The organism is Parabacteroides sp. B2-S-102 (assembly GCF_023656665.1).
GTDB lineage: Bacteria > Bacteroidota > Bacteroidia > Bacteroidales > Tannerellaceae > Parabacteroides > Parabacteroides distasonis.
In genome coordinates, this window is record NZ_JAMOKM010000022.1 from 2,501 (window position 1) to 60,171 (window position 57,671).

General features: G+C 44.8%; 47 protein-coding genes and 1 pseudogene (2 of these 48 running past the window's edge). 28 read left to right on the plus strand and 20 right to left on the minus strand.

What is annotated here, in order from left to right; all coding sequences use genetic code 11:
* From NBH07_RS19240 to NBH07_RS19250, 3 genes are all read right to left on the minus strand, one after another.
* A protein-coding gene (locus NBH07_RS19240) for a DinB family protein (RefSeq protein ID WP_005866506.1) crosses the window boundary here: on the minus strand, nucleotides 1-76 show its 5' end (the start). Its footprint begins 608 nt before the window's first position; only the first 76 of its 684 coding nucleotides appear in the window; its start codon is at nucleotides 74-76; its stop codon lies beyond the left edge, outside the window.
* A gap of 8 nt (nucleotides 77-84) precedes the next feature.
* On the minus strand, nucleotides 85-405 hold the full coding sequence (locus NBH07_RS19245) for a YbjQ family protein (RefSeq protein WP_005860908.1): 321 nt from the start codon (nucleotides 403-405) through the stop codon (nucleotides 85-87).
* A gap of 94 nt (nucleotides 406-499) precedes the next feature.
* A complete protein-coding gene (locus NBH07_RS19250; protein ID WP_009018441.1) occupies nucleotides 500-2,758 on the minus strand; it encodes a GH92 family glycosyl hydrolase in 2,259 nt (752 codons plus the stop codon).
* A gap of 139 nt (nucleotides 2,759-2,897) precedes the next feature.
* Between NBH07_RS19250 and NBH07_RS19255 the strand changes: the two genes are divergently transcribed.
* The 4 genes from NBH07_RS19255 to NBH07_RS19270 are packed head-to-tail and all read left to right on the plus strand — an operon-like array spanning nucleotide 2,898 to nucleotide 4,792.
* The gene (locus NBH07_RS19255) at nucleotides 2,898-3,155 is read left to right on the plus strand and encodes an RNA polymerase sigma factor (RefSeq protein WP_009018440.1); all 258 of its coding nucleotides are present in this window, start codon (nucleotides 2,898-2,900) and stop codon (nucleotides 3,153-3,155) included.
* Nucleotides 3,156-3,173: 18 nt separating this feature from the next.
* Nucleotides 3,174-3,836, plus strand: coding sequence for a PG0215 family putative anti-sigma factor (locus tag NBH07_RS19260; RefSeq protein ID WP_009018439.1), 663 nt, complete (start codon nucleotides 3,174-3,176; stop codon nucleotides 3,834-3,836).
* 54 nt (nucleotides 3,837-3,890) lie between these two features.
* On the plus strand, nucleotides 3,891-4,169 hold the full coding sequence (locus tag NBH07_RS19265) for a LysO family transporter (RefSeq protein WP_005860915.1): 279 nt from the start codon (nucleotides 3,891-3,893) through the stop codon (nucleotides 4,167-4,169).
* Nucleotides 4,166-4,792: a LysO family transporter gene (locus NBH07_RS19270; RefSeq protein ID WP_009018438.1), complete on the plus strand. Its 627-nt coding sequence runs from the start codon at nucleotides 4,166-4,168 to the stop codon at nucleotides 4,790-4,792. Before NBH07_RS19265 ends, NBH07_RS19270 begins: the two co-directional genes overlap by 4 nt.
* Nucleotides 4,793-5,031: 239 nt before the next feature.
* Here NBH07_RS19270 and NBH07_RS19275 read toward each other — a convergent pair whose 3' ends face one another.
* Entirely contained in the window at nucleotides 5,032-8,256 is a 3,225-nt protein-coding gene (locus NBH07_RS19275; protein WP_156682789.1) for a S41 family peptidase, read from the minus strand.
* Nucleotides 8,257-8,349: 93 nt separating this feature from the next.
* Between NBH07_RS19275 and NBH07_RS19280 the strand changes: the two genes are divergently transcribed.
* Nucleotides 8,350-10,419, plus strand: a complete 2,070-nt coding sequence (locus tag NBH07_RS19280; RefSeq protein WP_156682788.1) for a histidine kinase — start codon at nucleotides 8,350-8,352, stop codon at nucleotides 10,417-10,419.
* Between the two features lie 94 nt (nucleotides 10,420-10,513).
* Here the strand turns inward: NBH07_RS19280 and NBH07_RS19285 are convergent, their stop codons facing one another.
* A complete protein-coding gene (locus NBH07_RS19285) occupies nucleotides 10,514-11,377 on the minus strand; it encodes an Rpn family recombination-promoting nuclease/putative transposase (RefSeq protein WP_008780608.1) in 864 nt (287 codons plus the stop codon).
* Between the two features lie 808 nt (nucleotides 11,378-12,185).
* Between NBH07_RS19285 and NBH07_RS19290 the strand changes: the two genes are divergently transcribed.
* The gene (locus NBH07_RS19290) at nucleotides 12,186-15,638 is read left to right on the plus strand and encodes a DUF6383 domain-containing protein (protein WP_156682787.1); all 3,453 of its coding nucleotides are present in this window, start codon (nucleotides 12,186-12,188) and stop codon (nucleotides 15,636-15,638) included.
* Nucleotides 15,639-15,871: 233 nt separating this feature from the next.
* Here the strand turns inward: NBH07_RS19290 and NBH07_RS19295 are convergent, their stop codons facing one another.
* Nucleotides 15,872-16,495: a LysO family transporter gene (locus NBH07_RS19295; protein ID WP_005860926.1), complete on the minus strand. Its 624-nt coding sequence runs from the start codon at nucleotides 16,493-16,495 to the stop codon at nucleotides 15,872-15,874.
* Nucleotides 16,485-16,769, minus strand: coding sequence for a LysO family transporter (locus NBH07_RS19300; protein WP_172718840.1), 285 nt, complete (start codon nucleotides 16,767-16,769; stop codon nucleotides 16,485-16,487). The genes NBH07_RS19295 and NBH07_RS19300 overlap by 11 nt, the downstream gene beginning before the upstream one ends.
* A gap of 458 nt (nucleotides 16,770-17,227) precedes the next feature.
* Between NBH07_RS19300 and NBH07_RS19305 the strand changes: the two genes are divergently transcribed.
* A complete protein-coding gene (locus NBH07_RS19305) occupies nucleotides 17,228-20,461 on the plus strand; it encodes a S41 family peptidase (protein ID WP_156682786.1) in 3,234 nt (1,077 codons plus the stop codon).
* An 80-nt stretch (nucleotides 20,462-20,541) separates the two neighbouring features.
* A complete protein-coding gene (locus NBH07_RS19310) occupies nucleotides 20,542-21,087 on the plus strand; it encodes a 3'-5' exonuclease (RefSeq protein ID WP_009276400.1) in 546 nt (181 codons plus the stop codon).
* Here the strand turns inward: NBH07_RS19310 and NBH07_RS19315 are convergent, their stop codons facing one another.
* The 3 genes from NBH07_RS19315 to NBH07_RS19325 all read right to left on the minus strand — a co-directional run bounded on the left by NBH07_RS19315 (nucleotide 21,088) and on the right by NBH07_RS19325 (nucleotide 25,221).
* On the minus strand, nucleotides 21,088-22,260 hold the full coding sequence (locus NBH07_RS19315) for a dicarboxylate/amino acid:cation symporter (RefSeq protein ID WP_156682785.1): 1,173 nt from the start codon (nucleotides 22,258-22,260) through the stop codon (nucleotides 21,088-21,090). It lies immediately after the preceding gene.
* On the minus strand, nucleotides 22,229-23,695 hold the full coding sequence (nhaC, locus tag NBH07_RS19320) for a Na+/H+ antiporter NhaC (protein ID WP_011966954.1): 1,467 nt from the start codon (nucleotides 23,693-23,695) through the stop codon (nucleotides 22,229-22,231). The genes NBH07_RS19315 and nhaC overlap by 32 nt, the downstream gene beginning before the upstream one ends.
* Nucleotides 23,696-23,778: 83 nt before the next feature.
* Nucleotides 23,779-25,221: a Na+/H+ antiporter NhaC family protein gene (locus NBH07_RS19325; RefSeq protein WP_156682784.1), complete on the minus strand. Its 1,443-nt coding sequence runs from the start codon at nucleotides 25,219-25,221 to the stop codon at nucleotides 23,779-23,781.
* 132 nt (nucleotides 25,222-25,353) lie between these two features.
* On the opposite strand from NBH07_RS19325, the gene NBH07_RS19330 reads away from it, so the two are divergent.
* On the plus strand, nucleotides 25,354-26,313 hold the full coding sequence (locus NBH07_RS19330) for a PCMD domain-containing protein (protein ID WP_005866543.1): 960 nt from the start codon (nucleotides 25,354-25,356) through the stop codon (nucleotides 26,311-26,313).
* A gap of 76 nt (nucleotides 26,314-26,389) precedes the next feature.
* On the opposite strand, the gene NBH07_RS19335 is transcribed toward NBH07_RS19330, so the two are convergent.
* Together NBH07_RS19335 and NBH07_RS19340 are read right to left on the minus strand one after the other, a co-directional pair.
* Entirely contained in the window at nucleotides 26,390-27,136 is a 747-nt protein-coding gene (locus NBH07_RS19335; protein WP_005860943.1) for an MvaI/BcnI restriction endonuclease family protein, read from the minus strand.
* Entirely contained in the window at nucleotides 27,126-27,419 is a 294-nt protein-coding gene (locus NBH07_RS19340) for a helix-turn-helix transcriptional regulator (protein WP_005860945.1), read from the minus strand. The genes NBH07_RS19335 and NBH07_RS19340 overlap by 11 nt, the downstream gene beginning before the upstream one ends.
* Before the next feature lie 104 nt (nucleotides 27,420-27,523).
* Here NBH07_RS19340 and NBH07_RS19345 point away from each other — a divergent pair, with 104 nt between their 5' ends.
* Both NBH07_RS19345 and NBH07_RS19350 read left to right on the plus strand, forming a co-directional pair.
* Complete coding sequence (locus NBH07_RS19345; protein WP_156682783.1) at nucleotides 27,524-28,768, plus strand: TRM11 family methyltransferase; 1,245 nt, start codon at nucleotides 27,524-27,526, stop codon at nucleotides 28,766-28,768.
* Nucleotides 28,769-29,738: 970 nt separating this feature from the next.
* Complete coding sequence (locus NBH07_RS19350) at nucleotides 29,739-33,338, plus strand: DUF6383 domain-containing protein (protein ID WP_156682782.1); 3,600 nt, start codon at nucleotides 29,739-29,741, stop codon at nucleotides 33,336-33,338.
* Nucleotides 33,339-33,581: 243 nt separating this feature from the next.
* Here NBH07_RS19350 and NBH07_RS19355 read toward each other — a convergent pair whose 3' ends face one another.
* Nucleotides 33,582-34,271, minus strand: coding sequence for an SIR2 family NAD-dependent protein deacylase (locus tag NBH07_RS19355; protein ID WP_005866555.1), 690 nt, complete (start codon nucleotides 34,269-34,271; stop codon nucleotides 33,582-33,584).
* 161 nt (nucleotides 34,272-34,432) lie between these two features.
* Between NBH07_RS19355 and bamJ (NBH07_RS19360) the strand changes: the two genes are divergently transcribed.
* The 14 genes from bamJ (NBH07_RS19360) to folE all read left to right on the plus strand — a co-directional run bounded on the left by bamJ (NBH07_RS19360) (nucleotide 34,433) and on the right by folE (nucleotide 47,675).
* Nucleotides 34,433-35,020 (plus strand): BamJ family beta-barrel-assembly machinery protein, encoded by a 588-nt coding sequence (bamJ, locus tag NBH07_RS19360; RefSeq protein WP_005866557.1) that lies wholly within the window; start codon nucleotides 34,433-34,435, stop codon nucleotides 35,018-35,020.
* A gap of 20 nt (nucleotides 35,021-35,040) precedes the next feature.
* Nucleotides 35,041-35,751, plus strand: a complete 711-nt coding sequence (gene bamJ / locus NBH07_RS19365; protein ID WP_005860960.1) for a BamJ family beta-barrel-assembly machinery protein — start codon at nucleotides 35,041-35,043, stop codon at nucleotides 35,749-35,751.
* Nucleotides 35,752-35,935: 184 nt separating this feature from the next.
* Entirely contained in the window at nucleotides 35,936-36,403 is a 468-nt protein-coding gene (locus NBH07_RS19370; RefSeq protein WP_005860962.1) for an Lrp/AsnC family transcriptional regulator, read from the plus strand.
* A gap of 101 nt (nucleotides 36,404-36,504) precedes the next feature.
* Nucleotides 36,505-37,887 (plus strand): S8 family serine peptidase, encoded by a 1,383-nt coding sequence (locus NBH07_RS19375; RefSeq protein WP_008773976.1) that lies wholly within the window; start codon nucleotides 36,505-36,507, stop codon nucleotides 37,885-37,887.
* On the plus strand, nucleotides 37,868-39,202 hold the full coding sequence (xseA, locus tag NBH07_RS19380) for an exodeoxyribonuclease VII large subunit (protein WP_121960971.1): 1,335 nt from the start codon (nucleotides 37,868-37,870) through the stop codon (nucleotides 39,200-39,202). Before NBH07_RS19375 ends, xseA begins: the two co-directional genes overlap by 20 nt.
* A 39-nt stretch (nucleotides 39,203-39,241) precedes the next feature.
* Nucleotides 39,242-39,439, plus strand: coding sequence for an exodeoxyribonuclease VII small subunit (xseB, locus tag NBH07_RS19385; RefSeq protein WP_005860969.1), 198 nt, complete (start codon nucleotides 39,242-39,244; stop codon nucleotides 39,437-39,439).
* Complete coding sequence (locus NBH07_RS19390) at nucleotides 39,439-40,137, plus strand: 2-C-methyl-D-erythritol 4-phosphate cytidylyltransferase (RefSeq protein ID WP_008780619.1); 699 nt, start codon at nucleotides 39,439-39,441, stop codon at nucleotides 40,135-40,137. The genes xseB and NBH07_RS19390 overlap by 1 nt, the downstream gene beginning before the upstream one ends.
* Before the next feature lie 22 nt (nucleotides 40,138-40,159).
* Nucleotides 40,160-42,256 (plus strand): ATP-dependent DNA helicase RecG, encoded by a 2,097-nt coding sequence (recG, locus tag NBH07_RS19395; protein WP_005860973.1) that lies wholly within the window; start codon nucleotides 40,160-40,162, stop codon nucleotides 42,254-42,256.
* A 210-nt stretch (nucleotides 42,257-42,466) separates the two neighbouring features.
* Nucleotides 42,467-43,717 carry a M23 family metallopeptidase gene (locus NBH07_RS19400; RefSeq protein WP_011966948.1) on the plus strand — a complete coding sequence of 417 codons (1,251 nt, stop codon included), beginning with the start codon at nucleotides 42,467-42,469 and terminating at the stop codon, nucleotides 43,715-43,717.
* Nucleotides 43,718-43,875: 158 nt separating this feature from the next.
* On the plus strand, nucleotides 43,876-44,421 hold the full coding sequence (locus NBH07_RS19405) for a DUF1599 domain-containing protein (protein ID WP_005860977.1): 546 nt from the start codon (nucleotides 43,876-43,878) through the stop codon (nucleotides 44,419-44,421).
* Nucleotides 44,422-44,426: 5 nt separating this feature from the next.
* On the plus strand, nucleotides 44,427-45,710 hold the full coding sequence (locus NBH07_RS19410; protein WP_005860979.1) for a BT_3928 family protein: 1,284 nt from the start codon (nucleotides 44,427-44,429) through the stop codon (nucleotides 45,708-45,710).
* Nucleotides 45,711-45,746: 36 nt separating this feature from the next.
* Nucleotides 45,747-46,502: a triose-phosphate isomerase gene (gene tpiA / locus NBH07_RS19415; RefSeq protein WP_005860982.1), complete on the plus strand. Its 756-nt coding sequence runs from the start codon at nucleotides 45,747-45,749 to the stop codon at nucleotides 46,500-46,502.
* Between the two features lie 70 nt (nucleotides 46,503-46,572).
* On the plus strand, nucleotides 46,573-47,079 hold the full coding sequence (locus NBH07_RS19420) for a hypothetical protein (RefSeq protein WP_005860984.1): 507 nt from the start codon (nucleotides 46,573-46,575) through the stop codon (nucleotides 47,077-47,079).
* A gap of 5 nt (nucleotides 47,080-47,084) precedes the next feature.
* Nucleotides 47,085-47,675, plus strand: coding sequence for a GTP cyclohydrolase I FolE (folE, locus tag NBH07_RS19425; RefSeq protein WP_005860986.1), 591 nt, complete (start codon nucleotides 47,085-47,087; stop codon nucleotides 47,673-47,675).
* Between the two features lie 4 nt (nucleotides 47,676-47,679).
* On the opposite strand, the gene NBH07_RS19430 is transcribed toward folE, so the two are convergent.
* The 3 genes and pseudogenes from NBH07_RS19430 to NBH07_RS22695 form a co-directional block, all read right to left on the minus strand.
* On the minus strand, nucleotides 47,680-47,952 hold the full coding sequence (locus NBH07_RS19430; RefSeq protein WP_005860988.1) for a type II toxin-antitoxin system RelE/ParE family toxin: 273 nt from the start codon (nucleotides 47,950-47,952) through the stop codon (nucleotides 47,680-47,682).
* Nucleotides 47,953-47,955: 3 nt separating this feature from the next.
* Nucleotides 47,956-48,153: a hypothetical protein gene (locus NBH07_RS19435; RefSeq protein ID WP_005860990.1), complete on the minus strand. Its 198-nt coding sequence runs from the start codon at nucleotides 48,151-48,153 to the stop codon at nucleotides 47,956-47,958.
* A 59-nt stretch (nucleotides 48,154-48,212) separates the two neighbouring features.
* A pseudogene (locus NBH07_RS22695) lies at nucleotides 48,213-48,383 on the minus strand (hypothetical protein); the annotation flags it as partial.
* A 602-nt stretch (nucleotides 48,384-48,985) separates the two neighbouring features.
* On the opposite strand from NBH07_RS22695, the gene NBH07_RS19440 reads away from it, so the two are divergent.
* The 3 genes from NBH07_RS19440 to NBH07_RS19450 are packed head-to-tail and all read left to right on the plus strand — an operon-like array spanning nucleotide 48,986 to nucleotide 52,916.
* Nucleotides 48,986-51,145 carry an outer membrane beta-barrel protein gene (locus NBH07_RS19440; protein ID WP_156682781.1) on the plus strand — a complete coding sequence of 720 codons (2,160 nt, stop codon included), beginning with the start codon at nucleotides 48,986-48,988 and terminating at the stop codon, nucleotides 51,143-51,145.
* Between the two features lie 20 nt (nucleotides 51,146-51,165).
* Nucleotides 51,166-52,224, plus strand: coding sequence for a sensor histidine kinase (locus NBH07_RS19445; RefSeq protein ID WP_039848968.1), 1,059 nt, complete (start codon nucleotides 51,166-51,168; stop codon nucleotides 52,222-52,224).
* Nucleotides 52,221-52,916: a LytR/AlgR family response regulator transcription factor gene (locus tag NBH07_RS19450; protein ID WP_009018417.1), complete on the plus strand. Its 696-nt coding sequence runs from the start codon at nucleotides 52,221-52,223 to the stop codon at nucleotides 52,914-52,916. Before NBH07_RS19445 ends, NBH07_RS19450 begins: the two co-directional genes overlap by 4 nt.
* 65 nt (nucleotides 52,917-52,981) lie before the next feature.
* Here NBH07_RS19450 and NBH07_RS19455 read toward each other — a convergent pair whose 3' ends face one another.
* The 4 genes from NBH07_RS19455 to NBH07_RS19470 form a co-directional block, all read right to left on the minus strand.
* Complete coding sequence (locus tag NBH07_RS19455; protein ID WP_008780628.1) at nucleotides 52,982-54,175, minus strand: esterase; 1,194 nt, start codon at nucleotides 54,173-54,175, stop codon at nucleotides 52,982-52,984.
* Nucleotides 54,176-54,240: 65 nt separating this feature from the next.
* The gene (locus NBH07_RS19460; protein WP_156682780.1) at nucleotides 54,241-55,449 is read right to left on the minus strand and encodes a hypothetical protein; all 1,209 of its coding nucleotides are present in this window, start codon (nucleotides 55,447-55,449) and stop codon (nucleotides 54,241-54,243) included.
* A gap of 63 nt (nucleotides 55,450-55,512) precedes the next feature.
* Entirely contained in the window at nucleotides 55,513-57,366 is a 1,854-nt protein-coding gene (locus tag NBH07_RS19465; protein WP_156682779.1) for a DUF349 domain-containing protein, read from the minus strand.
* 217 nt (nucleotides 57,367-57,583) lie between these two features.
* Nucleotides 57,584-57,671 carry the end of a sodium ion-translocating decarboxylase subunit beta gene (locus NBH07_RS19470; RefSeq protein WP_005861009.1) on the minus strand. It continues 1,148 nt past the right edge of the window, so only the last 88 of its 1,236 coding nucleotides appear in the window; the start codon falls outside the window, past its right edge; the stop codon is at nucleotides 57,584-57,586.

Genomic DNA, 57,671 nt, shown 5'->3' on the forward strand with positions numbered 1-57,671 from the left:
CTATTAATTCCGGTTTACGGATAATGCGGTTTAGTTCTTTATGTGATTCGCTTAATCCGGCTCCAAAGTATTTCATTTTGGGGATTATTGGTAGCGTACGGCTGTCCCGGCGGCGGTAACCATCAGCATGCTTCCGCTTCCTCCTACGGTCTCATAATCTAGATCTACGGCGATTACAGCGTTTGCGCCCATTCGTGCCGCATGATCGCTCATTTCTTTCAAGGCCGTTTCTTTCGCTTCGCGTAAGACACTCTCGTAAGAACCTGCACGTCCTCCGACAATATCCCGGATGCCTGCGAAGAAATCTTTGAATACATTCGCTCCGATGATCGTTTCACCGGATACGATTCCGAAGTACTGGGTAATTTCTTTTCCTTCGATCGTGTTAGTTGTTGTGAGTAACATAGCTTTTCAATTTAATCGTTTGAGGGCAAATATAAGATAAAGGGCGAACCAGTGTACTGATTCGCCCTTTGTTTTTATGTTTCTTTATATGAATTTATTTTACCGGTTGATCGGTCATGATAAACTCAAGCTTACCTCCATTTATGATATCGGAGTGGCTGATGAAAGGAGTCTCTAGGACTTTACCGTTTAGCTTGACTTCTTTAACGTATTTATTGGCGGGACTATTGTTGGTCGCCACGATCTCGAAAATACCGCCTTTTACGTGCATAGAAGCCTTATTTACCATCGGACGGCCCAATGTGTAAACCGGAATACCCGGACTTACCTGATAGAAACCTAGGGCGCTCATGACATACCAAGCAGACATCTGTCCGCAATCCTCATTACCGATGATACCATCCGGTTCATTCGTGTAGAAATTCTGCATGATATAATCTAAATACCCTTGCCCTTTCCATGGAGAATCTGTCCAGTTATAAAGATAGGCCATATGGTGGCTCGGCTCGTTTCCATGAGCGTATTGGCCGATCAATCCGGTAATATCTCCGGAGGCTTCCGCCCCGTCAATCTGGGAAGAGGTGGTGAACAGGGTGTCTAAACGTGTTTCCAGCTCTTTCTTGCCACCGATAGCGGCGATGAAGTTATCCATATCATGTGGTGCGAAGAAACTCCATTGAAAGGCATTCCCTTCGGTATAGTCGCTTTTCATATGCGAAGAATAGCGAGGGTTGAATGGAGTACGGAAAGAACCGTCGCCCATTACCGGACGCATCATTTTCGTCTCGGGATCTAAATAGCGTTTGTAGTATTCGGCTTTCTTGGCATACTCATTCGCCAACTCTATATTACCTGCCTTCTTGGCGATTTGGGAGATACACCAATCCTCGTATGCCATCTCCAATCCCCACGATACGGATTCAGGAACAGAATCGGCGGGGACGAAACCATATTTCTCCTTATAGTAAGGATGCATCGTGATCAGATCCAGCTCACGGGTTCCTCTGAACTTCTCGGCAAGATCCTCACGGTAAACGGAAGAACGTGCGCCGGCTTCCGCCCACGTGCTCATATCACCTTCCGCTAAATCTTTCGCTACAAGGTCGGCGAGGACCGAGACGGCCGGATATCCTACCATACAACCTGTATAACTAGAGGCTAAAGGCCATTTGGGTAATATTCCACCTTCTTTATAACCTTGCACGAGTACCTTACCCCAATCAGTCGCTAGGGCCGGATTAATGATTGTCATTAACGGATGAAGCGCACGGAACGTATCCCACAAGGAGAATACGGAATAATTTACGTAACCCGGTTCGGCGGTATGCACTTTCTTGTCCATACCCAAATAACGCCCGTCCACGTCTTGATAAGCGAAGGGGGCGATCATGGTATGGTAGAGCGCCGTATAGAAATTGACCATGACTTTCGGATCTGCCTCGATCTGGATCAAGTTTAACGCCTCGTTCCAAATATGCGTTGATTCCTCACGGGTCTTATCGAAATCCCATCCGGGCAATTCTGCCTCGAGATTCTTCTCGGCGCCTTCCGGATCGACTACGGATAAGGCTACTTTTACATAAAGCGGTTGTGCCTTTTCAGCGAATTTGTAATGGAACTTCAAATCTTCTGCCGTATTTAGGCGTAAGAACAAGGAGTCTTTACGTAATTTCCCCCCGATGTATTGGTATACCGTCTCGATCGGTTCCGAGAAAGTAATCCGATAGGACATAGAATGGAAATGCGCCCAACCTTGTGTCTTCACGGTTCCTTCCACCGTGGAGTCGTTTACAAGTAAATATTGGTTACCGATCAGCTTATGTCCCCAGTTCGGTTGAAGGATATGCCCTAAGTCAAGCAGGACACGACGTTCTTTGGGATTGTCGTATGTATATTTGTGGAAACCTACACGATCCGTAGAAGTCAATTCCACGTTGATGCCAAAGTTATCCAAGCGTACGGCATAATACCCCGGTGTCGCTTTCTCAGTGTCTTTCTTGAAGGTAGCTACTGGTTTGATGGAATCTCCACCGGAGAAAGGTAATAAAGCTACGTCACCCAGATCACCGATACCCGTACCAGAAAGATGCGTGTGGCTGAACCCGTAGATATGGTCATCATCATAATGGTAACCGCTGCTCGCGTCCCATCCCAAGATATGGGTATCCGGGCTTAGTTGTACCATCGCGTACGGACGGGTAGCTCCGGGGAATGTGTGTCCATGGAACCCGGTTCCGATGAATGGGTCTACATACCTCACCTCATCTTGTAGTCGCGGCGACTCCGGCGCTTGCTTGCATCCTACCAGCAGGCAGGCAAGAGCAGCCTGAAAAAATAAGATCGTTCTTTTCACTGTTATTATTGATTTAGTTTGTAATAAGCGAATTATCAATCATCTGTCACAAAGATAATGGCTTTGGGGGAATATTGGAAATTTCCTTTTAAAATCTGCAACCTTTTTCGGGCTTGGCTCGTCTTATAGATAAAAAAGTATGGGAACAAACGAATTTACGACAAAGATATTGCCGCTGAAGAATAACCTTTTCCGGGTTGTTTTCCGGATTACCGGAGACGTGGAGCAGTCTGAGCAGATCGTTCAGGAAGCCCTGCTTAAGGTTTGGGAAGACCGGGATAGCTGGATTGTCATTGAGAACTTACCTTCCTATTGCATGATGGTAGCGCGTAATCTGGCATTGAGGGAAACGTATTCCGGAAATAAGGAAAGGATGGATCGGTATGCGGTAAGGTAATCTGTTTATGGATCGTGTATGGACTATCAACGAATAAATAAGTTGCTGGATAAATATTGGGAATGCGCCACATCCGTGGAGGAAGAGCGGGAATTACGCCAGTTTTTCTCCTCAGCGGTGGTACCTCCCGACTTATTACCCTATAAGGCTTGGTTCGTATCTCATGAGGCCGAGGCATTACCCCCTTTGGGGAAAGAATTTGATGCTCGTATATTAGAACATATCTCGGAAGATCGAAAATTAATCACTACATTTGGAACGTTATTTAAATCTATTACTCATTTAATACATAAGATTATGGGAACGAATATGAAGAAAGCCTTTACCACCCTTTTATGCCTTTTGTTTTGTATCACGATCTCGGCACAGGATAAAGCCGCTGATTTTAGTAAGCTCGTAGGCGATTGGTCCTTCTCTGCCCCCGACGCTCCGTATGGATATCAAGATGGAAGTTTTCAGATAAAGCAAGAGAACGGCAAGTTGACCGCTAAAGTGAATATACAAGGTAGTACCTTGGAGATAAACGATATCAAGGTGAAAGGAGATACCTATACCAGTTCTTTTTATGTGGATGGAACGCCTGTAGACTTAACTATGACCCAGAAAGGAAATAAGTTAGAGGGAATGGCCGACGCCGGAGGTATGCAGATTCCCGTGAAATTCAAGAAAACGAAGAAGTAACCGCTTTGTGGTACTGTGAGTTTCTGTTAACTTCGCGGCAAAAACTACAAAGGGATGTTTACAGTAATCGGAATCATGTTCTGCGGCATTGCCGTCGGGTATTTCTTTCGTAAAGTAGAATTGCTGCAAAAGATCGGTAAGCCTATTTCTTATACAATTCTTCTTCTTTTGTTCCTGCTGGGAATTTCGGTAGGGGCCAATGAGTCTATCGTGAATAATCTTACGACGTTGGGCGGGCAAGCCTTGTTGATCGCTTCGGCCGGTACGTTGGGTAGCGTCTTGGCGGCGTGGGGAGTTTATCATTTCTTTTTTAAGGAAAGGAGCCGGGGATGAAAGGGAGTTTGATCGTCGTGGGCTTCTTTGCCTTGGGGTGCTTGCTGGGATGGAGCGGTTATCTGCCCGGGGTCGTTATCGAGAATGATATAACGGTTTATGTACTTTACCTCTTGATGTTTCAAGTAGGGATTAGCATCGGAAGCGATAAGAAACTGAAAGAGATTTTGTCGAGCATACGGCCGAAACTCTTATTGGTGCCTCTGGCTACTATTATCGGGACGTTGAGCTTCTCGGCCTTGATCAGCCTTGCTCTTACCAAATGGAGCGTGTTCGATTGTTTGGCGGTCGGAAGCGGTTTCGCCTATTATTCATTATCCTCCATCTTGATAACAGAGCTAAAAGAACCGACGCTGGGGGCTCAATTGGCGGCGGAGTTAGGAACGATCGCCTTGATCGCTAATATTATCCGTGAGATATTCGCCTTGCTGGGCGCTCCGTTGTTCGTTAGATATTTCGGAAGGCTATCTCCGATCTGCGCGGGAGGAGCTACTACGATGGATACGACATTGCCGATCATCACCCGTTATTGCGGAAAGGATTTGGTCTTTGTCTCTATCTTTCACGGGATCTTGGTGGACTTCACGGTTCCGTTTTTCGTTTCTTTCTTCTGTTCGATGTGAGTGAAAGAGGCTTCCGAGATCTCGGAAACCACCTTGCAAGGTTGAAAAGTCATTTCCGAGGCCTCGGAAGGCATTTTGCAAGGTTGAAAAGTCGTTTCCGAGGTCTCGGAAGGCATTTTACAAGGTTGAAAAGTCGTTTCTGAGGCCTCGGAAGGCATTTTACAAGGTTGAAAAGTCATTTCTGAGGCCTCGGAAGGCATTTTACAAGGTTGAAAAGTCATTTCCGAGGCCTAGAAAAGCTATTTTACAGTTTGCAGCATCACTTCTACCGCTCTTTTTAATTGCGTGTCCTCGCCGGAGAGCTGCGCCTCGGGAGTATTGTACACCTCGACATCTGGTTGCAATTGTTGGTTTTCCAGATAATTGCCTTGCATATCTTTCACGCCTACTTGCGGGATACCGAACACCAAGGTCGGATCGATTTGCGTTTCCCACCATACGGCTGTCATGGTTCCCGGAACCGGGGCACCGATCAGCTTGCCGATACCTAAGGTCTTATAAACCCAAGGGAAGCCGTGGGCGTTCGAGTAATTATCCTCGCACATCAAGACACAGGATGGTTTGGTCCACTTGTTGTAAGGATCGCTACCGATGTATTGTCCGCGAGGCTCGAAGCGCTGATACTCCTTGCCGCTCAATAAGGTAGCCAGATCATCATGCAACCAGCCACCTCCGTTATGGCGGGTATCCACGATCACGGCCTTCTTATTCCGGCAACGGCCTAATAAGGCGGAATAGACCTCGCGGAAACTCTCGCTGTTCATGCCTCTCACATGTACGTACCCGATTTGCCCGTTCGATAATTTATCTACGGTTTCTTGGCAATTCTCGATCCATCTTTTATAAAGGAGGTTCGATTGCTGTCCGTTACCGATCGCTCTTACCTGTTCCTCGAAACGCTGTTTGCTGGTAGGATCATAGACAGAAAGCATTACTTTCTTACCGACTTTACCGCTTAGCAGTGGATAATAATCGGCGTCTTTCTTTATCGGTGTTCCGTCTATCTTCTCGATGATACAGCCTTTCTTTATCCGGCTGTCGGCCAATGTCAGCGGGCCCTTGGCGATGATTTCCTCGATCTTCAATCCGTCGCCCGTGTATGCGTTATCGAAGAAAGCGCCTAGGCTGGCGGTTTCCGGCCCGGTCAGTCCCGGATTGTAACGGGCGCCCGTATGGGAGCCGTTCAGCTCGCCCAATAGCTCGGAAAGCATCTCTTGGAAATCAAAATTGTTGTTGATATGCGGAAGGAAACGGGCGTAAGCGGTCTCATATCCTTTCCAATCCATGCCCCGGAGTGTCGGATCATAGAACTTATCCAAAACTTGACGCCAAGCGTGGTGGAAGATATAAGCACGCTCCTCTGCCGGGCGATAAGCGAACTCGGCCTTGAAAGCGATCGGCTTTTCCTTGCTATCCTTCAACTCGATCTTTTTCAGTTTACCGCCGGCGGTAAGATAGAGGTTCTCTACTTTCTTATCGGCGAATAGAGTGCCCCGGCCGACATTCTTGAGCAGTAATTTAGTGGACTTTTCCTTCAAGTCGTGTTCCCATAAATCAAAGCCTTTCTCGAAAGCGGCGCAATAATAGAGTTTATCTCCTTTCGGGGCGAGTACGGCGTCCCCCAATGAGGATGAATTGGCGGTCAGGCGAATGATCCGGTCCTTGCGGTTCTCCAAATCAAACTTCAAGGGGGCTACAGGTTTATCCTTATCCTCTTTTTTCTTATCGGAATCTTTATCGGATGTCTCGTCCTTATCTTTTTTCTCATCCGCTTCTACCAAGGCCAGTTCTTCTTTACTGAGGCGGAATTTATCGTAAGCCTCACCGTCGAAGAACATGATGTACACATCCCGCTCGGCACCCCAGCTACCGTGGCTGCGGAAACCGGCACGGTCGGAAGACCAGATCATGGCCTTACCGTCTAATACCCATTTCGCGTCGCCATCCGAATAACCGCTTTCCGTCAGGTTCGTTACCTCGCCGCTACCGTCCGCTTTCACGAGGGCGATATCCTTGTTGTTCCATCCTCCGACGGAGATGTAATCAACCAAGAACCACTTGCTGTCTGGCGACCATTGGAAATGCTGGTCTCCATCGCTATACGAATAGAGGTATTTCCCGTCCAATACGGTGCGGACCTGCTTGGTCTTTCGGTTGATAACACGCAGGGTGGTGCGGTTCTCAAGGAAAGCCACCTCGTTACCATCCGGAGAGTATAAGGGTTGGAACGAGGTTTGTCCGGATACGACAAGAGGCTCCTCTTTCAATTCCGGGGCGTACGTGAATTGTTTATCTTCGTCACGTGTAAGTTTACTTTCGTAGATCCCCCATGTTCCTCCCCGTTCGGCGGAATATACCAATGAACGTCCGTCGGGGCTGAAATCTATATTGCGCTCTTGCTGCGGCGTGTTCGTGATTTGACGGGTCGTCTCGTATTCGATAGAGGTTACGTAAACATCGCCACGAGTGATAAACGCTACCTCTTTCCCATTCGGGGAGATGGCGATATCCGTAGCTCCATCGGTCAGAAGACGATGGATTACGTCGTTCTCGATCTTATCCGCGACGATCTGGATATTCACCTTGGCAGGTTTCTGGCCTTCCTTAACGGTATAGATCTCGCCGTCGTAGCTATAGCATAGAGTCCCGGAATTATCGGAGGTAAGGAAACGCACGGGGTGGGTGGTATGCGTCGTGATTTGTCTCTCGCTGTTGCCTGCCAAATCCTTCTTGAAGATGTTAAAGCTTCCTTTCTCCTCGCTTAGGTAATAGAAAGACGCCCCATCCGCGGCCCATACAGGATTACGATCCTCACCGCCAAAAGTGGTTACTTTCTGGAAAGAGCGATCTTTTCCAAGCGTACATAACCAGATATCACGGGTGATGGAAGACTGATGATGCTTGCGCCAAGGGTCCTCGTAACCTTTATAGTCATTGTATAATAGCTTACTGCCATCCTTGCTGAGGGCTATATTCTCCATGTATAACGAAGAATACAGATCCGGTCTTCCTCCGTCCGTGCTTATCTCATAGACTTGCATAAAGCGGGTGCCGGGGAATTGGATATCCTTGGTATCTTGCAATATGTTGGCCAGATACAAGATGTGTCCGTTATCCTTAAAGGTCGTGGGATATTCGTTTGTGGAGTGGGTGGTGAGCCGCTTGGGTTCCCCTCCCTCCTTGTTCATGAGAAATACATCGAAGTTGCCGCTACGGTTGGAGGCGAAGGCTATTCTCTGTCCGTCGGGCGACCAGACCGGACGGGTGTCATGCGCCGGATGTGTTGTCAACTGCCGGGCTTTCCCTCCGGAAGAAGGGACCGTGTAGATATCCCCTTGGTAAGAAAACGCGATCGTCTGCCCGTCCGGGGAGATCGCGCAGTAACGCATCCATAACGGACTGTCGTCTGCTTGCGCCGCCGCCGATAAAAATAACGCCAGCGCAGGAATCATCAAGTTTTTCATGTGTACTCTATTTTAGATTTACAAATGTAATCGATTTTCGATATTTATTAGGAGAAATAATTGCGCAGATTAAATTTTTAAATATTTTTGCATATGAACTTTAAAACCGCCAAGATGATGACGAAATATAGGGTGTGTATGACTTTTATGTCCATTTTATTATTGCTATTTCATTTTGTGTTTCTGTTTTCTTGTGGAAAGCTACCGGAAAAAACATTCGCTTTTTCTGATAACCTACGGATTGACTCATTGGAACATCTGGCAATGGATTCGATTTACCGGAATCCTCGATATGCTCATTCCGTATTGGATGAAGCTTTAAGTCTAACTAAAGATAGCGATAGATATTATAGGTTGCTCGCGGTTAAAAGCCAGATTTATTTTGCGAATAGTGTCTATGATTCCGGGTTTGTCTTGCATCGGTCAATTATAGATTATTGCGACCGTGTACCGATGTCGCCCAAGATCCATGGCCTCTTAGGGACGTTGAAAAATACGGTTGGCAATTATTATTCATTTTTGGATAAAACGGATTCGGCCCTCCTTTGCTATTCCGAGGCGTATCAAGAGATCCGGCAGAGTGAGATGGAGCATAAAATCCCGGATATTTATATCAATATAGCGGATATATATGCCCGGAAAGGAGCTTACGATCAGCGAGCCCGCTACTTTCGCCAAGCTCTTTTCGTGAGTGATTCATTGGGTATTATGGATCGGATGTCCTTTCCTATTTATTTTGGTTTGGGCGAGACGTATATGGAATTGAGGGACTTTGACTTATCCGATCACTTTTACCGTTTGGCGGAGAAAGAACTGGATTCCCGTAACTTGAGCGAGAAATTCACCTTTTGCAATAGCCGGGGAAATTACTATTATTACAAGGAAGAGTATGCGAAGGCGCTTCCTTGGTTCTTGAAAGCCCGTGAGGTGGTACGTCCTACTCATATGGATTTCTATACCAACGTATGCGAGATCAATTTGGGGGAGATCTATCTATGTATGGATCAGTTGGATTCCGCTCGTTTTTATCTGGAGAAAGGGTTTAGGTACTTCCATACCTATAATAATAAGACGGCCTTGTACCATTTGACGACTTTGAAGGCTTCGCTAGCCTTAAAAGAGGGGAACTCCGGGCTGGCTTCTCGATTGTTGAGAAGTTACACGGATACGGTAGGTATAGATCCCAAGATGGTAGTGATCCGTAATAAGAACTTGCAGAATTACTTCGCTACCACGGGCGATTTTAGGCGTGCTTATGAGTATCAGACCAAGAACAGGGCCATTGAAAACGACATTCGTAGCGAACGAACCCAGATGCGTGTCGCCGAGATAGATATGCGTTATAGGCAAGATACGACTTTGCTCAAGCGGGAGGTTATCATTAGGCAACAGGCCGGCCGGATGGAATACTTGGAAATGAGCCGTTGGATTTGGATCTTGCTTTTTGTGATCTTGTCCATCGTCAGCGGCATGGCTTATTACTTTATGAAACGTAAACGGCATGCCCAGTGGTTAAGCCATATCGATCAGGTGACGAAGCTGAAGATGGAGAGTATCCGCAACCGTGTATCCCCTCATTTTATATTCAACGTCTTGAACCGGGAAATCAGCACGGAAGAGGAGGGAAGCCCCCGCCGCACGCAACTTTCCGGGCTGGTGGAGTTGTTGCGGAGTAGCTTGGAGATCTCGGAAAAGCTCAGTATTACGCTGCGGGAGGAGCTGAGGTTCGTGCGTACGTATCTGAACCTGCAAACGCAAGCGCTGGGGCCGGACTTCCATTTGGCATGGAATATCGATCCTTCCCTTGACACGGACGCGATCTATCTCCCGGCCATGCTGATCCAGATTCCCGTAGAGAATGCCGTGAAACATGGCTTGTGTGCGATTGAGGGCGAGAAGCGATTATCCGTTTTCGTGGAGCGCGACGGGAAAGGCATCCATATCCGTATAGAGGATAATGGACCCGGGTATCGTCCGTTTACGAATGCGGGACATACGAACGGTACGGGGATGGGAACGAAAGTCCTTTACCGTACGATCCTATTGTTGAATAGGAGAAATAAAGAGAAGATCACCTATTCGGTCCAAAGCAAGGAGAAGGGGATGGGGAGCGGAACAATCGTCAGTTTCTTTATTCCGTTGGATTTTAATTACGCTTTCTAGGTATCGTGAATGTACGAAAGTAATCCGGGGCGTTTCCTCCGGATAGTGGAAGGAAGCGGCCCGGATCGAATTGAATCGAATCGGTTGATTCGGGTTATAGTCGCTCAATGTCTTCAACAGAAAGTCCGGAGCATTGGGCGATAAGTTCGGAGTCAAGTCCTTGCTCCTTCATCTTTTGGGCTATCTGGAGTTTTTCCTCTTGACGGCCTTTCTCGATCCCTTTCTGCATTCCTTCCTGCATTCCTTTTTCAATCCCTTCCGTTTGTGCGTAATCGATGGTCGCATACCAATCCCGATAATTCTTTAGGTTTTCCTCGTAGATCGCACGTTCTTTTTCGCTGAGTGAGTTGACGTTCGCCACATCCAGCAAGCGAAGGAAGGTCTCCTGTTCCTCCTTGAAGGGAGATTGTTCAAATAGGTTCATATTCTTCAATGTATAAATCCAACGTTCGAAGGAGCTCTTGCACTCCTCCTTGCTTAAACTGAATAACGGGAACGATATGTAGATCTGCTTCATCTTGATCTCATTGAACACCTTTCCCGTCCTCTCGTTAGCGAGGACAACATCTGTACGGAAGTCTGTGAACTCCGGCAACTTGAAATTCAAGAAATAGACTCCGTAGATGGGTAGCAACCGATATTGCCATTGCTTGCCGATTTGTCCTTGCCGGGCCACCATGCGACAAAGATAATAAAAACCTCTGTTAAAGAAATAGTACTGGGGACAATTCTGCATCTCTAGGATGAACTTGGCCCCGGACACGTCCTCGCAGAGCAGGTCGAATATGATGGTACGGTTCTCGACAATCTCGGGCTTGATCTCCTTGTCGAGGTAGGTGATGTCCTTGATCTGTCGTTCGCCGGCTAGGGCGGCGTTAAGGAACTTGATGGTAACTTGCTTGTCTTGGAAGACAGCCTTAAATCCAGCATCAGTCATGATGTCTACGTATTGTGCCATAGTTAAATGGTTTTAGGTGATTACTGCTCCAAAGGTAAGGTTTATTTTCGTATCGCACATCCTGTTTATTGTATATTTCTTAAAAAGCAGATTCATGGTAGTCAGCTTTACTATTTATAGAAAGTACGATTAGTATTAATAGTAGTGCAAAATACTATGGATAGTAATCGGCTCCCATTTTGATCAATTCTTATTATACGCTGATTATCAGAAATATAAATAACAATCTTTAAATATTAGGCTTATTGTACTTTTTAAGAGATCAAATTTGGTATGGTTGACTTATTCTTTTCACGTATAAAGATAACATTAAATAATAGACTAAGCCGCTAGCATAAAGTTCTCCAAGTGAATAACTAATCACTTCTCAACTCGTAAGCTTATGGCTTGACAAGCCTTGGATTATACGTTTGTAGTATTTGCAATGATTACATGTGAATGTTTGTATTTTGTATTTATTATGCGGTTATGGATGGATACCATATATAATGTACATGCGTACATTATATAATAGATAGAAACGGCTAGTCTAAACGATCGATTCTTTTAGTCATTTGCAAAGGTACGCGTTTCTTCGATACTTGCAACCCTTCCAGACGATTTTTTTATCGCTTATTCTCTTTCTTATCAATAGGATAGGTTATCCTTCACGAAACAAGCGATTCCTTCAACGAACCTCCCGTTTCGACGCTCAAAAAACGCAAGATTTAGACGATCGTTTAGACTAGTCGTTTTCGAGAAAAACAAGGGTGCTAAACGGCGGGATGGACTTTAATTAACACTATTATTAATATTAAATTTTGAATTTATGAACAAGAAGTTTTCTACTCTTTTGGCAGGTATGGCACTGTTAAGTGTTATGTCTGTTAATGCACAGACTACACCAAGTCGAGTAGACCCAGAAACTGTATTGGGTCAAGAATGGCGTTTAGGCGGTTTGAAGGAGGGAGCTAATTCTGGTCTTTATCAGTTGAAGGTCATGGATGGCACTACTCCTGCTTATCTTGCGATGGAGCTAAATCGTGGAACAGGTGATTATGAACTACGTGTTTATAGTGCAAGCGAAGCTAAAAATAACTTAGAGGCTACATTGTGGTGTGTTTCTGTCTCTAATTATAATCAAGGTCAAGCTCCTATTTATGACTTCCAGAATAAATTGTCTGGAACTATGTTGGATTTGACAATGGCTGGCCATGAGAAGACTGAGAATGGTACGAATGGTGCTTGGAAACCTGTTTTAGGTGGTGAGATCGCAGGTTGGGCATTCTCTCGCTCATACAAGGATTTGGAAGAAAAGAGACCTTTGTATTCTTATTTCTCAACGGACTCAATTGTTGGTTTGAAAGCGGATCCTACTACCGGAGCTGTTAAGGTTGCCAAGTGGGGTGCTAATCAAATAGATGCCACTTCAAACGCCGCTGATGTGACTAACTTTGCTTTGGTTGGCGCAGCACAAATCGCATTGAGCGAAGATCAAGTAAATACGAAGTTGGGTCTTCTTCAAGATAACAAGGCTGGAGTACAATTGACTTTCACTCCGGACGTGAAAGGTACTAGCTTAAAGAATCCGTTCAATGAGCAGAAGTTTATCGCAGAGGATAAAGATAATAACAAATGGCTTTTCATCAAGCAAAAGGATAAAGACGCTTATTTGAAAGTTGATACGGCTTATACGAATGAGACAGGTACAAAGTTCTTAGCTTACGGTTGGACAGAGAAAGCAAAGGATAAAGCTGATGCTTACAGTTCTATTAGCTCTGAATTACGTGCTCAACATCAGTTCAAATTCATCTATTCTCCGAGTGGCGATAGCTTATACATCTATGTAAAAAAAGTTACTTGGAATAATGATGGCAAGTATTGGAATACGCACGTTACGGCTACTCCAGTTAACGAGCATGAGTTCTGGCGTGTCTCTTTGCAAGACTTGATTAAAGATGAAACTTGTATTTTGACAGTTGATCCGGAGGACCAGAACACTCATATTTCTTTGGGTCTTAGCGGATGTGAGGAAAAGGGTTCTTCCAAGACTTCCGTTGATGATGGTGTTTATTTCATCAAGAATAAACAAGGACAGTATTTAGCTTCTCCTATCTATGAGAATGGTACTATCCGTTGGACAACCGTGAATGAGGATGAGCAGAGTGTTGCTCATATGCCAGCTTATCAATGGGTTGTATTGAAGAAAAATACAAGTAATGATAAAGTGAAGGCTGTGTCTCCGGTTACTATCTCTAACCGTGAATTCGCAGATAAAGTTATAAATGCGGATTTTGATGGTGATGGCCAGATGGAGTCATATAAGACTGCTGTTTATTCTACTGTTCAGTTAAGAAAGGCAGAGGGTGGTTCTTATATGTTTGTATATGGAGATAAACTTACAGCGGAGTATGGCTCTGTCGGTATAGATTCTTTGTTCTTCGAGAAAGTTCCGGCAGCTTCTATTTCTGATCCGTATTTAGGTTACAGAAAGTTGGAGAAAGATTCTTTGTTGGTTAACAAATATACGTTTAACTATTGGCATCCTTATGCTACGGATAAATACATCGCTAAATCTACAGACTCTACGTTGACTGTGTTGGATGGAAAAGATGCTTTCGTAATTGATACATTGACTGAGCGTTGGAATAATAACTCAAAGATATTTGCGACTGTAGATATCCCTTACGGTTATAAGGTTAGCGATGATGTGGCTAAGAATCGTATTAAAGGCTTGAAGACTCTAGTGAGAACTGCTTATGAGGTTTCTTATAAAGATGGTAAAGGTGAACTTAATGAATGGAAAGTTAATAAGGAAGATAAGTTTAATGTAGGTTCTAGTGCTACTGGTCATCAGCAATCTTATACGACTTATTATGCATTCTTCAAAGAAAACAACTATATCAGTGGAAAGCACTATTATGCGATTGTTAATGCTGCATATGATAATTATTCTAATGCTACAAAATATGTATTAGGTTATCAGAAAGCTGGAGTATCCGATTATGACGGTGCCGCTACATTGAAGAATCAAGTATTAGGCGAGACTCGTACTTCTGCTTTCGCTATCGAACCGGACAACACTCCGCTTTACCGTCGTTTCAGTTCTCTTGAACTTGAAGGTAATGAAGGTGACAAGGCCGATACTTTACGTTTTATCGAGAAATACCGTAAAGAATACTTGCAGGTTGAGAATAATAAGAACTTCATGAAAGAAGGTATTGACTTCTTAGGTATTTATACTCCGGATAAGACTGAGGATGGTTTGTCATTCATCGTTGATACCGCATGGGTAAACCGTGGTTCTGGTAATATCAAGCCTCAATATTTGATCTCTATTGATCGTAACGATTTCGAAGGAGTTGAAGGCGTACCTTGTACGGAAGATGACCATCACTTTACCGCAGAAGGTAAACCGACAGATAAATGGCATTGCGTTCACGCAAAACCGGCTGTTCCGGGCTTTGAAAGAGGTAAATATTTGATCAATTTCCATGATTTCGCTAATAAATGTGGTTGGTCAACATTATCAAATGGGGAGCAAGATGCTGACTACATGTGGAAGAAATATGATCGTGCAGGTTTCGTGGAAGCTATCCGTGTAGCTGATACTTTGTATATCTTGAGAGATGAGTTCAAGAACTTACCGAACGAGAAGATCAACTTCGCTGATTTGAACAAGGCTGAGGAGGATGCTTGGACTGCGGCTAAGAAGGCTGGAGTATCTGAAGATGAATTTGTTTCACACAAATATATCTTATCTGGTGATAACCATAAGTATGTGACTTGGTCTATGCGTTTCGTAAACAAGGAAGTTGCCGCTAATGAGGTAGAAGCTGATAGAGCATTCTTGTTCGAGTCTATGAAGAGTAAACATGTTCCTGGTTACAATAATTCTGCTATGGGTGACATCGCTCCTACATATGCGGCTTGGTTGAGAATGCAGAATGGTTGTTTAGTTCTGTCTGATGATCGTTCTTCTAATTTCGATGAGATGAATACAGGTGGTGACGATGCTTTGATCTTTAATGTGGAGCAAGGTGATGATATCGCAACAGATAACGAAACAATCGATGCTGTAGAAGGTATCTCTGTAGTAGCCGGTAACGGTACCGTAACCGTTCAAGGCGCAGCTGGTAAGTCTGTAGTTATCACGAATATCTTGGGTAAGGTAATCGCTGAGACCGTTCTTACTTCCGATAACGCTACAATCTCTGTTCCTGCCGGTATCGTAGCAGTGGCTGTTGATGGTGAGGAAGCTGTTAAGGCTATCGTTAAATAAGAATTTAACAAAATAAGATAATCATACAATTCCCGTGCGGGTATCGATCCAAGTAATCCGTGACGGATGAACAGGCGGGAGTTGGATTAATATTAATACTAAAGTAATAAATTAAGAGGTCCGTAAGTACCTCCGTGAGGAGGAAGTACGGATAAAGGAACAAGAGGATGCGTCGATATAATGTACGCATCCTCTTTTGTGTTTATAGCGGGTGTTGAGGATAAATCCTGCTTCTACTTGCAAAAGAGCGAGATAAGCAACGGCACGCTGATCTCGAGGATAATCCCGTGAATAATAGCCACAGGTACGATATTCTTTCCGGAATACCGGCTGATAACGGGAAGACAAACATCCATAGAATTGATTCCCGCCACGGATACCGGAGCGAATTTACCAAAGAAAGAGGCATACAACGGTGCCCCGAATAAAGCTAACATTTCCCGGATGATATTAGCCAATAACGCGATAGCCCCGAGTTGCGAAGCGATTTCTATCCCTGCCGACGCCTCTTTCAGTTGTACGATAAGCAAGGAGGATAAGGAATAATAAGCGAATCCGCTTCCTACAGCCATACAATCATATATATTCCACGAGGTCAATAACAAACTCGCCGCCGCAGAGAATACTAACGTGCCGATGATCGTAAAGAACGGCAGTAACAAACTGGAAAACCGGATATCCTTTACCATCTTTCCTAATTCGGCGTTTGCTCCCAGATTCAATCCTACTTGGATAACGAGGGCGTATAGCAAGAATTGCGGTAGTTTTTCGCAATACGTGGAGATAGTCGTGTTGGCGAAGGTTCCGCAAAAGATTCCCGCTGTGAAACATAAGATAACGATTAGGTTATTTTTCATTGAGACCTCCTTTCTTGATAAATAATTTATAAGCGATAAAAGATGCTACCAGACTTCCCAATACTCCGCAAATAGCTAGTATGGCAGCTTGTATTCCAAACTCACCAATATTATTCAGCAAAGATTGGTTGGCTCCTATGGTAATACCAAATATGAACAACATCGCGAAAATCGTATAAGAGATGGAATGTTCCAATCCCTTGAAAGCGGGGACGTGTCGGCATAAATAACCGACGCTTATCCCCAGACCTAATAGACCTAGAATGATAAACATAAGCATATTGTATTTTGAGATGCGCAAGACATCCTTTCCCCGGAAACGAAGCATACGAATACTCCCTCTTTTCCGCAGAAGTTAAACTTGAGTGCAATTAATACCTAGATGTAGGTGTAGAAGAGAACTATAAAAAGAAGTCCTCTCAAGAAGAGTATGAATGGATTTAGACAAAACCGCTGAACCAATGAACATGCACGATCGTGTTACCCGAGAAAGCTCGGGTATACCATCTTTTTGAGTTGTTCAGAAGCTTCTTGTTCATCTTATTTGTATCATTGTTTGATTTCTGGCGCAAAGGTAGTAATAAATTAGAGATTCTAAAACTTTTTCTAGGATCGGATATATAAGGGACTTGACTTGGATTTTGGATCTTTTTATGTACATTTGAGGTCCTACCCGCTATTGGGCCAACTAAAAACGGATAGAACAGATATGATTAAAAGATAAGATTGGTTATGAGGAAAAGAATGATTTTAACAGCATTGGCGGCTGTCGCTATCCCTACGTTGTTGATGGCGGCGGATGAGGCGAGATTAATGCGCTTTCCGGCTACAAATGGTTCAGAGATTGTATTCTCGTATGCTGGCGATTTATATAAGGTCCCGGCTACAGGTGGTGAGGCACAGCGATTGACATCGTATGTGGGGTATGAGATGTTTCCCCGTTTCTCCCCGGATGGTAAGACGATCGCTTTTACGGGACAGTACGACGGTAACACGGAAGTGTACACGATGCCCTCTTCTGGCGGTGAGCCATTGCGTATCACTTACACGGCTACGAATAGCCGTGATGATCTGGGCGATCGCATGGGCCCGAATAATATTGTGATGACTTGGACACCGGACGGCAATGGTATTGTTTACCGCAACCGCATCAGCGATGGGTTCTCCGGTAAGTTATATACGGTAAATAAAGAAGGTGGCCTTTCCGAGGTGGTTCCCTTGCCCGAGGGCGGCTTTTGTAGCTATTCGCCCGACGGAAAACAATTGGCTTACAACCGGGTAATGCGTGAGTTCCGTACATGGAAATACTATAAGGGCGGTATGGCCGATGATATCTGGGTTTATAATCCGGAGAAGAAAAGTGTAGAGAATATCACGAACAATGAGGCGCAAGATATCTTTCCGATGTGGATTGGTGATGAGATCTATTTCCTTTCAGATCGGGATTACACGATGAACTTGTTCGTTTACAATACGAAGACTAAACAAACAAGTAAGGTGACGAACTTCACTGAGTACGACGTGAAATTCCCTAGTAGTTTCGGGAATACGATCGTTTTCGAGAATGGAGGCTATATCTATAAGATGGATGCGGCGTCGAAGAAACCGGAGAAAGTGAACGTTACCCTTGCCTCCGATAATGTCTACGCACGTAGCGAGATCAAGGATGGTTCCAAATATATCACGAGTGCCAGCCTCTCCCCCAAAGGTGAGCGTATGGTGGTGACAGCTCGTGGCGAGGTATTCAATATCCCGGTAGATAAAGGGGTTACGAAAAATATCACCCGTACTCCGGGAGCGCACGAACGTGACGCTCAATGGTCTCCGGACGGAAAACATATAGCCTATATCTCCGACGCTACCGGCGAGACCGAGCTGTATCTCCAAGATTCCGAGGGGGGCGAGCCTACCCAGTTGACCAAGAATAACGATACGTATATCCGTACTTTCCAGTGGAGTCCGGATTCCAAGAAGATTGTCTATACGGATCGTAAGAATCGGATCAATCTTTTGGACGTATCTAACAAACAGCTAACAACTATCTCACAAAGTCTGTTAGGTGAAGCCCGCAACGTAAGTTTCTCTCCGGATAATAATTGGTTGACTTATTCCCGTGTGTCCGATAATAATTTCTCGATCGTCTATGTCTACGATATCGCGGGTAAGAAAGAATATCCCGTGACCGATAAATGGTACGAGTCTTATTCTCCGGTATTCAGTACGGATGGCAAATATCTGGTATTCACTTCCGCCCGTGATTTCAATCCTACGTATAGCCAAACGGAATGGAATCATGTGTATAATAATATGGGTGGCGTATATCTGGCGTTATTGTCTAAGGATACCGCTTCCCCGTTTATGGAAACGGATGCGGAGGTCGCCATTGAATCTACCCCAGCGAAAGCGGATGCCTCTAAAAAGGACGAGACAAAGAATGAGGCTTCTACTCCGGTCGTAAAGATTGATATAGAGGGTATCACGGATCGAATCGTTAAGCTCCCCTTGCCGGGATCGAATTACTACGATCTTTATTCCGATGGAACGAACGTGTATTATTTCACGAAAGGCGGCATGAAGATGTTTGACTTGAAGAAACAGAAAGAGGAAACCGTTAGCGATGCCGCTATGATGGTTGATCCGGCTGGCAAGAAAGCTGTTTTCTTTAAGGACGATCAACTATTCGTAACCGATATACCGAAGGGTAAAGCGGATTTAAGCAAGCCGGTTAATCTGGCGAATATGAAGATCATGGTAGACTATACGAAGGAATGGGCGCAAATCTTCGATGAGGCTTGGCGTGCTTTCCGGGATGGTTTCTATCTGGAGAATATGCATGGCAAGGATTGGAAGGCGATCAAGGAGAAATACGCCGCCCTTCTTCCTTACGTGAAAACACGTTTGGACTTGAATTATATTATTGGCGAGATGATCGGCGAGCTGGGAGTAGGGCATGCTTATGTGAACCCCGGTGAGGTGGAAAGTCCTAAACGGGTATCGATGGGTCTGCTAGGTGCTGAGGTTTCTCGGGATAAGAGTGGTTTCTTCCGCTTGGAAAAGATCCTGCCGGGGGCTTCTTGGAGTAAGGAATTACGTTCTCCATTGACAGAGCCGGGTGTTGAGGCGAAGGCCGGAGAGTATATCGTCGCTATAGACGGAGTACCTACGAATAGCGTGAACGATATGTATAAGTTGTTGATCGGAAAGGCGAACGTTCCGACCGAGTTGTCTTTGAATAGCAAGCCTCAGTTGGCGGGCGCTCGTAAGATCGTGGTCAGTCCGTTGGCGGAAGAATATTCTTTGTATCACTATAATTGGATCCAAGATAATATCAAGAAGGTAGATAAGGCGACGAACGGTAAGGTCGGTTATATCTATATTCCGGATATGGGGCCGGAAGGCTTGAATGAGTTCTCTCGCTATTTCTATCCGCAATTGGATAAGGAAGGTTTGATTATCGATGATCGTGCGAATGGCGGTGGAAATGTCTCCCCGATGATTCTGGAACGTCTGTCTCGTGAGCCGTATCGTTTGACGATGCGCCGGGGTTCTTCTTTGATCGGGACCGTGCCGGATGCCGTACAGGTCGGCCCGAAAGTTTGCTTGATCAATAAGTATTCCGCTTCCGATGGCGATTTGTTCCCGTGGGGCTTCCGTGCGCTTGGCTTAGGTAAATTGATTGGAACCCGTACTTGGGGCGGTATCATCGGTATTAGCGGCCCGCTTCCTTATATGGACGGTACGGATATCCGTGTGCCTTTCTTCACGAGCTATGATCCGAAGACGGGTAACTGGATTATCGAGAACCATGGTGTGGATCCGGATATCTTGATCGATAACGACCCCATCAAGGAATGGAACGGTGAGGATCAACAGTTAGACCGTGCTATCGAGGAAGTCATGAAACAATTAAAAGAACGCAAACCGCTAGCCCCTGTCCCCGCACCAAGGGACTGGAGCCATAAATAATGAGAGGTTATTTGTAGAGACGGGGCACGCCCCGTCTCTACAAATAAATAGTAAACGGATTAAAAACTAGTAATCTATCTATGGAACGATTCGCAGCCATTGACTTTGAGACCGCTAATGGAAAGCGGAGCAGTATTTGCAGTATAGGTATCGCCATATTGGAGGATGACTGGGTAGTAGATAGCATTTATACCTTGGTACGTCCTACCCCTAATTTCTATACCCGTTGGACTACGGCTATACATGGGTTGAGCGCTGAGGATACGAATGACGCGTTATGTTTCGAGGAGGCTTGGGAAAGCATCGCCCCGAAACTAAAGGATCTCCCCCTTGTTGCCCATAACAGTCCGTTTGATGAGGGATGCCTGAAAGCCGCCCACGAGGTATATGACTTAGCCTATCCGAAATATCCCTTCTATTGCACTTGCCGTCTATCCCGGAAGATGTACCCGTTTCTGGTAAATCATCAGTTGCAGACAGTAGCCGCCCACTGCGGTTACGACCTTACCCAACATCATAACGCCATGGCCGACGCTTACGCCTGTGCCCATATCGCCCTTACGATGATGCGGGAAAAAGAGGTCGATACCTTGGAGGCGCTTATGGCTTCCTGCTACTCTAGGTAACTATGGGGTGTTTTTCCCGGCTATTTTATCCACCACGACAGCGATAGCGCCATCTCCCGTCACGTTGCAAGCGGTGCCAAAACTATCCATGGCAATATAAAGGGCGATCATCAACGCTTGCAGTGTCTCATTGAATCCCAGCATACTTTGCAAGATACCCAAAGCGGCCATAATAGCCCCTCCCGGAACCCCCGGAGCCGCTACCATCGTAATTCCCAGCATCATGATAAATCCGCTGAAGTTGGAGAAGGTAACCGGTTCTCCCGCCATGATCATGATAGCCATAGCGCAAGCTACGATTTTCATGGTGCTACCTGCCAGATGGATCGTGGCGCAAAGCGGTACGGTAAAGATCGCTATATTCTCCCGTACGCCATTCTTGACAGCCTGCGCCAGTGTCACGGGAATCGTGGCGGCGGAGGATTGGGTCCCCAGAGCCGTAGCGTAGGCCGGTAACATATTCTTCAAGAGGCGGAGCGGATTCTTCCCGGCTATGGCTCCGGCTATCGTGAATTGGATCAATAACAATAATACATGTAAGACAAAGATGACTATGATAACCTTAAGGAACATCGTGATAATACTCATGACTTGTCCGCTCACGGTCATGTTCAGGAAGATACCGAAAATATGGAGCGGTAATAACGGGATGATAACCACCTCGATCAGCTTAATGATAATTTCCTTGAAATCCGTGAAAGAGTCACGCAGGGTGGTTCCCGCTATATTAGAAAGCCCTAGGCCAATCGTAAAGGATAGCAGCAAGGCTGTCATGACATCCATTAAAGGCGGCATATTTACCACGAAGTAAGGTGTCAGCATGAAATCTTCCGGATTCTCCATCGCCGTCAATTCCGTGTTGGTCGGTAGTATGTGCGGGAATATAGCCGATCCGCTCAGGAACGTGAAGAAACCCGAGAAGACTGTTGAACCGTAAGCGATCAAGGCGGTTATCAACAATAGCTTTCCGGCTCCTTTGCCCAGATCTCCGATAGCGGGAGTTACCAGCCCCAATATGATCAGCGGGATGGAGAACGATAGGAAGTTGCCGAACAATGAATTGAAGGTTACAAAGATACGTGCGATTCCTCCCGGTAAAAACTGGCCGAACAATATGCCGGCGGCGATAGCGATAACGACTTTAGTTAACAATGATACTCTGATCTTCTTCATGGTGTTGCTTTATTTTGAAGCCAATGGCGGCCATCGTAATACTCATCAACGGACTGATCAGGTTAAAGAAGCAATAAGGAAGATACGTCAGGGTCGCTACGCCTAATATTGTGGCTTGCGTCATGCCGCAGGTGTTCCACGGTACCAGCACGGACGTTACGGTTACGGAATCTTCCGTCGTACGGCTTAACAGGCGACTCTCATATCCTTTTTTCTTGTAGATATCCTTGAACATATTTCCGGTAAGGATAATGGATATGTATTGGTCGGCCGTAACGATATTCAAGAATAAGCCGGAACATACGGTAGACGCCACCATGCCGACCCTCCGTTTCATAAAGCGAAGGAATACAGACGTAAGGCTTTCCAGCATACCGCTGGCCGTCATGGAGCCGCCGAAGCACATGGCGCAGATGATCAGCCAAATCGTATTCATCATGCCCGCCATACCCCGGGTAGCGACCAAGCTGTTCAAGGCCTCGTTGCCCGTATCGATCTGGGTACTCCCGTAGAATGTCATGAATAATCCCTTAAACAGGGAGGAGGCATCCGCTACCGACGCTCCCGCTACCTCTTGCAATAAATGAGGCTGGAAAAAGATCGCGAACACCCCGGCCATCGCCGTCGAGATAAACAAGGTGATCAAAGACGGTACTTTTTTGGCGATTAATATACCCGTTACCACCGGTACGATCAGTAGCCAGAGCGAGATATTAAAACTTTCGTTCAACGAGGCGGCAAACTCGGCTATTTGCCCGGATGCGTTCGAGGTATGCGTAAACCCCGCTATGGTAAAGATAATCAACGTGATCACCATAGACGGTATTGTCGTAAGCATCATATACCGGATATGGGAGAACAAAGGGGTATGCGTTACGGAAGAAGCTAATACCGTCGTGTCCGAAAGCGGTGAGATCTTATCCCCGAAATAAGCGCCCGAGATGATCGCCCCGGCTACCCACCCTGTAGCGAAGCCCTGTGCCTCGCCGATACCCATCAAGGCGATACCGATCGTGGCGATAGTAGTCCACGAGCTACCGGTCATAACGGATACGACAGCGCAGATCACGCAACAAGAGGCAAGGAAGAAACTCGGATGAATGATTTGCATCCCGTAATAAATCAAGGTCGGGACGATACCGCTGATCATCCAGCTACCGGATAAAGCGCCAATCAACAATAGGATAATTATAGCTGTGGCCACTCCCAATATGTTTTTACATATCGCCTCTTCTATATCACGCCATTTGACTTTGCAGAAGATCATGGCCAAAAGGGAGGCGACCGCCGTGGTGGTAAGTAATACGACTTGGCTTCCGCCGCTCAACGCGTCGCTGCCAAAAGTGCGTATGGTTACAAACAAAAGAGCTACCAGCACGAGGATAGGCACTAGTGAAAGTAGAGGGGAGGGCATCTTCTTAAGATGATTTTCCATTGTTCATTCAGTCGCTTAAATAATGATGGTGCGAAAATACTAAAAATACCTTGAATAACGCTATGAATTATAGATTGATTTCCTTATTTCACAGTCTTTTGGACGATCTTATAACCGGTTGCCGCTATAAGAATGCTCATAAACGGGCTGACGATATTAAAGACGCAATAAGGGAAATAAGTCCAAGTAGATACGCCGAGGATTGTAGATTGCGTCATGCCGCAAGTCGTCCACGGGATCAGCACGGAGGTGACGGTGACTGAGTCTTCCGTTGTCCGGCTAAGCAGGCGGCTCTCGAATCCACGTTGCTTATATACTTCTTTAAACATTTCGCTGTTCAGGATGATGGCGATGAACTGGTCCGCCGTGCAGATGTTCAAGGATAATCCGGACACGACGGTAGAGGCGACCATGCTGGTACGGCCTCGCATGAAATGCAAGAAGATACGTGTGATACTTTCTAGCATGCCGCTAGCAGACATGGCCCCGCCGAAACACATGGCGCAAATGATCAGCCAAATCGTGTTCATCATCCCAGCCATTCCCCGGGTAGAGACTAGAGAGTTCAGGGCCTCGTTGCCGGTCTGTATCTGCGTGCTGTCATAGAAAGTCATCAGCAGGCCTTTGATATAGGCGATAATCCCGCTATCCGTGATCCCGGAAATCTCCAATAAGGCGTTTGGCTGGAAGATCAAGGCGAATATTCCGGCGAGTATGGAGGAGGCGAAAAGCACCACGATCGAAGGTGTCTTCTTGGCGATCATGATTCCGGTAACGATCGGTACGATCATAAGCCAAGGCGTGATATGGAACGAGCCTTTTAAGGCTTCGGAGAAAGCGGCTATCTGGGATGCGTCCGCTGTCTCCCTCGAGAATCCGGCGATGCTGAATACGATCACTGTGACGATCATAGAGGGAACGGTCGTATAAAGCATATATCGGATATGCGTGAAAAGGGGCGTGTCCGTTACGGAGGCCGCCAATACCGTAGTGTCTGATAACGGCGACATCTTATCCCCGAAATAAGCGCCCGATATAATCGCTCCCGCTACCCACCCCGTACTGAAGCCTTGCGCCTCGCCAATCCCGATCAAGGCGATCCCGATGGTGGCGATGGTAGTCCACGAGCTACCCGTCATGACCGATACGATACTGCATAGCAGGCAACAGGCCACGAGGAAGAAATCCGTTTGCATGACTTGCAACCCATAATAGATCAAGGACGGCACGATTCCGCTTACCATCCAACTGCCCGATAGGGTTCCGATCAATAAAAGGATGATGACGGACGGTGCGATCCCATAGATGTTACGGGCGATTTGCCCCTCGATATCTTCCCACTTGATCTTGCAATGAAAGACGGCGATCAAAGAGCAGATCGAGGTGGCTATCAATAATACGATTTGGCTGGCTCCTCCAAGGGAATCGCCCCGGAAAATATAGATGGCTACGGCCAGCATGATGACTAATGTCACTACGGGTAGTAAAGAGATCGCGATGGAGGGTGTCCGGGGCTTTTCTGCCATGGGTTTATTCACGTCGTTTGTTATTTATCATGGATAATCCGAATAAATTCTTTATACGGACTTGCCTTGTGTTATCGATTCTAATTAATTTCGCTGCAAAAATAAAAAAGGATTTGGATAGGAGGGTAACTTATGGTAGTAAATAATCGGTTAGGCTATTTATTTGTCTTTTTGGGGATGAGTATGGCGCTATATGCCCAGCGAAAGACGGAAGTGATCCGTTATGGCGATCTGGATCAGTGGGTGGTACGTAAGATCACGGAATCGGCTATTATCGGGAAGGAGACGAAGACACTTTACTGCGTTGGCCCTACGGATACGATTATCGGAAATAGACCTTTTGAGTCGAAAGCTTCGCCTTGGGGCAGTTCTAACGTGATGGCTAGGGTGAGCGGGATTACGAAAGCTAGCGTCAGTGTCTACCCCGAAAGACGGGATGAGGGGTATTGCGCACGGCTGGAGACGGGGATAGAATCGATCTCGGCGATGGGTATCATGAACGTGAAGGTGTTGGTCGGGGGATGCCTCTATCTCGGCCGTTTTCTGGAACCGGCGAAGAATTCTTCGGAGACGTGGGGACAGATCGTTTGCGGTATCCCGTTTCACCAAAAACCTACGTCCTTGTTATTCGATTATAAGGTGAAACTCTCCGGTGATCCCAATCGTATTAAATTGAGCGGTTTTAGCAAGAGATCGGAGGTAAATGGCATTGATATGCCTTTGGTGAATCTCTTTCTTCAGAAGCGTTGGGAAGATAAGGACGGGAACATATATGCTAAGCGTATCGGTACGCTGGTAATCCGGATGGATAAAAATACGGATTGGGTAAACGATGCCAATTTCACGATCTTATACGGCGATATCACGAAACGTAGCGATTATAAAGAATATATGGGGTTTCAACTCGGAGAGTCCGCTCGTTATAGTTTAAACAGCAAAGGTAAGAACGTCCCTGTCCAAGAAATCGGCTGGGGAACGGAGGACGATGAGGTAACCCATATGATCTTAGAGTTCTGTTCCAGTCACGGAGGCTCATACATAGGGTCTCCGGGAAATACCTTTTGGGTAGATAATATCCGGTTGGGATATTGAGCCTATTATCGTTGAAACCCTATGGTATTTGTCTCCGGTCTTGATACAGAAGCCAACAAATGAAGCGTAGCTTGTTTTATTCTATGGTTTCGTGATCAGAATATAATAGTCTGATATTAGCCTCTAATATTCTGAATCCACTCCCATGATCGTGCGGCATACCATATTTGGGGCCAGATTTATAGCTCCCGATTCTTATATCATACATTATCTTCCCATCGGTTAAGAGTGATATAAAACGCTCAAATGATGGCTCTGTATATATATCGGCTTTATTGAAGTAGAAGAGTTCCTTACCTCCTTCTTTTTTTGTTTGGGCAGTTACATATAATAAGTTCTTTAGCTTCTTTGTTAGTGCTTTTTGAATGTCTTGATAGGTGTAACCTACGCTACAATCTAACAGCTCTTTTGTATTTAAGTCAAATACTCCTATTAATATTGTCTTGGCGACAGGGTTGTTTAGGAGTTTAAAAGAATATTTCTTCATATATGTGTTATAGCTATTTGCAAACATAGACGTATGCAAGCTATTTATAGATGGTGCATCTTCATAAGGTGTTCCAAATTTATCTTTTAAATAAGCATTCGCACGTTTGGGAAATGAGGGGCTTTTAGTGAATAGGGTAACGTAAGAGCATGAAGCGCCGCGATGAGATTTTATTTCGAATCCAGCTAAATCGGGCTCGTCTAAATTGTTCTCGACAACTCCGATGTAATCTTCAAATGTTTTTCCAATCCCAGTATTGTTGGCTCTATTGCTTGGAACATATTCCAAGGATTTAACCTCTTTGAACTTTGAAATAATAAAATCCTTATTCTCCATAACGTATTATATTAAATATGAGTAAGTCAATAATATCTCTATCTTTGGAAAAATCTTCCTCTGATATGAATAGCTGTTCTATGGTAATGTTGAAATAGTGGCATATTTTATAGATCTGACTAAGGGTGTACTTATGTGGAAATTTAGGGCTTTCTATACTCCCTATTAAGCCCGGAGCCACTTCGAGGAGATTCGACAACTCTTTTTGGCTAACATTGTTGGCCTCTCTTAGCTCCTTTATCTTAAGGATGATTTCAAGTTGATACTCGGTCTTTCTAATCATTATTGTTATTTTTGCCCAAAAATATAGTTTTATATATGCTTATGTACTCACAATATGTGAGCAATTGAGTATATTTGCACTCACATAATATAAGTAAGGAAGGTATGTACAAAAGAACGATTGATAATAGGTGGAGCTTTAAGGATGCCGATACCAAAGAATTTACTCATTGCTATCATGCGTATCCTGCGATGATGATTCCCCAAGTAGCAAGAGCTCTAATAGAGGAATATAAGCCAGAGGATGGAGTTGAGCTACTTTTTGATCCATATATGGGAAGCGGTACATCGTTAGTTGAGGCTTCTATAAAAGGTATAAACGCGATAGGAACAGACCTTAATCCATTGGCTAGATTGATGAGCCATGTAAAAACAACCCATTATGATTTATCTTGTATCAGAGATACTTTTTCAATGATGCAAGCCTTGTTCTTTGAGTATTCTGAAGATAAGGTCAAGAATAAGAACTTCGATAATATTTCTAATTATACTTATTGGTATTCCAGAGATAGCCTTTTGCGCCTTTCTTATATTTATCAAGTAATTAATGAATGTGTGGCTTTGGATTTCGCTGATTTTTTTAAAGTTCCTCTTTCCGAGACTGTTAGAGAGGTGTCGTTTACGAGGAATGGAGAATTTAAGCGGTTTAGGATGAAGGAAGAGAAAATTAAAGACTTCAAACCGGATGTCTTTCGATTGTTTGAAGAAAAGGTTATAAGAAATATAAATGGACTTGAGGAGTTTAATAGTATAAAATATTCATGTAATATAGGTATCTATGACTTTAATAGTACTATAGAAATCCCTTCCGATATAATACAGCCGAATAGTGTTGATATGGTTGTAACCTCTCCGCCTTATGGCGATAGTAGAACAACCGTTGCTTATGGACAATTTTCAAGGTGGGCAAATGAATGGTTCAATTTTGAAAATGCTAAAACACTAGATAATCTCCTAATGGGGGGACGAGTTCAGAAAGAGGAACTTTTTGAGACTAAAAGCATTAAATCTGAACTGGACGAAATAAAGAGCATTGACCCAAAGAGAAATTTGGAAGTGGTCTCGTTTCTTAATGATTATAGTTGTTCTATAAAGAATGTCGCGTCTGTAATAAAGAGTGGTGGAGTCGTTTGTTATGTCGTAGGGAACAGAACGGTTAAGGGGGTTCAAATTCCATTAGATTACTTTACTGCTGAAATGTTTGAGAAGAATGGTTTTACACATATCGATACTATTGTTAGAGAAATACCTAACAAAAGGATGCCTTCCAAAACAAGTCCTACTAATGTGGCAGGGAAGAAGGTTAGTACGATGTGCAATGAATATATAGTCATATTGGAGAAGAAATAAGGAAAGAGGCTGTTTTATTTGACTGAATTGATAGCCAATGGCTCCTAGTGTCGAGTTCTTTCTTTTTGACAGTTTGTAATCTTAACGCCCGTAGAATCGATTATTGCGGGGGAATGTACAGTCTACTCTTAAATTTGAGTTAAAATATATTTAATCGCTTGTTGGATAGTTGGATATCAAAAGATGCTCTTTTGTTCTAGCGAAACTAGCTCATCCTAATTCCTATTTTATGGGATGAAAAACCTATCTCAATGGGTTACGATAGGGAAGTGACAGGGTTATGATGGTTATTCTTGATAGTTCACGACCCTATTCTTGACTATTCACGATGCCTAACGGCACTATTGGCGTTGCCAAACACGACCGATAGTGTAGGCTTTTGTCGATACTCGTGTGTAAAAAGTAGTACTTTGCCGCATAAAACGCCGCTTACAACCTCCTTTTTCCCATTATCTTGCCTCTTTTACGAATAGCCTATGTCACGATATGCGCTTTATTTCAGTCAAAAGGATTGTATGAATGCTGTTTTACTGACAGGGAGATTTGCGGGAAATAGTCTGTATTGGAAGCAAAATATAAATAGATAATTGAAAGTAGAAATGAATTGTTCTTTTAATGTACGCTCGTACATTAATGTATAGTTAAATACGTTGATATTTGAGAGTTTTTTATGGGATAGAAACGACTAGTTTAAACGATCGATTCTTTTAGTCATTTGCAAAGGTACGCATTTCTTCGATACTTGCAACCCTTCCGAGCTATTTTTTTATCACTTATTCTCTTTCTTATCAATAGGATAGGTTATCCTTTACGAAACAACCGATTCCTTCAACAAACCTCCCGTTTCGACACTAAAAAAACGCAAGATTTAGACGATCGTTTAGACTAGTCGTTTTCGAGTAGTGGTCGATGACTTAAAGTGTTGAACGGTATTTAATTAACACTATTATTAATATTAAATTTTCGATTTATGAACAAAAAATTTACTACGCTTTTGGCTAGTGCCATGCTTGCGACTGCATTTTCCGCAGGTGCGCAGGTTGATGCGAAGAAAGGCGACGTAATCTTGTTGGGAACAGAAAGTAGTAAATACTTGATTGTTGAGACAGGAGAACAATTCGGCAAATTGAACAATTCGGCGAATGTTTCAACGAATCTTTCTTCCTTGAACAAGGCTACTTGGACTGTTTCCGCTAAGAAAACCTCTTTAGGCAAAGACCTTTATTCATTCGTGAATAAGGCTACAAGCTTGACTTTGGCTGTCGATCCTGCTACGGCTTACAACTTGGAGGATACGAAGAATTCAAAGAAGATCGCTCTTACGTTAGGTGGTGGCTCCGCTACAGAATGGGTGAGTGAAACAGTAAATAATGTAAATACTATCGTTTCTTACAACGGAGATTATATCTTGGCTATTGCTAATGATCCTGCGATTGGTTATTATCTGGTCAAGGCTAAGACTTTGGATAAATTGGGTACGGTAGTTGCGTTAAAGAGCGAGAAACCTAGTGAGACTCCAATGCCTTTAGGTGCTGATGACTTGAATACATTATTGCAATCAGTAGAGACGGATAAACCTGCTGAGTTGTTCTTTGGATTGAACATGGATCCGGAAGTTACGAAAGGGCAAAGCAATTTAATGACAGCTACGGCTTTGAACGCTCAGAATGCTGGTGATGGTTATGTTTATTTACAGGCTAAAGATCAAAAATTTGATGGGAAAGATGCTTATGTAGTTGTTGATACGGCTTACTATGGCGGTACGGAATCCGACAAGCTTTTGAAATATACTTATGACCATATGGAGTATGCAGATAAGGCTAAACGTCTGGACGGCTCATACAAGTTTAAGTTTTCTTATAATGCCGCGAAGGAAGAATTGTATGTTCAAGTAGCGGAGGTAGCTCATGAATATAAGAAAGGTGATAAGAATGACGATCAATGGAAAGCATTCTTGAAAGAGAACAACAACTCTACGTGGACTCAGAGTGGTACGTCAGAGCCACTGGAAACAGTTAAAGGCGAGTACATCTACATGTCTCAATTGAACGGTATGAATGTATTGACTGTCAATGTTGCGAAAGATGAGGACGGTGTTGGTACTCGTAAGGGCACTGATGGTAGTGGCAATAAATTATATCCTGTTCCGGGCGATCAGAACGTAAAGGTTACGATCGGAACGAAGTTCACAGGCTTGACATTGACAACCATTCCTAATGGTGTCTATACGATCCAGTATAAATCTACAGGTGGAAACCAACCGGAGAAAAATGGCACTTACGCTTTGGCGAACTTAGCCGGAAGTTTCGGTTGGACATATCAAGCTAAGAGACAAGATTTCAATCATATACCTGCCGCTCAATGGGTAGTTGAGAAGAACGGTACTTCCAATACGGCTACAGTAAATATCACGAACCGTGAGTTCAATGATAGATTAAAGACTACTTCTCCTCTTCAGTTCTTTAAGGTGGAAGGTAGTGATGATGTATTCTGTTTCTACGGACATGGAACTGATACCTTGTCTTTCAAGAAAGTTGCGGATGAATTGGTTGCCGACAAGAAGTTAGGTTACAAATATGTATCCGCTGATGAGGCTAAAGTTCAGACTTATACCTTTAATTACTTGCATGGTTTGGCATTAGATAAATATCTGTATACTCCTGCAGGTAAGGACTCTATCGTACGTGTAGACGAGAACGACGGTAAGTCAAACTTCCGTTTGGAATTGGTTGTAGAGAATGATACGTACGGTGTTGGTGATACTTTAGTGAGAAATGTTTATTATGTATATAATGCTGTTAATGGCGAGAAGCGTTACTTATCTTATGACGGTACCGCAAAGAAATACATGATGAAGAAAAATCCGACCCCATTCTTCTTAAAAGAGAATAACTGCATCGATGGTAAGCATTATTATGCGTTGGTAGAGGCAAGCTTTAAGACTTATACGACAGATACTAAACTGACTTCGGATCTGTATTATAAAGGAGGAGATGGCTACTATTATTCTGTAAAAAGGAACTATTCATCTTATGAAGATGATAAAGGAACTACATATTATTCATATATAGTAAATGATAAAGATGGTAATGTTGTTGTTGCGGATAATAGTAAGGAGGATGTATATCTCTTCACTAAGGAAAACGGTAAGTTTGTTCTGAATGAGGATCCTACAGCGGAAGATTATACAAATGAGTCTAATGGATATGCTAAAATTAAAGTCTCTGTTGATGATAACACCTTGGATCTAACACAAGGTAATTTGAATGACAAGTTCAATGGTTATCAAGAAATCCGTACTTCTGCATTCGCTGTAGAGATCGATGACTCTCCATTATACCGCCGTTTTAACAACACTGTGTTAGGTGAGAACGAAACCGCTGATAGCTTGTACTTTGTAGAGAAGACTCGTGGTGAGTACTTGATGGATGAATGGAACAAGAACTTACTGGATAAGGATGTTGATTACGCCGGTATCTGGAACAAGGAAAAGGCTAATGGCAAATTGGCATTCATCATCGACTCTGTTTGGGTAAATCGTGGCTTGGGTAACATCAAACCTCAATATTTGGTTTCTGTGGCTCGTAACGACCAAGCCGGTACTCCGGGTGTTCCTTGTACATACGAACACAATCACTTTGATAATGCGGGTCATCAAGTTAGTGCCGCTGAGTGTTCTCACGCTACTAAGGCCCATGCTGGTTTCCATTATGGTAAGTATTTGGTAAGCTTTGGCGATTCCGCTATGATCAAGGATCACGAATTGGAGACTCCGTATATGGATATTGATGGCGGTTACACTCGCGTAGGTTTCGTGAAGGCTATTCACGCAGGCGACAGCTTGTTTATCTTGGTAAATGAGTTCAAGGATATGGATCCGGCTAAGTTGGACGTAGCTGATATCATCGATGCATACACGAAAGCTAAGATCAACACGAAGTATATCGTGAACTTGCAAGGTGACAACCATAAGAACGTAACATGGTCATTCCGTTATGTAACTCCGTCTAATGTGGCTGGCGTAACGGCTGAGGAAGGTGAGGCTAATGAGTTCTTGTTCGAATCTAACATCTACAATGAGGGTGCTACTTCAACTCTTGATGATGTGTTGGTAGACAGCAAGGATAAGAACAAGGGTTATATCTCTTTGGGTGGTAAAGCTACTAAGGGTTACAATGAGGCTGTAGCCGGCTCCATCGCTCCTTCTTACGCCGCATGGTTGAAGATGCAGAATGGTTGCTTGGTATTGACTCGTGGTGATTCTAAGTTTGATGCAGCTAAGACTGGTTCTGACGGTGCCTTGATCTTCAACGCATATCAGAAGACTGATGCTGAGGATATGGTAACATCTATCGAAGGCGCTAACGCTGAAGGCGTATCTATCGTAGCCGGCAACGGTACTGTAACCGTTCAAGGCGCAGCCGGTAAGTCTATCGTTATCACGAATATCTTAGGTAAGGTTGTCGCTGAGACTGTTCTTACCTCCGATAACGCTACAATCGCTGTACCTGCCGGTATCGTAGCCGTAGCTGTTGATGGTGAGGAGGCTGTAAAGGCAATCGTGAAATAAGAAATAAACGAAATAAGATAATCATACGATTCCCGTGCGGGTATCGATCCAAGTAATCCGTGACGGATGAACAGGCGGGAATTGGATTAATATTAATACTAAAGTAATAAATTAAAGTTCATCCGTAAGTACTTCCGTGAGGATGGAAGCGGATAAAAAGACAAGTCCTTGGCAATGTGTTCGCATGCCAAGGACTTCGTGTTTATACTTGCCTTCGTCAGACCTAATGAGTGTATGAATTGTTTAATTCTGCGTAAGCAACTCCGTCAGCCTCTTGACCCCTTCCGAGGCCCCGGCCTGTATATGCTCGATATCGTTGCGATAAGTACGTACATCTTTCGGGTCGATCAAGTAGATCGGTTGGCCCCGGCGCACGTAGTTTAGTAATCCGGCAGCAGGGTAGACGTTTAAGGAGGTACCGATAATCACGAAAATATCACAATCTTCCACCAGCTTGATGGAAGGCTCTATCATGGGTACCGCCTCTCCAAACCATACAACGAAAGGACGTAGCTGATTTCCGTGAGGGTCCTTGTCGCCCAGATGAATATCCGGGTTCTCCGGCGATAGATTGTAGGTCGTGTCCAGATCCCTTACGGAGCATGCCTTCATCAACTCTCCATGCAGATGGATCACGTGGCTGCTACCCGCGCGTTCATGTAAGTTGTCGATATTCTGGGTAATGATCCGTACGTCGAAATCTTTCTCCAAGGCGGCAAGGCCGAGGTGACCGGCGTTAGGTTTCGTATTCAATAGCTCTCTTCTGCGCTGGTTGTAGAAGTCGAGAACCAATTTAGGGTTGGCGGCGAAGCCTTCCGGCGTGGCGACATCTTCCACCCGGTATTTCTCCCATAACCCGTCCGAGTCACGGAAAGTGGAGATACCGCTCTCTGCGCTCATTCCCGCTCCGGTAAGTATGACTAACTTTTTCATCTGTTACTTGTTTAATGTATAGATGTATATATTAATAGTTACGAAGTTACGACTTTATTTCGTAAAAAGCTTTGAATGAAATAAAAAGTTCTTACAAAATGCTGTTATACGATTAAAAGCATTACTTTTGTGGCTTATAATTAGTTGAACAAGAAAAAAGAATGGATAAAGTAAGTTATGCGCTTGGCTTAAGTATCGGAAATAATTTCCAGAACTCAGGCATCAAGGATCTTCAAGTGGAAGATTTTGTACAGGGATTGAATGACGTCTTAACAGAGGCAAAACCTGCTCTTAGTTATGATGAGGCAAAACAAGTGATCAATGATTACTTCATGAAGCTTCAACAAGAGAAACTGGAGATCAATAAGAAAGCCGGTGAGGAGTTCCTTTCTATCAATAAGCATAAGGCTGGTGTGGTAGAGTTGCCTAGCGGTTTGCAATACGAGGTGCTGAAGAATGGTACAGGCGCTAAACCTACGGCGAACGATAAGGTAAAATGCCACTATCACGGTACGTTAATCAACGGTCAGGTGTTTGATAGCTCCGTACAGAGAGGCGAGCCCGCCGTATTCGGTGTTTCACAGGTAATCCCGGGATGGGTAGAGGCTTTGCAGTTGATGCCGGTCGGTTCTAAATGGAGATTGTTTATCCCGTCTAACCTTGCTTATGGCGAGCGTGGGGCAGGTGAGGCTATCGAGCCGAATAGTACGTTGATCTTCGACGTTGAGTTATTAGATATCGAAAAATAATATATAAGAGTTAAAGAAAAATGAAAAAGTTAAGTGTATTAGTCGCTACAGTGATTGTAGCAATGGGCGCATCTTTCACCTCTTGCGGTGATTCTCACAAAAGCGCGAGCTTGAAGACTTCTATCGATAGCGCAAGCTACGCTATTGGTATCAGCACAGGTGCCGGTTATAAGGAAAACTTAAAGACTTTGCCGGGTGGTGAGGCTAACGTAGATGATTTGATCGCTGGTTTTATCCAAGCTATCAAAGGGGATTCTTCTGCGATGAAGATGAATCCGCAACAGGCTCAACAATATTTGCAGACTTACTTCGTAGAGGCTCAGGCTCGCGAGGCTAAGAAGACAAAAGAAGAGGGCGATAAGTTCTTGGCGGAGAATAAGACAAAAGAAGGCGTTATCACGACTGAGAGCGGCTTGCAATATAAGGTAGAGAAAGAAGGTACAGGCGCGAAGCCGACCGCTACCGATAAGGTAAAAGTTCATTATACCGGAACTCTATTGGACGGTACTAAGTTTGATAGCTCCGTGGATCGTGGCGAGCCGGCTGAGTTCGGTGTTGGCCAAGTAATCAAGGGCTGGACTGAGGGCTTGCAGATCATGCCGGTCGGTTCTAAATATATCTTCTGGATCCCGGCTGAGTTGGCTTATGGCGAACGTGGCGCAGGACAAGATATCAAACCGAACAGCGTATTGAAGTTCGAGGTTGAGTTGCTTGACATCGTAAAAGAATAAGTAGCGAAGAAATAGAAACGGAACGTTTGTAAGATAATAGGCGGGCAAATTATGCTAAAAAGCATTTTTTGCCCGCTTTTATTATTTATTGATTACTTTTTTCTTTCAGAATGATATATGATTCAAATTTATTATATACTTTTGATACATTAAATCTGAATGCATATAATAAAGCGAATTTAAAATGGAGAAGATAGACAAACTGGACCGGCAGATATTGAACATTATTTCAAAGAATGCTAGGATTCCTTTTAAAGATGTTGCCGAGGAGTGCGGTGTATCTCGTGCAGCTATTCATCAACGGGTTCAACGCATGATTGATATGAATGTGATCGTTGGCTCAGGGTATCACATCAATCCTAAAATATTGGGGTATAATACATGTACCTATATCGGCGTGAAATTGGAGCGTGGATCTATGTACAAGGATGTTGTCCCGGAATTCGAGAAAATACCCGAAGTGGTAGAATGCCATTTCACTACGGGTCCGTATACGATGCTGATCAAGCTGTATGCCCGTGATAACGAGCACTTGATGGAGCTTTTGAACTCCAAGATTCAAGAGATACCGGGTGTTACGGCTACAGAGACCTTGATTTCTTTACGCCAAAGTGTTAAACGTGAGATCCCTATCTGTAATATCAATGAATAAGACGAAGAATTATACATGAGCCCGGCCTATTCCAGTGCCGGGCTTTTTTGTTTATTCGGCGGTATCATCTATCTTTGTAATTCGTAATTGTGTGAGGTTCTATGAGTAAATATATAGGAATATTCGTTTTCGTATTCAGTTTGTTTTCTTTGGGAGTACATGCGGGGGAAAGTTTTCGTTTTCGGGTGTATTTGAAAGATAAAGGGGATTCCGGTTATACGCTGGATAACCCGGAGGAATATCTTTCCAAGGAGTCTGTTGAGCGACGGAACCGGCAAGGTATATCGGTGTCGGAATCGGATTTGCCGATCGCTCAAGCTTATCTGGATACCTTGTCCGCCAATGGAGGAAAACCGGTGCTGGAGAGCAAATGGTTCTCTACGGTCGTGGTGTCCAGTCCGGATAGCTTGGTCGCTGAGCGTCTCTTGCGCCTCCCGATCGTGGATTCCGTGAAATGGGTCTGGAAAGGTGACGAGGAAATCGATATTCCTAGGGAGGAGAATGATACGACACGGTTTATGCCAATAGATAAACCGGAGAAATCGCCTTACGGTTATGCCGAGGAGCAGATCAAGATGCTGAACGGTATCAAATTGCATGAGGCGGGCTTTAAGGGTAAGGGTATGCGTGTGGCCGTGGTCGATGCCGGTTTCATGAACGTGGATCGGATCAGCGTATTTGATTCCTTGCGGTTATTAGGAACGCATAACGTGGTTTTCCCCGGCCGAAGCGTTTTCATCGGGGATGATCATGGGACGAAGGTCTTATCTTGCTTGGCCGCTGATGCGCCGGGCTTGATGGTCGGTACGGCTCCCCAAGCCGAATATTGGCTGATAAAGAGCGAGGATAGCCGTTCGGAGTTTCCCATCGAGGAGGATTATTGGACGGCAGCTATGGAATTTGCCGATAGCGTGGGAGTGGATGTGGTCTCTTCTTCGTTGGGGTATTTCTCTTTTGATGTAGAGGCCCTGAACTATCATCAAGATCAATTGGACGGGAGGACTTCCTTGATCAGTCGTGCCGCTAAGATGGCTTCATCAAAAGGGATCTTGTTGTTTAGTAGCGCCGGCAACGAGGGGGGCGGTAGCTGGGGAAAGATAACCTTTCCAGCGGATGCCCCGGATATATTGACAGTGGGCGCTATCACGGATCGTAAGAAGAAAAGTAATTTCAGTTCTGTTGGCTTTACGGCGGATTACCGGGTGAAGCCGGATGTGGTTGCCTTGGGTACGGGCTGTTGCGTGATAGATCCTACGGGGAATATCCGTTACGCGAACGGTACCTCTTTCGCTACGCCGATCTTAGCGGGGTTGGGTGTTTGTCTATGGCAAGCGTTTCCCAGTCTGACGAATAAGGATATAATCTCTCTTTTGCAGCGTTTCGGCAGTAAGTTTGAGCAACCGGACGCTGAGTTGGGATATGGCATCCCGGATGTGTACAAAGCTTATAAACAAGAGCGTAAATATGCGGCCGAATCTAAATAACTTATCGGGTGAGAAAGAGGCTCTATCTTTGTTAGAGCTGAATACTCGTATACGGGGTGCGTTGTCGAGGGCTTTCCCGGAGACTTGCTGGGTGCGTGCGGAGATGAGCGATGTGCGGGTGAATACTTCTTCCGGACATTGTTATCTGGAGTTTGTGGAGAAGAATGTGCAGACCGGGCAATTGGTGGCCAAGGTACGAGGGTCTATCTGGGCGAAGACGTTTCGTATGTTGAAACCTTATTTCGAGATGGAGACCGGTCAGATGTTCGCTTCCGGCTTGAAAGTGTTGGTGAAGGTGTCTGTTGAGTTCCACGAGTTGTATGGATTGAGTCTTACGGTGCTTGATATAGATCCGGCTTATACGTTAGGTGATATGGTGCGTAAGCGTATGGAGATTATCCGCCAATTGCAGGAGGAAGGGGTCTTTACGTTGAATAAGGAATTGCCTTTTCCGCTACTTCCTAGGAGAATCGCTATCATTACTTCTCCGACGGCTGCCGGCTACGAGGATTTTATGAATCAGTTGACACGGAATAAAGGAGGTTATCCGTTCTATACCAAATTATTCCCCGCCTTGATGCAGGGAGAACGGACGGAGGCTTCTGTAATAGCGGCTTTAGACCGGATTTATCAACATCAAGATCTTTTTGATGTGGTCGTGATTATCCGTGGGGGTGGGGCTACCTCGGACTTGAATAGCTTCGATTCTTATCTGTTGGCGGCGAATTGCGCTCAATTCCCTTTACCGATTATCACGGGTATCGGGCACGAACGGGATGATACGGTTGTAGATTTGGTGGCGCATACCCGGATGAAGACACCGACCGCTGTCGCCGAGTTCCTTATTTCCCGAATGGATAGCGTTGGTGAGGAGTTGGAGAGTTTGCGTCAAGACGTGAGTTTATTGGCTATGGATATTCTATCCCGACAGAAAAACTATTTACAATTGGTAGCGACCCGTTTCCCTTCTATCGTGACAAGCCGGATCGAGCGGAATCGTTCGGGACTGCAAACGATAGCGAGCCGTTTACCTGCGATGGCATCGGGTTTGTTATCACGCCGCCAGTCGGTGCTTGAGAATACGGAACTTCGCTTGCGAAACGGTATTACCTCTAAACTCTCCGAGGATGTGCGTTTTATCCAGCTTACGGAACAGTTTATCAAGATGGCTTCTCCTGATTATATCTTAAAGCGAGGCTATAGCTTAGCCTTGAAAGATGGCAAGATTATCAAACATGCCTCTGATTTGCGAGCCGGCGAAGAACTGACGACTCGCTTCATCGATGGTGAAATAAAAAGTATTATCAAACCATAGAGGGTGGTTTTATAACCGTCCGATAAATACATAATTAATATGGCGAAGAAAGAAGAAACATATAACGAGGCGATCGAGAAACTTCGTAAGATCGTGGCTGAGATCGAGAATGGAGACTTGGATGTCGATATCCTGTCCGAGAAGGTAAAAGAAGCTACCCGTCTGATCAAGCTCTGCAAGGAGAAGCTGTATAAAGTGGATGAGGAAGTTAAAAAAGTTTTGGAGGAATTGGATTGATGAATAAGTACGTCTTGATCGTTGCCGGGGGTAAAGGGCTTCGTATGGGTGGAGATCTGCCGAAGCAGTTTATTCCTATGCGGGGGAAACCTCTTTTGATGCATACGTTAGAGGCTTTTCATCGTTGGGATGCTTCCGCACGTATAATCCTTGTGCTTCCGGAGGATCATCAGCCGTATTGGAATATGCTTTGCAAGGAAATCGGCTGCAAGGTCCCGCATGCGATCGTGAAAGGGGGAGATACTCGCTTCTTCTCGGTTAAGAATGGGTTGGATTGGCTTTTGGCGGAGAGGCGTCGGAAGGGGGAGGAGGATAGCGGTCTGAGTTTGGTCGCTGTGCACGATGGCGTTCGTCCTTTCGTCTCTCCGGAGGTTGTTGAGGCCTGCTTTGATAAAGCGGCTGTCACGGGAGCCGTTATCCCGGTTGTTCCGATGATTGATTCCCTGCGTGAGACAGATGAAAAAGGGAGCCATCCGGTGGACCGTTCCCGCTATATGGCTGTACAAACCCCGCAAGTCTTCCTTCTGGAATTATTGACAAAAGCCTATGAGCAACCTTATTCGTCTTTATTTACGGACGACGCTTCCGTGGTGGAGGCGATGGGGCATGCGATTGATACGGTTCCCGGTGATCGTGAGAATATCAAGATTACCACGCCCTTTGATTTGTTAATAGCGGAAGCGATGTTTGCCCGGTAAACCCTAAAAACTCATAGACGTTATGCTGGACCTTGATAAGCGATCGATTACGTACTTGCCGGGAGTAGGACCCAAGAAGGCGGATATCCTGCAAAAGGAAGCGGGGATATCGTCGTATGAGGACTTGCTCTTTTATTTTCCTTATAAATATATAGATCGCAGCCGGTTTTATAAAGTAGCTGAGATCAGCGGGAATATGCCTTATATCCAGTTGAAAGGCCAGATTCTCTATTTCGATACGCTAGGCGAGGGGCGGAGTAAACGGCTGGTTGGTAAGTTCTCGGATGGTACGGGCACGATCGATTTGGTCTGGTTCAAGGGCTTGAATTATGTGACGGATAAGTATCGTCCCAATACTGAGTATATAGTTTTCGGAAAGCCTACGGAGTTCGGGCATACCTATAACATACCGCATCCGGATATCGACTCAATGGAGCAAGCTGATCAAGTGGCGAATGGCTTGACTCCTTTCTATAATACCTCGGAGAAAATGAAGAAATCTTTCTTGAATTCCCGGGCGATCCAGAACCTGCAATATACGTTGTTAAGCTGGCTGAACTGGGAACTTCCGGAGACGCTTTCCCCCGACGTATTGAAACGGATCCATATGATGTCTATGACAGAGGCGATGCGGAATATCCATTTCCCGGAATCTGCCGCTAAGTTGCGTGATGCCCAGTTACGTTTGAAGTTTGACGAGCTTTTCTTCATACAATTAAATATATTACGTACTGCTAGTGTTCGGAAACTGAAGCTAAAAGGGATCATATTCCCGACGGTCGGCCATTATTTCAATACGTTCTATAAAGAGTATCTTCCTTTTGAGTTGACGAACGCCCAGAAGCGGGTAGTCCGTGAGATCCGGATCGATATGGGTAGCGGGCGGCAAATGAATCGCCTGCTGCAAGGTGATGTGGGGAGTGGCAAGACTTTGGTAGGCTTATTGTCTATGCTATTGGCGATAGATAATCATTGCCAAGCTTGTATGATGGCTCCTACCGAGATCTTGGCGACCCAGCATTATGCGACGATCATGGGATTCCTGAAAGATATGGACGTGAAGGTCGCTCTTTTGACTGGATCTACCAAGAAGAAGGAGCGGGATAAGATATTACCGGCTATTGCCAGCGGTGAGATCCAGATCGTGATCGGGACGCATGCGTTGATTGAGGAGACGGTGGTTTTCTCTTCGTTGGGATTAGCGATTATCGATGAGCAGCACCGTTTTGGTGTGGAGCAACGCTCACGCCTTTGGATGAAGAACGCTATCGTGCCGCATGTGCTGGTGATGACGGCTACCCCGATTCCCCGTACTTTGGCGATGACTTTGTATGGGGATCTGGATGTATCGGTGATCGATGAGTTACCTCCGGGACGTAAACCGATACAAACGCTTCATCGCTATGATAATAAAAAGGCGCAATTGTATGAGTTCCTTCGGAAAGAGATACAAAAGGGGCGTCAGGTTTATGTGGTATATCCGTTGATTGAAGGAAATGAGAAACTGGATTATAAAGACTTGGAGGCCGGTTTTGAGACGTTCAAGGAGGTTTTCCCTGAATATAAGGTATGTATGGTACATGGCCGTATGAAAGCGGCGGATAAGGATACCGAGATGCAGAAGTTTATCTCCGGCGAGGCGCAAATCTTGATGGCTACTACGGTTATAGAGGTTGGCGTGAACGTGCCGAACGCATCCGTCATGGTGATCGAGAGTGCTGAACGTTTCGGCCTCTCTCAACTTCATCAGCTTCGTGGCCGGGTAGGACGTGGTGCTGAACAATCTTATTGTATCTTGGTCTCATCCTATAAACTAAGTAATGATACTCGTAAGCGATTGGAGATTATGGTGAACAGTACGAATGGCTTTGAGATCGCTGAGGCGGATCTCCGTCTCCGGGGACATGGAGATTTGGAAGGTACCCGACAAAGTGGCGAGGGGATAGACCTTAAAATAGCGGACTTGGCGGCCGATGGACAAATACTTCAGTATGCGCGGGATATCGCTCAAGGAGTTCTTGACGAAGACCCCGAATTATTGTCCGAACAGCACCGGATATTGAGCGAAAGGCTCAAAACTCTGTTCACAAGGAAGATAAATTGGGGAATGATTAGCTAATATGTTGTGAAACATATTGTTCTGTAAGCCTTTGATATTTAGCTTGTTTATTCGCTTGTTTTGCTTTTATTCAAAGTCATTGCAGAAATTTTTCGTTAATCAATTTTGTCGGCTTATTCAAATTTCCGAACTTTGACAAGTTGACAATCAGGCAGAGATGTCGGGTATTGCCGTTTTATCCTGAATTATAAGAATGAAAGTTATCAAAAAATGAGTATAAGGACATTTCTATTCATTTGTTGTGCCGCTGTGATGGTATCGACTGCTAATGCGGAGAACCCGGTGAAACCGGAAACTCCGGAGACTCCCAATCATCCAACCCACAAACTTATGGACAAGCGTGTATCTGAGTTAATGGCTGACCGTGTTGGCTTTAAGAAAGATATGGCTTTGAAGGAGCTTGCGGAGATTAATGAAAAAGCGGAGTTGGAGGCGAGAGAGAACTTGATGTTCCCTGCCGATGAATTATATGGCGAATGGACAAATGAATGGGTGAATCCTTTCCGGGGTAAAAAGGTAGATATGCCGGATTCTTGCGTAATCGATTGTTCTACTTTTGTCTTGCCTATGGACTCTATGACAAGGGTCACTTCAAAGTATGGTCCTCGCCGTAGACGGATGCATAAGGGGATAGACTTGAAAGTGCAAATTGGAGATACGATCCGTGCGGCGTTTGACGGCAAGGTGCGTATCAAGAATTTCGAGCGTAGGGGATATGGCTATTATCTTGTGATTCGCCATCCGAATGGTTTAGAGACTGTATATGGTCATTTATCTAAATTCTTAGTAGGTGTGAACGATATCGTACGGGCTGGAGATCCGATCGCTTTAGGGGGAAATACAGGACGCTCTACGGGATCTCATTTGCATTTTGAGACTCGTTTTCTTGGACAGGCTATTAACCCGGCTGATATTATTGACTTCGAGAACTCAATACCTCATCAGGATCAATATGTGTTTCGTAACGTCAAGATTAACGGACGTAAGAGCAATATCTATACATCTTCCAATAGTCAGATGGTGTACCATCGTGTAAAATCCGGTGATACCTTAGGTAAAATCGCACGTATATATGGTACGACAGTGAATGAGCTTTGTCGTTTAAATGGATTGAAATCTACTTCTATGTTACGTATCGGCCAGTCCATTCGTTGTAGTGCCGGTGTGGAAACCGCGGCTAAAGCGACTCCAAAAGCTCAAACTCAAAAGAAATCGACTGCTTCCGCATCTTCTAAGAAAATCACGGTACAGGCAAGTTCTTCCGCTACCGCTTCTTTAGGAGAAGACACGAATACAATGAATGATGTGGAGGCTACTTCGGTTTATCATCGTATTAAATCCGGTGATACGCTTGGCGCTATCGCTAAAAGATACGGTACTTCTGTTAGTAAACTCTGCGAATTGAACGGTATCACAAAGACTACCGTGTTGCGTTTAGGACGCTCATTACGCTGTTCATAACGATATATAAGATGTAAGGAAACGAAAAGGAGCCGCTTATAAAGTGGCTCCTTTTTGTTGTAACCTCTTTTCATTTATCTTATTAGCTTTTGTTGTCTTGAATTTTCGAGAACATCTACGTCTTTTTTCCTATATTCGCGGGTATAATCTAGGATAGTATGCCAAATACAAAGGAACAATTCGAGCAAGTGATCTCCCTGTGCCGGGAGTTGTTCGAGAAGAAGTTGAAAGATTACGGGCCGTCGTGGAGGATCATGCGCCCCCAGTCGGTTACCGATCAGATATTTATCAAGGCGAACCGTATCCGTAGCTTGGAGATCAAGGGGACGAGCATGGTGGACGAGGGAATCCGTCCGGAGTTTATCGCTATCGTTAATTATGGTGTGATCGGCTTGGTCCAATTGGCGTTGGGATTTGCGGATACGACCGATATCACGATAGAGAAAGCCTTGGAATTATACGATAAATACATTGCGGAGACGAAGGAACTGATGTACGCCAAGAATCATGATTATGATGAGGCGTGGCGCAGCATGCGTATCAGCTCGTATACGGATCTTATTTTGATGAAGATTTATCGGACTAAGCAAATCGAGAGTCATGGAGGCAAGACGCTCGTTTCTGAGGGAGTGGACGCCAACTACATGGATATGATTAATTATGCCCTCTTCGGTTTGATCAAGCTGGAGTTTGGTGAGGAGTGAGCTACATGGAATATAAGGAAACCGTAAAGAAAGTGATCGCAGAGGTCTGCCGCCTGTTACTGGGAGTAGTCTTTATCTTCTCCGGGACGGTGAAGGCTGTCGATCCCATGGGAGGAGCCATTAAGATTGGCGACTATCTGACTTCCTTTGGGCTGGATAAGCTGCAACCTTTTACGGTATTGATCTCCTTCAACTTGTCCGCTCTGGAATTCATGCTGGGTGTCTGTATGCTATTAGGGGTGTACCGGCGGTATACGACCTTCTTGACCTTGCTGATGATGTCTTTCATGACGCCGCTGACGTTGTATCTGGCGATCTTCAATCCCGTATCGGATTGCGGTTGCTTCGGGGATGCCTTGGTGATCAGTAATTGGCAGACCTTCTATAAGAATGTCGTACTTTTGGCCGCCGCTATTTACGTGTTCATCCATAATCAGCGGCTTTTACAAGGCTATACCTACCATGTCTACTGGTTCGTGGCTTTGTGGTCATATGTCTTCGCTATCGGTTTCGCTTACCGGAATTATAATCATTTGCCGATCTTGGATTTCCGTCCCTATAAGTTGGGTGCGAATATCCCTGCCTTGATGTCGATACCGGAAGGTGCGCCCGAGGATGAATATGCGTATTCTTTTATTTACGAGAGGGATGGCGTACAGAAAGAATTTTCTTTGGAGAACGCCCCGGCCGATGATAGCACGTGGACTTTCGTGGATTCAAAGACCAAGCTGATCAAACAAGGATACGTTCCCCCCGTTACCACATTTCATATTTATAATGAGAATGACGCAGACGTGACTGATGAGTTGCTGAACGACCCGAAAGGTCTCTTTCTTTTGATCGCCCCCCGTCTGGAGAATGCGGATGATGAGCGTATTGACGAGATCAACAATGTATACGATTACGCCTTGGAGAACGGTTTGGGCTTTTATTGCGTGACGGGTTCTTCCGCCGAGGCTATCGCTACATGGAGTGATAATACCGGTGCCGAGTATCCGTTTCTTATGGCCGATGATGTCCTTTTGAAAACGATCATCCGCTCCAACCCGGGATTGGTCTTGCTGAAGAAAGGTACGATTTTGATGAAGTGGCATTACAACGATATTCCACAGGAAGAAGACCTGAAAACGATCGTAAACGGCTATCTGGAAGGAAATACCGACTGGAAAGCGAAAGAAGATGCCCGGCTAATAACCAACCTATTAAGTTTTACCGTACCTTTGTTGCTGGTTTGGGGATACGATGCCTTGCGCAATCGCCGTCGCCGGAAAGGAAAAGAATCTGAATAGAGATTTATTTGTATTACATATTTAAATTATTAAGTTATGAGAAAGAATATTGTTGCAGGAAACTGGAAAATGAACACTACTCTTGCTGAAGGTCTTGCTTTGGCTAAAGGTTTGGACGAGGCTTTGAAGGGTAAGACTCCGAATTGCGATGTGATCATCGGTACTCCGTTCACTCACTTGGCAAGCGTTGCTGCCGCTATCGATACAAACAAGATCGGTGTTGCCGCTGAGAACTGCGCTGACAAGGAAAAAGGTGCTTATACAGGTGAGGTTTCTGCCGCTATGGTAGCTTCTACTGGTGCGAAATATGTGATCTTAGGCCACTCTGAGAGACGTGCTTATTATCATGAGACTCCGGAAATCTTGAAGACGAAGGTTGAGTTGGCTTTGGCTAACGGTTTGACTCCGATCTTCTGCATCGGTGAGGTTTTGGAAGAGAGAGAAGCCGGTAAGCACTTCGAGGTAGTAGACGCTCAGATCGCTGGTTCTTTGTTCGACCTTTCCGCTGAGGATTTCGGTAAGATCATCTTGGCTTACGAGCCGGTATGGGCTATCGGCACGGGTAAGACTGCTTCCGCTGAGCAAGCTGAGGAGATCCACGCTCACATCCGCGCTACTTTGGCCGCTAAATATGGCAATGAGGTAGCTGATAACTGCACGATCCTTTACGGTGGTAGCTGTAACGCCGGTAACGCTAAGGAATTGTTCGCTAAACCGAACGTAGACGGTGGTTTGATCGGTGGCGCTTCTTTGGCCGTTGACAAATTCATGCCGATTATCGAGGCTTTTTAATTAATTCATAATAAGAAGGTATCTTTCCCCTCAATGAATGGGGAAAGATACTCTTTTTAATATTCTATCTATGAAAAGAATTCCTTGTATCTTATTGCTATTTGCCTTTATGATGGCCGGTACTTCATCTTTATTCGCTCAGACGGCGTTGGAAGGTGAGCGTTCGACCATATTCGATGCGTTGCAGAGATCCGGTTTGGGAAAAGGCGAGGTCGTTATCAATCAATCCGCCGCTATCCGCGAGATGGTGGGTGAGCGTATGCGTGGAGCGAACGTGGAGACGACAGATAGCCTTACCTTCTTGAAGGTACAAGGGTATCGTACGCAGGTATTTTCCGGTAATAACCAACGGGTCTCGAAAGACGAGGCTTTTCGTAAGGAGAAGGAAATCAAGGAGCTTTTTCCAGAGATCCCGACGTATGTCACTTACAACGCCCCGTTTTGGAAGTTGCGTGTGGGAGATTTCCGCTCGCATGAGGAGGCCTATCATATGATGCGCCTGTTGATGGGTGCTTTCCCGAAATACGGGAAGGAAATGTATATCGTACGAGAAGAGATAAAAATTCCCCTAAATTAAAGAGAATGTCAGAAGTAAACGAAGAGACGCTACGTGCCCGGGAAGCTTTGGCCGGCCATTATAAGGAAGTATTGGGTTTGCTGGGTGAGGACGTGGAGCGTGAGGGTCTGCTTAAAACGCCGGAACGTGTAGCGAAAGCGATGCAGTTTTTAACCAAGGGATACCATGAGGATCCGGAGGCGGTACTCCGTTCCGCCATGTTTCAGGAAGAGGATTACAAACAGATGGTTATCGTGAAAGATATCGATTTCTTCTCCCTTTGTGAGCATCATATGTTGCCTTTCTTTGGCAAGGCCCACGTGGCTTATATCCCCAAGAAATATATTACGGGCTTAAGCAAGATCCCTAGGGTAGTGGATATCTTCGCCCGCCGCCTCCAGATACAGGAGCGTATGACGATGCAGATCAAGGATTGCATCCAGAGGACCTTGGACCCGTTGGGCGTGATGGTCGTGATCGAGGCGCAGCATATGTGTATGCAGATGCGTGGCGTGGAGAAACAAAATTCCTTGACGACTACCTCTGATTTCACAGGCTTTTTCCAACAAGCTAAGACGCGCGAGGAGTTTATGAATCTGATCAAGCATAACCGCTGATGACTTAATACAAGTCGGCATGCGTACCAGTATCGGTCATGATCAAGACCAGTTCGGTATCGTTTTGTTGCCATATTAAGAGCCAGTCGCTTTTAATATGGCATTCCCATAGGCCCTCAAATTTACCGCTTAGTTTATGGGGGCGATATTGGTTGGGGAGCGTACCGGTTTCTTGAAGAATATCGATAACCCTTTGAAGTAGATGAAGTTCTAATCCCCTTTTCTTACACGTTTTAAGATCTTTCTTAAAATTCGTGGTGTATTCCAATCGGTACATGGGTCAACCAAGGATTTGTTGAAACATATCTTCTGCGTTTTTCGCTTTGTGTGTTCTTCCGGCCTTGATATCCTCCAGTCCCTTCTCTATACCGGACTTCTTCCTGCCGATATTCCAACCGAATTTCTTGGCCAGTTCTTTGAGCAAGGCCATGTCTACCTCCGGTAAGGTAATTTCTACTTTCTTGACTGTCACTTCCATATCTTGGGTTGTTTATAGATTGTATGTGACAAAAATACGTTTTTTTATTGAATTGATAATCATCTTTGAGAGATTTCGAGAAAGACGATCGAAGGATATGACAATTTGTTAGGATTGACAATTTGTAATCGGAAGTCCCGGAGAATCGATTTTTCCGGGCTAAGGTACGTCTTGTGCTTGAATTTGAAAAAATAAATCAGCAATCGGTTCATTGATAGAGCAATGCTGAAAAATGGCCTTTTGTTCTAGCGAAAATAATTCATCGTAATTCATATCCGATGGAGCAAAAGGAGGGAAAAACGGTGTTACGATAGGGCTATAAGGAGGTAAGAATGCCCATTCACGACTACTTACAACCCTATTTGCGACTGCTTATAATGCCCAATGGCACTACTGGCGTTGCTTAACGCGACCGTATGTGTAGGCTTTTGTCGCCTAATGTGTATCGAAAACGGTCTTTTTCATTGGAAAAGCACTGTTTATTGTTATCTCCCCTCCTCTATCTTGTGATTCCTGTGGAAATGAGAGGTCATGGAAAAGCTCTAATACTACTCAAAAAGACAGAAAAGCCTCTTCGTGGATGACTTTATGGAAATGAGAATTTTGCTTGATCAACAACTAGAAAAAGCGTTTAGAAGTGAATAACTAATCACTTCTAAAGCCGTTAGTTATTCACTGGGTATACTCGTTAGTTATTCACTCGACAAGCCGCAAGTTATTCACTTCAGAAGGCAAAAGTAGGAGATTTTACCTTTCATCCCCCGGATACTTCCGTTGGTCACAATAATTTGATTGGATACTCCTGCTGATGTGGTTTTGAAATAAAAATGACATGAGCAGGAATTTTTTTATAGTAGTTCTATTGACAATTGGTTCTTTTAGCGGTTGGGGACAGGTCGATACGATAGCGGACCAGAAGCTACAGGAGGTGGTGATAATGGCTAAGCTCCCTACGGTAGAGATGAAACCGGGGAAGATGACTTATAGGCTGGATGCCTCTATCACCCAAAGCCAAGGGAATGTCTACGACGTGTTGACCAGTTTGCCGGGAGTCGTGATACAAAATGATGGCACTATTTTCTTGAATGGTCAAAACGGTGCGAATATCTTGATGGATAGTAAGCCGACCTATTTATCGGGGCAAGATCTTGTCAATCTCTTAAAATCGACTCCTGCCTCCATTACGGATAAAATCGATTTGATTACGCAGCCATCGGCACGTTACGACGCTAGTGGAAACTCCGGTATTATCGATATACGTACGAAGAAGATATTGCGAAGGGGAATGAACCTTTCGGTAAATGGTAGTTATGACCAAGGTAAATATGGGGAGGGTTTCGCTTCTACTACCTTGAATCTGCGGACGAATAAGTTCAACTTCTATCTCTCTTATTCCTATTCCCGGAAGAATGATTACGATGATTTGTATGTGGAGAGAAGCTATCTGGAAGGTTGGCGGCCGGAAGGGGAGACCGGGCAGATGACGCAATCTTCCTATCGAATTTGGAAGAATACATCAAACTATTATCGTTTCGGGATCGATTATCAAATGTCGGATAAGACTACGATCGGGTTTTCGACGGATGGTAATCTGGCGGGTAGCAAGGTTGAGGGAGATATGAGCTCATCCATTCCTAAGCGATCTCCGCAAGCCGGAGATTCGCTTCGCACCTTGAACGATCAGAATCGTTCACAGGATAATTTTACGGCTGTTTTAAGTTTAACACATACCTTTAACTCTGATGGTGGGGTCTTGGATGCCTCTATGGATTACTTGCGTTATCGATACGAGGAAGACCAATATTTGAATAGCCAAGATACCTTGTTTGGGGATATGGATGGAGGAATCCATTTATACTCCGGACAAGCGAATCTGGTGTGGCCTTTCTCGAAATCCTTCACGTTCCATGCGGGTGCTAAGACCTCTTTCGTCTCTATTGATAATAACGCTGATTATAATCGGCTACAAGGTGATTCTTGGCAACCGGACCATGACTTGAGTTGTGATTTTCAGTATGACGAGAATATAAACGCGGGCTATGTACAGCTTGACGCCAAATTCTCTTCTGTAAGTCTGGAGGCAGGTCTTCGTCTGGAAAATACCCGCATAGAGGGCGAACAATCGGGTAACGCTTATCAAAGAGACTCCTCGTTTACCAATCATTATACGCACTTGTTCCCAACGCTTTCTGTTCAGTATGCCTTGAGGAATGGGAATAGTCTGTCGCTTACTTATGGCAAACGGATTGTCCGTCCGAATTACCGGGACCTGAATCCGTTTGTATATATCCACGATGAGTATACGTATGATAAAGGTAACACCTTATTACGCCCGGAATTATCCGATAATCTGGAACTGGCCTATATACATGGCGATTTATTCCGGGTGGGGCTTGCTTTTAATTATACGAAGGATGTAATTATCAAGAGCTATTTGGATCAAGGGAACTATGTTGTTTATGTCTCACCGGAAAATCTCTCTTCCCGCATCAGCGTAGGTCCTCGGCTCAGTACTTCCCAGTTACCGCTAACCTCATTTTGGAACGTGAACGTCAGCGCATCCTGGATCTATAACCGGTATCGTTTGCCGGAGAATTATCAAGTAAAGGTGAATAAGATATGGACACCGAATATCGGGATCTCGAATCAGTTTAACTTTGCCCGGACTTGGAGCGCTGAACTTATCGGTTTCTATAATGGGAAAATGGCGGCGGGACAAGCTACGATCTATCCGTTATGGCAAATAAATGCCGGTATCCAGAAGAAGATATGGAAAGGCCGGGGAACGATCCAGTTATTCGCACGGGATATTTTCCATTCGAATGTATCGAGAATGAGTGTGATGATTCCTACCCAACATGCCTTTATAAAAGAACGGATGAACCGGACGGTAGTCGGTATCTCTTTGACCTATCGTATAAATCGTGGTTTGGAGGTGAAAGAATCTCACCGGAATCATAGGGTAGATGAAAGTAAAAGAATAAATTTGTGAAACCTCTAGACAAATGGTTTATGAAAAAGATATATAAGTGGGTATATGCCATGATTTTTGCGGTCTCTTTGTATTCTTGTATCCGCTGGGTAACGGATTATACGAAAGAAGGACACTATTGGACACAGTCCTTGGGGAATAGTATCTTAGAAATCGTGATCCTTGCTTTTGTCTCTTATTTGTTTTTTATTTATTTCAGATGGCAGATCGAGAAGAGCCGAAGAGCGAAAGAACCGAATAGGTGGAAATTTGTTTGGAGATCGTATGGAATGCCTTTCTTATTTATTATATTGGGTGTGAATGCTACGTTGGCAATAACCCGTATATTTACCGGTGATGCTTTCCATATGGACGATATAATAATCGCGAACGTGATAGGGTGTTTGTTTGCGTTTATGGTCTATAATGTTCAGCGAGCTCAAGTATTGGATAAAGATTACGCCGAGCAGCGTATCCAACTGGAAAAGATCAAGAATGATCAATTACAGACGGAATTGAAGTTCTTGAAATCCCAATATCATCCTCACTTCTTGTTTAATGCGCTTAATACCGTTTATTTCCAGATTGATGAAAGTAACAAGGCGCCTCGTCGCACGTTAGAGATGATATCCGAACTCTTGCGTTACCAACTGTATGGCGGTAATCAGAAGGTCAGTATCCTACAAGAAATTGATTATTTGAAAACTTATATAGCTTTGCGTAAGCTTCGTATGAGTGAACGCCTGCGGTTGCGTGTAGAGTTTCCGCCCGAATTGAATGAACTGGAGATTTATCCGTTGCTCTTCCTGCCGTTGGTAGAGAACGCCTTTAAATACGTAGGTGGCGATTATCAATTGGATATTATCATGAAATGGGAAAATAACCGGATCAGTTTGTTTATACGAAACTCCATCCCCGAGCTTTCAGCGGAGGACGAAGCGTTGCGTAAATCGGTGGATGAACGGCAACGTAAAGGCATCGGTCTGGTAAATTTACGCCGCCGATTATCTTTATTGTATCCCAATAAGCACCGTTTGGAAACCCGGAAAGAAGAGACTGAGTTCGTAGCGGAATTAATGATTGAAATAGAAGATATATGACAATAACCTGCGTGATAACAGATGATGAGCCGATGGCCCGTAAAGGATTGCAATCGTATGTGGAGCGAGTGGATTTTCTCTCCTTGACCGGTGTATGTGAGGACGCTATCCAATTAAATACCCTGTTGAAAACTCAGCAGCCGGATTTACTTTTGTTAGATATCGAGATGCCTTATCTTTCCGGTTTGGATTTATTGGCGACCTTAAACCAGCCTCCCAAAGTGATCGTTACTTCCGCTTATGAGCAATATGCCTTGAAAGGGTATGAGCTGGATGTCGTGGATTATTTGCTGAAGCCTATTTCCTTTGAGCGTTTCTTAAAAGGCGTGAATAAGGTGCACGACCTCTTGGTTCGGGAGAATACGCCGGATGCGGATGCCTCGTTCTTCGTGAAAAGCGAGAAGCAAATGCGTAAGATCTACCTAAGAGATATCTTATTTGTAGAGGCGTTGGAAAATTATGTTAGTATCTATACTACTTCCGGTAGAGTATTGACCCATTCAACCTTGAAGCGGATCGGGGAATCCCTACCCGATGATCAATTTCTCCAAACGCATAAATCGTATATAATTAATGCGGATCGTGTCGATCTGGTAGAAGGGAATAGATTATGTATCGAATCCTATCAAATCCCGATCGCCCGTAATCTCAGAGATATTGTATTTAAGCGTATCCTTAAGAATACGTTGTAATTATATGACTGTAGCTAGGTCATAGAGACGCGGCACATGCCGCGTCTCTACAACTGGGTATTTTGCTATTTGAATAACATTGGGGCGAATTTTGTGAGGTAGATGCGCCAGTTTTTCCAGATATGGCCGCCGTCGCTCTCGTAGTATTCGTATTTGTAGCCGTTATCGTCTAGTTTCTTACGATAGTCTACGTTGTTTTTGTATAGGAAGTCGGTTTTACCGATAGCGATCCAGTATAATTTCGGGTGCTTGCCGAATTGTACTTTCAGCTTCTCATCCATATTCTGGTAGATGGGAGATTCGGAGCCTTCGCGGGGGAGGATAGCGGCAGAGAATAATCCCACGTAATCGAACATATCCGGATATTGCTTAGATATATGCAAAGAATGGAAACCGCCCATGGAAAGTCCGGCTATCGCACGGCTGGATTTCTTTTTTTCCACACGGTAATTGCTCTCGATAAACTTAATGACATCCGGGAAGCTGCTTTCCATGCTACCCTCCATGGTTTTAGGTAGTTGCATATTCGGCTTAACTAAACCTAGGCTGGATTCTCCCGGAGCGGCCTCTTGATCCGCGTTTCCGTTTGTCATAACCACGATCATCGGTTTTGCCTTACCTTGGGCGATCAAATTGTCTAAGATCTGGGCCGTACGTCCTAAGGCGATCCAAGCTTCCTCGTCGCCACCCATGCCGTGTAAGAGGTAGAATACCGGATATTTTTTGCCACTTGTCTCATAGCCAGCCGGCGTATAAACGGTAATACGGCGGGTCTTTCCCAATGTCGGGCTCTCATACCAACGGCGAGCGACCGTTCCGTGAGGAACATCATTAACGCTGTATAAATCGCCCTGTCCACCCTTGATGATAAAGATATTCGTAACGGATGCCACGTCACGGTTCAGATAGACATTATTAGGATCTGTAGTCTTTAATCCATCGACAATAAAGGAATAGCTATATAATTCGGAGGGAAGAGGTTCCGGTGTGGTATATTCCCAAACGCCTTCTTTACCTTCCTTTAAATCAACGGTACCGGGTACATCCACTAAACCGAACTGAGTCTCCATCTTCTGTGTGGGAAGGAAATCTCCTGTTACCTGCACCTTGATCGCTTTGGGTGCCATGAACCGGAAGGTTACGGTGTTATCCGGATGAATCTCCGGAGAGATGATGTTCTGACTACCCCAAAGGGCTTGTTGGGCGAACGTGATCACGCTGATCAGCATGAATACGGCCAAGATTGATAATCTTTTCATAATGATAAATTTATTAATGGTATTACTAGAGTCTAAAGATTTTTACAAATGTAATGAATAATCTGTTACATGAGCAATAAATAGGCTCGATAATGTGTCTCTTTTGTGACAGGACATAATGAGAGGTAGCCTTCTTGAATCCTTCCATTCGCGAGGCGAAGCGGATAGGTCTCAGACATGAGGCGGTGTTTCTCGAGAGCTTCTCCGGCTTCCTTCTCGTAAGAAACCCGGTAATCGCCAACAGCCCTAGGCGCTACATAATGCTGGAATAGACGTAAAGCGACCATTCCCATCGTGTACCGCATATTGATCTCAATGCAGGGATGAATAGCGAAAGATCCATCCTTTTGTCTATAGACCAGCATATCCACACCTATACAGCCCGCGTAAGTAGATCCGTACACTTCTTGTAATACAGAGCGTACCGCCTCTTGGATGCGGGAATAGGTTTCTTCGCCCGTGAATCGGGTGATGCGAGAGAGCATGGTGGATTGTTCCTCTAGGATGTTGCCTGTATAGGAGCCTCGCTCCTCGGTATTGAAAACGGATAATCCCTCGTAACGGACAGTACCTTGCCCGTCGGAATAAAATTCCATGGCGAAATCCTGTACTTTGTCTAATCCGCTTTCGATGCTGATCATTCCTTGTTTGTTGAATGCGCCCTCTATCCAGTTCTTCGTTTTTGTATCCGGTTTTCGTTTCTCTACCCATAGCAATCCCCGTCCGGAAGAGGAATAGGGTGTTTTTAATACGAAGGGAGCGTTGCATAAGATCATGTATCTCTCCACCTCCCGGATTTTCGTGCAGAAACGAGGCGCTACCGGAATAGGGAGATCGGGTAGGAGGGCCTGTATCTTTTCCAGACATTCCGCCGCCGTTTGCCTACCGGTAAGGCGAAAATAATCCTCTTTCCAAGTCGGGACGGATAGCCGGACTTTTGCCTTGTCCCTCAACTGCTCGAATAAATGAAGACTATGCGGGGAAAGTCCCCACGGGGCCGCGTCCATAGGAGAGAGGTAGGGAGCGTTTTTCACCAGCATCGCTTTTGTTACAGGTATAGGAGCCGGGTGTAGGTCTTTGGGCAAATGGGCGAAAAACGGAGGGGTTGCCTTACTATCTTCCAGATAGACAAAATCATCCTCTTCCGCATACCAAACCGGCAGCAGCGCCAAGTCTTTTTGCATTTTACGGACATTTGTCGGTGCCGTGTAGTTCTGTGTCCCTAAAAGTACGGCCGTCTCGTGGCCGGGATTGAAATAATGTATCCGTGACATAAAAGCGTAAAAACAACAAAGCCGTCTTTTTAAAGGACGGCTTTGCTCGGGTTTATGAGATTGTTATTCCAGATTCTCGTCGATGGCATCGATCTTCTTGACTGTTAAAGCCATATCCTCTTTCAGTTTTTCGATCTTGCGTTCCATTTCTTTCAGTAAACCGCCGCCGCCCTTGGAGGAAATGCTTAGGAAGCCGATGTTGTTCTCGTAAGTCTGAAGCTCGTTCTTCATGCGCTCGTACATACGCATCAACTTATCACGCTCGCTGAACAAACGGCCTTTACCTCTTTCGCCGCTGGTCATCTCGTTTAGGTTGTTGCGGAACGACTGCATCTTGCGATCGTTCTGGTCTACCTTCAAGCGATCGAATTGTTGGTCAACCGCCTCGTGATATTCCTTGTAGATCTTATCTTTCTCCTTGAACGGTACGAAACCGATCGTGTTCCATTCCGCCATATAAGACTTCAAGGTCGTGATAGCCTCATCATGTCCAAGGCTCTCGTCCATGCCCTTAATCTTAGCGATCAACTCTTTCTTAGCGGCCAAGTTGGTCTGCTCTATGCTCTTTTGGGATACAACGTTCTTATTCTTTTGCTCGAAGAAATAATCACAAGCCGAGATAAAACGTTTCCAGACAGCGTCGGAATGCTTACGGGCTACCGGTCCGATCGTCTTCCATTCTTTCTGCAAAGCGATCATCTTATCCGTCGTATCCTTCCAGTCCGTACTATCCTTCAAAGCCTCGGCTTTCTCGCATAACGCACGTTTAGCGTCGAGGTTTTTCTCCATATCGCTCTTGATCGCCTTGTAGAACTCGCTCTTCTTCTCGAAGTAGACATCGCAAGCGGCACGGAAACGTTCGAATATCTTTACGTTATATTTTTTCGGAGCGAAACCAATCGTCTTCCATTTCTCTTGCAAGCCGATTACCTCCTTATTCTTTTCTTCCCAATCCTTAAACGATTTCAACGCGCTGAAATCAATCGCCTCGATTTGCTCGCAAATCACGGTCTTCGCATCCAGATTCTCCTGCTCTTTCGCTTTCAGTTTCTCGAAGTGCTCTTGGTGACGCTTATTGATCACGGTTGAGGCAGCTTTGAAGCGAGCCCATAAGTCCTCACGTAACTCTTTCGCTACCGGCCCGATCTCACGCCATTGCTGGTGCAGCTTCTGAAGCTGGTGGAAAGCGGAGATAACATCCGACTCGTTACCTAGTTTCTCTACGGTTTCGCACAAGGCGGTCTTCAATTCCAGATTCTTCTTGAAGTCGTAATCACGGAACTGATTGTTTATCTTGATAATATCATAGAATTTCTCGGTGTAGATCTGATAGTTCTTCCAAAGCTCGTTCACGTGCTCTTGGGGAACGGCCTTCACCTCTTTCCATCTTTGTTGGATGTCCTTGAAAGAGTTGTATAATTTGTTGAAATCATCTTGGCTTTCGCAAAGCTCTTTCAACTGGTCGATCAACTGCAATTTCAAAGCGTAGTTAGCGGCCTTTACACGCTCTTCCTCGGCGAGGATAGCGGCTCTTTTCTCTTTATAAGAGGTGAGCAAATCCTTGATCTTGTTCTCGGTTTCGTCAGCGGGGGCTGTAAAATCCTTTTCTTCGCCACCATCAGCGATGAATACTTTCTTGAGCTCTTCCACCTCGTTACGACGGATCTTGTAGTAAGCCTGTTTCAAAGCCTCTACTTCTCCACGGGAAGTCTCTACGGAAGTCTCAACAAGTTCGGTTAACTTAGCGAGAATTTCTTCTTTGGTTAATTTACCTGCGGCAATAGCAGCGTCCGCCTCCGCTGTATCGTTGGCTTCAACGTCTGCGGTAGCATCGATTTCCGGCGTCTCAACCGGTTTTTTAGTTTCTTCCAATTTCCCGGCTTCTTCCGGCAAATTAGTCTCAAGAGTGTCCTTCATATACAATCGCTTTTAAGAAAAGGATAAATACATTCCTATATCAAGTCACAAATTAAACTAAATATTTTTGGATTACAGCATTTCGGGGAAATTATTTATCTAAAAAGTCATTTTGGATACTAATAGATGTTAAGGTTGGCCGATTTCTCTTGATTCCGGTTGTAGAGACGGGGCATGCCCCGTCTCTACAACGTCTACTTATACTATTTAATCTCATTTATCCCAAGAAGGAAATCAATACGCCGGCAGCTACCGCCGAGCCGATCACTCCCGAGATATTACTAGCCATGCAATATTGCAAGACA

Coding starts and splice junctions, on each gene's coding strand:
- NBH07_RS19270 (WP_009018438.1), top strand. CDS start 4,166: ATGAAAGGGAGTTTGATCGTCGTGGGCTTCTTTGCCTTGGGGTGCTTG.
- NBH07_RS19255 (WP_009018440.1), top strand. CDS start 2,898: ATGGGAACAAACGAATTTACGACAAAGATATTGCCGCTGAAGAATAAC.
- NBH07_RS19390 (WP_008780619.1), top strand. CDS start 39,439: ATGAATAAGTACGTCTTGATCGTTGCCGGGGGTAAAGGGCTTCGTATG.
- NBH07_RS19245 (WP_005860908.1), bottom strand. CDS start 405: ATGTTACTCACAACAACTAACACGATCGAAGGAAAAGAAATTACCCAG.
- NBH07_RS19460 (WP_156682780.1), bottom strand. CDS start 55,449: ATGTCACGGATACATTATTTCAATCCCGGCCACGAGACGGCCGTACTT.
- bamJ (WP_005860960.1), top strand. CDS start 35,041: ATGAAAAAGTTAAGTGTATTAGTCGCTACAGTGATTGTAGCAATGGGC.
- bamJ (WP_005866557.1), top strand. CDS start 34,433: ATGGATAAAGTAAGTTATGCGCTTGGCTTAAGTATCGGAAATAATTTC.
- NBH07_RS19455 (WP_008780628.1), bottom strand. CDS start 54,175: ATGAAAAGATTATCAATCTTGGCCGTATTCATGCTGATCAGCGTGATC.
- NBH07_RS19280 (WP_156682788.1), top strand. CDS start 8,350: ATGAACTTTAAAACCGCCAAGATGATGACGAAATATAGGGTGTGTATG.
- NBH07_RS19355 (WP_005866555.1), bottom strand. CDS start 34,271: ATGAAAAAGTTAGTCATACTTACCGGAGCGGGAATGAGCGCAGAGAGC.
- NBH07_RS19375 (WP_008773976.1), top strand. CDS start 36,505: ATGAGTAAATATATAGGAATATTCGTTTTCGTATTCAGTTTGTTTTCT.
- folE (WP_005860986.1), top strand. CDS start 47,085: ATGTCAGAAGTAAACGAAGAGACGCTACGTGCCCGGGAAGCTTTGGCC.
- NBH07_RS19440 (WP_156682781.1), top strand. CDS start 48,986: ATGAGCAGGAATTTTTTTATAGTAGTTCTATTGACAATTGGTTCTTTT.
- NBH07_RS19445 (WP_039848968.1), top strand. CDS start 51,166: ATGAAAAAGATATATAAGTGGGTATATGCCATGATTTTTGCGGTCTCT.
- NBH07_RS19265 (WP_005860915.1), top strand. CDS start 3,891: ATGTTTACAGTAATCGGAATCATGTTCTGCGGCATTGCCGTCGGGTAT.
- NBH07_RS19275 (WP_156682789.1), bottom strand. CDS start 8,256: ATGAAAAACTTGATGATTCCTGCGCTGGCGTTATTTTTATCGGCGGCG.
- nhaC (WP_011966954.1), bottom strand. CDS start 23,695: ATGGAAAATCATCTTAAGAAGATGCCCTCCCCTCTACTTTCACTAGTG.
- NBH07_RS19465 (WP_156682779.1), bottom strand. CDS start 57,366: ATGAAGGACACTCTTGAGACTAATTTGCCGGAAGAAGCCGGGAAATTG.
- NBH07_RS19315 (WP_156682785.1), bottom strand. CDS start 22,260: ATGAAGAAGATCAGAGTATCATTGTTAACTAAAGTCGTTATCGCTATC.
- xseB (WP_005860969.1), top strand. CDS start 39,242: ATGGCGAAGAAAGAAGAAACATATAACGAGGCGATCGAGAAACTTCGT.
- recG (WP_005860973.1), top strand. CDS start 40,160: ATGCTGGACCTTGATAAGCGATCGATTACGTACTTGCCGGGAGTAGGA.
- NBH07_RS19410 (WP_005860979.1), top strand. CDS start 44,427: ATGGAATATAAGGAAACCGTAAAGAAAGTGATCGCAGAGGTCTGCCGC.
- xseA (WP_121960971.1), top strand. CDS start 37,868: ATGCGGCCGAATCTAAATAACTTATCGGGTGAGAAAGAGGCTCTATCT.
- NBH07_RS19450 (WP_009018417.1), top strand. CDS start 52,221: ATGACAATAACCTGCGTGATAACAGATGATGAGCCGATGGCCCGTAAA.
- NBH07_RS19370 (WP_005860962.1), top strand. CDS start 35,936: ATGGAGAAGATAGACAAACTGGACCGGCAGATATTGAACATTATTTCA.
- NBH07_RS19430 (WP_005860988.1), bottom strand. CDS start 47,952: ATGTACCGATTGGAATACACCACGAATTTTAAGAAAGATCTTAAAACG.
- tpiA (WP_005860982.1), top strand. CDS start 45,747: ATGAGAAAGAATATTGTTGCAGGAAACTGGAAAATGAACACTACTCTT.
- NBH07_RS19310 (WP_009276400.1), top strand. CDS start 20,542: ATGGAACGATTCGCAGCCATTGACTTTGAGACCGCTAATGGAAAGCGG.
- NBH07_RS19290 (WP_156682787.1), top strand. CDS start 12,186: ATGAACAAGAAGTTTTCTACTCTTTTGGCAGGTATGGCACTGTTAAGT.
- NBH07_RS19350 (WP_156682782.1), top strand. CDS start 29,739: ATGAACAAAAAATTTACTACGCTTTTGGCTAGTGCCATGCTTGCGACT.
- NBH07_RS19305 (WP_156682786.1), top strand. CDS start 17,228: ATGAGGAAAAGAATGATTTTAACAGCATTGGCGGCTGTCGCTATCCCT.
- NBH07_RS19285 (WP_008780608.1), bottom strand. CDS start 11,377: ATGGCACAATACGTAGACATCATGACTGATGCTGGATTTAAGGCTGTC.
- NBH07_RS19325 (WP_156682784.1), bottom strand. CDS start 25,221: ATGGCAGAAAAGCCCCGGACACCCTCCATCGCGATCTCTTTACTACCC.
- NBH07_RS19340 (WP_005860945.1), bottom strand. CDS start 27,419: ATGATTAGAAAGACCGAGTATCAACTTGAAATCATCCTTAAGATAAAG.
- NBH07_RS19420 (WP_005860984.1), top strand. CDS start 46,573: ATGAAAAGAATTCCTTGTATCTTATTGCTATTTGCCTTTATGATGGCC.
- NBH07_RS19335 (WP_005860943.1), bottom strand. CDS start 27,136: ATGGAGAATAAGGATTTTATTATTTCAAAGTTCAAAGAGGTTAAATCC.
- NBH07_RS19295 (WP_005860926.1), bottom strand. CDS start 16,495: ATGAAAAATAACCTAATCGTTATCTTATGTTTCACAGCGGGAATCTTT.
- NBH07_RS19300 (WP_172718840.1), bottom strand. CDS start 16,769: ATGTTTATCATTCTAGGTCTATTAGGTCTGGGGATAAGCGTCGGTTAT.
- NBH07_RS19330 (WP_005866543.1), top strand. CDS start 25,354: ATGGTAGTAAATAATCGGTTAGGCTATTTATTTGTCTTTTTGGGGATG.
- NBH07_RS19260 (WP_009018439.1), top strand. CDS start 3,174: ATGGACTATCAACGAATAAATAAGTTGCTGGATAAATATTGGGAATGC.
- NBH07_RS19400 (WP_011966948.1), top strand. CDS start 42,467: ATGAGTATAAGGACATTTCTATTCATTTGTTGTGCCGCTGTGATGGTA.
- NBH07_RS19345 (WP_156682783.1), top strand. CDS start 27,524: ATGTACAAAAGAACGATTGATAATAGGTGGAGCTTTAAGGATGCCGAT.
- NBH07_RS19405 (WP_005860977.1), top strand. CDS start 43,876: ATGCCAAATACAAAGGAACAATTCGAGCAAGTGATCTCCCTGTGCCGG.
- NBH07_RS19435 (WP_005860990.1), bottom strand. CDS start 48,153: ATGGAAGTGACAGTCAAGAAAGTAGAAATTACCTTACCGGAGGTAGAC.